A 54,893-nucleotide genomic window follows, 5' to 3' on the forward strand; every position below is an offset into this window, starting at 1 on the left:
TGCGGGAAGGTGAGGTCCTTCCCGGTGCTCGGGGCGGCCTGAGTGAGCGAGAACGGGCCGGTGGTGAGGACCTGGTCGGCGCCGTGGGCGGCGGGCCAGCGGTCGTTCGCGGTGTAGAAGGTCAGGCTCGCCGAGATCTTGTAGACGCCGGTGTAGGTGGCGTCGGTGACGTTGGCGAGGTCGAAGGAGAACGGCTGCGGCCCGGCCGTGAACAGCGGCGCGTAGCGGGTGAGATCGCGTTCGACGTTCCACTGGATGCCGTCCTTGGACGGCTCCGGGGTGGAGGACAGCAGCACCTGGACGCCGCCGATGCGGACGCTGAAGATCCGGTCGAACTGCCGTCCGGCGACCTGCCCGTGGAGGTCCAGGACCACGGCGGACCAGGGGCCGGCGCAGTCGGCGGGCGGGGTGAGGGTGGCCGTGTAGGGGGTGTCGGGCGGGTTGCCGTAGCCGTTGCGGAACTCGCGGTCGTGCATCACGTCGACAGAGCAGGAGCGGGTGTCGGGGCGGGTGAGCGGCTTGGTAGCGGTGATCGGGTCGTGGTAGCCGCTGCCGAAGTCGGCGTGGGCGGGGGCGGCGGCGGTGAGGGTGCCGGCCAGGGTGAGGGCGGCGGCGCCGATCAGCCCGGCGGCGCGGCGGAGTGTGGGAGTTCGGGACTTGCCGCGGCGAGTCATGGGCGTTCGGGACTCGGTTCGGCGGAGGGCGGGCGTTCGGGCCTCGGTTCGGCGGAGCAGGGAGCGCAGGGCCAAGGTGGATCCCCGGGGTCGGGCGGCCCGTCGGCGCGCGACGGGCCGGGTGGGTGATCCGGGCATCCTTCCGGCGGTGGCATGTGAGCGTCAAGGGCTGCTGCCGGAGGTCCTCCGGCCTCCACAACTCCTGTAGTTCCTGTAGTTCTTGCGGGTCCTGCGGGCCTGCGACTGCTGAGGCTCCTGCGGCTCCTGGAGGTCCGGTGGCTCCTACCGGTCCTCCAACTTCGCCGCCTCCTGCCGGATCACGTTGCGCAGCGTCGCCAGCGGGGGCCGCCGGTCGTCCGTGCGCCACTGCATCTCCAGCGGCAGGGTGGCCCGCCCCTCCAGTCGTACGGTGGCCACGTCCTCGGTGAGGTGGCCGGTCATCGAGCCGGGCACCAGCGAGAAGGCGCGGTTGCGGGCGAGCAGGTAGAGCCGGGAGCCGACGATCCGCGGCGGGCTGACCAGCACCGGCGGGTCGACGCCGTGCTCCGTGCACAGGCCGAGCACGTGGTCGTAGTACCGGGGGTGCTGCTCGCGCGGCCACAACAGCAGTGGCAGGTCGCGCAGTTCGGTCAGGCGCAGGCTCGCCCGCCCGGCCAGCGGGTGGTCCCGGCCGAGGGCGATCCGGACCGGCTCGTCGGCGATCCGCTCCAGCCGGTAGCCGGGTACGTCCTCCAGGAAGCGGCCGAGGCCGATGTCGGCGAGTTCGCCGGCCAGGGTGGCGGAGACCTGCCCGGTGTCGACGGCGAGTTCGGCGGTGTCGAGCGCGGGCAGCTCCTGCTCGGCGCGGCTGACCACGGCGGGCAGCAGCCGGTTCACCACGCTCGGCGAGGCGACGATCCGGGCCGTGCCCAGCCGGGACTCCTCGTGCAGCCGGACCCGGGTCAGCAATGCCCCCGCCTGTTCGAGCAGCCGCGCGCTCTCGGCGGCCATGACCTCGCCGGCCTCGGTCAGCGCTACCGAGCGGCGGCTGCGGTCGAACAGCTCGACGCCGACGGTCCGCTCCAGTCGGGCGACCTCCTGGCTGACCGTCGGCTGCGAGATGTGCAGCCGCTCGGCGGCCCGGCCGAAGTGCAGCGTCTCGGCGACGGTCAGGAAGACCTCCAGCTGACGCAAGGTGAAGCCCATGAGGATCACCCTAGTGCGAACCGATAGGCGATCAACTATCGGAAACCCCAGGACTCATTCTGGTTTCCGATCCGAACCGTCCATACGCTGATCGTCACGCTGCCCCGCCGCAGTGGCATCTCACAGGGAGCTCGCATCATGACCGGACTGCCCGCCAGCACCGCCAGCACCCCCGCCATCCGGATCTCCGAGGAGGTCGCGCAGGCCGTCGCCGACGGCCGTCCCGTGGTCGCCCTGGAGTCGACGATCTTCACCCACGGCCTGCCGCGGCCCCGCAACCTGACCGTCGCGCTGGAGGCCGAGAAGCAGCTGCGCGGGGCGGGCGTCGTCCCGGCCACCATCGGCGTGCACGCGGGCGTCCCCACGGTCGGCCTGAGCACCGACCAGATCACCGAACTGGCCGCCACCGACGGCCTGGACAAGGTCAGCCTGCGCGACCTGCCCGTGGTCGCCGCGCTCGGCCGTCACGGCGGCACCACCGTCGCCGCCACCGCCTTCCTCGCCCACCGCGCGGGAGTGCGGGTCTTCTCCACCGGCGGCCTCGGCGGCGTCCACTTCGGCGCCTCGGAGAGCTTCGACGAGTCCGCCGACCTGACCACCCTGGCCACCACCCCGGTCACCGTGATCAGCGCCGGCGTGAAGTCCATCCTCGACATCCGGGCCACCCTGGAGCGCTTCGAGACCCTCAACATCCCGGTCATCGGCTACCGCACCACCAAGTACCCCGGCTTCTACGTCACCGACTCCGGCCACGAGATCAACTTCGCCGTCCAGTCGCCCGAGGAGGCCGCCGGGATCATCGACGCCCGCGACCGGCTCGACCTGCCGCAGGCCGTCCTGATCGCCAACCCGGTCGACCCCGCCAAGCAGCTGCCGCCGGAGGAGCTGGACGGCATCCTGGCCCGCGCCTGGGCCGAGGCCGAGCGCCGGGGCATCACCGGCAACGCCTCCACCCCGTTCCTGCTCGACCACATCCAGCGCGACACCGACGGCCGCAGCCTGGAGGTCAACGTCGAGGTCTACCGCGGCAACGTCCGCCTCGGCGGCGAGATCGCCACCGCCCTGGCCGCCCGGGCCGGTGGGTCCGCCGCCGCGTCCACCGGGGCCTGACCCGTGCTCGGGGTGCTCGGCGACCTCGTCGAGGACATCGTGGTCTGGGCCGACGGCCCGCTGCGCCACGGCACCGACTCCGGCGCCCGGGTGTTCCGCCGGCGCGGCGGCAGCGCGGCCAACGTCGCCTGTTTCGCCGCCGGGCGGTACCCGGTTCGCTTCCTCGGCTGCGTCGGCGCGGACGCGGTCGGGGACGGCATCGTCGCCGAACTCGGCGGCCACGGCGTGGACGTACGGGTGCAGCGGCACGGCCAGACCGGCAACATCGTGGTGCTGATCGACCCGGACGGCGAGCGCACCATGCTGCCCGACCGCGGCGCCGCCACGCTGCTGGAACGCGTCCCGGACGAGTGGCTGACCGGCCTGACCCACCTGCACGTGCCCGCCTACTCCTTCGACGGCGAGCCGGTCGGCCGGACGGCGGTCGACGCGCTCGCCCGGGTCCGGCAGGCGGGCGGCACCACCTCGGTGGACGCCTCCTCCACCGGCATGCTGGAACAGTTCGGACGGGAGCGGTTCCTCGCCCTGCTGGCCGAGTTGGCGCCGACCTTCGTGTTCGCCAACCGCTCCGAGTCCGCCTTCCTCGGGCTGCTGGTGGACGGCCTGCCGGGGCCGGAGCGCGCCCGCGTGGCGGCCACCACGGTGGTCACCAAGTCGGGGGCCGAGCCGACCACCGTCGACCTGCCGGGCGAGGGCCTGTTCACCGTGCCGGTGCCACCGGTCGCCGTGGTCAGGGACCTCACCGGGGCCGGGGACGCCTTCGCGGCGGGTTTCCTGGCCGGGTTCCTGGACACCGGGGACCTGCGGCTGGCGGCCGGGCTCGGGCACCGCAGCGCGGCCCGGGTGCTGGGCTCGCCGGGGGCTTCGCTCGGCGGATGCTAGCCGTGTGGTCCTCATGGCCGCACTACGTGTGTAGTTCGGTGTGATCGTTCCCGGAGCCAGTAGGAAAGGTGCAGATAACGGTGCTCTACTTCCGTAGTGCTGCTTCTGTGTACTACTTCTGCAGCACTACTCCTGTAGTGCGTCCTTGTGGAGAAAACGCTTCAACTTCTGCCACGTCCACGCGTTGATCACGTCCTCGGTGGTGAGCCAGCCGCGCTGCGCCGTACCGATGCCGAAGCGCGGGTAGGCGAGGTGGCCGGTGGCGTGCGCGTCGCTGTCGATCGAGAAGCGCACGCCGTGCCGCTTGGCCCGCAGGACGTCCTCGTCGCGCAGGTCGAGCCGCTGCGGGGAGCTGTTGATCTCGATCGCGGTGCCGGTGCGCGCGGCGGCCTCGAACACCGCGTCCAGGTCGACGTCGATCGGTCCGCGCCTGCCGATCCGCCGGGTGGTGAGGTGGCCGATGATGTGGACGTACGGGTTCTCGCAGGCGCGGATCAACCGGCGGGTCTGGGCGGCGCGGTCGAGGTTGAAGTGCGAGTGCACGGAGGCCACGCAGACGTCGAAGCCGGCCAGGAACTCGGGCGGCCAGTCCACGCCGCCGTCCGGGCCGATGTTCAGCTCGGTGCCGTGCAGCAGGCGCAACTTCTTGTGGCGGTCGGCGAGTCGGCGCAGCTCCTCGCGCTGGGCGAGCATCTTCTCGTCGGTCATCCGCTGCATCACCAGGTCCGGCGCGTGGTCGGTGACAGCGTAGTAGGAGTAGCCACGGGCAGCGGCCGTGTCGATCATCTCGGTGAGGGTGGCCAGGCCGTCGGTCAGGTCGGTGTGGGTGTGCAGGTCGCCGCGAAGGTCCGACTCCTCGATGAGGTCCGGGAGTTCACCGTTCAGCGCGGCCTCGATCTCGCCGCGGTCCTCGCGCAGCGTCGGCGGGATCCAGGGCAGGCCGAGGGCCGCGTACACCTCGTCCTCGGTCGCGGACACCACCTTGGCGCCTTCCGTTCTCGCGCCTTGTCCGCCGTTCTTCTTCGCGTCCTTCGTGTCCGTCGTGTCCTTGGCGCCCTTCCTGGCGGCGCCGTCGACCTCGAACAGGCCGTACTCGGAGAGCTTCAGCCCGGCCCGCACCGCCATCGTGCGCAGCTTGATGTTGTGCGCCTTCGATCCGGTGAAGTAGACCAGCGCGGCGCCCCAGTCCTCCTCCGGGACGACCCTGAGGTCCACCTGGATCCCCTGGGTGGTGCGGACCGAGGTCTTGGTCGGCCCGCTGCCGATCACCTCTGCCACGTAAGGGAGTTCGGTGAGCGCGGCCATCAGCGGGGCGGAGTCGGCGGCGGTCGCCAGCACGTCGATGTCGCCCACCGTCTCGCGCATCCGGCGCAGCGAACCCGCGTACGCGCAGCGGGTGCAGCCGGGGACGGCGGAGAGCGCCTCGACCAGCTGCTCGGCCAGCTCGGTGGCGGTGTCGAGCAGGGTCCGTCCGCCGGACTGCCGCATCAGCTCGATGCCGTGCAGGATCTTCTCGCCGCTGCGCTCGCCGAAGCCGGGCACGTCGGTCAGCTTGTCGGCGCGGATCGCCCCAGCGAGTTCGTCCACGGAGGCGATGCCGAGGTCGCGGTAGAGGGCGAGGGCGCGCTTGGGGCCGACGCTGGGGACCGCCATCATCTCCCGTACGCCGGAAGGGATCTTGGCGCGCAGGGACTCCAGCGCGGGGATCCGTCCGGTGGCGAGGTACTCGGCGATCTTCTCGGCGGTGGACTTGCCGACGCCGGGGATCTGCTGCAGTCCCTTGACGTCCAGATCGGCCAGGTCCTCGGGGTGGCCGCCGACCGCGCGGGCCGCCTTCTCGTAGGCGCGGGCCCTGAAGGCGTCCCCGCCGGTGATGTTGATCAGGTCGGCGTACTCCTGGAGCAGCTCCCTGACCTGGTCGTTGAGCCGGGGCATGGGGCAAGTCTAGGTTCGGCGGCCCCTGTTCGCCGCGCGGCCGTGCGCGCGCGCCGCCCTGCGGGGCGCCGGTCCGCTACTCGTAGGCGACCGTCAGCAGCAGTACGACGGTCAGGCCGCCGCCGGGCGTCGGCTCGACCGCGAGCCGCCCGCCCGCCGCCAGCACCAGGCTGTGCAGCGCCGGGCCGACCGGCCCGGCGGCCCGTACGCCCGCCAGCGGCCACTCGCGGGCCTCTGGCGGCTCGTACGCCCCGCGGTCGGATATTCGTATCTCCACCCGCTCCCGGCCGTGCGCCGTCGTGCCCCGCCCGGCCCCGGTCCGGGGTGCCGTCGGCCCGGTGCGCCTGATGTCCGCCCGGACCAGCACCCGGCCGCCCAGCGGGCTGCGCCGGATCGCGTGGTCGACCAGCCCGGCCACCGCGGCCTCCAGCCGACGGGCGTCCCCGGCCACCACCGGCAGCCCGGGCGCCAGCCGGACCGTGACGGCCGCCGCCCGGCCGCCGCCGCGCACCACCCGGCGCACCACCTCGGCGACCTGGACGTGCCGCGCCTGCGGCTCGCACCCGGCCTGCCGGCCGGTCCAGCGCAGCTGGTCGAGCTCCGTCCGGGACAGCGTCCTCGGCCCGGCCATCGCGATCGGCGGGTACGGCCCGAGGCCCTCCGCTGTGCCCGTACCGCCCTTGCGTTCGGCGCCGCCCGCGCCGCCGAGCGCGCCGAGCGCCCGGGCCCCCGAAGCGACATAGCCCCAGAGCTTCCCGCGTGCCATTGCCCTGCCCCTCGTGCCTGACCGGCGGCCGTCATCGAGTCCGCGGCCGACCGGGGCGGGCCGCTTCCCTGGCCCTGCTGCCAGCCTGCTCCTCCTCCGCCCGGGTGACAATCCGGCTCCGGGACGCGAACCGGGTCCCCGCCCCCGCCGAGCGGCGGGTGGGTGGTCCGCCGACCGGCGGGGAGGGCCGCTCGGGGACCGCCTGGGAGCCCGCGCGGGGATCGCTCGGGGATCGCGACGGAGCATTCGCAAAAAATCCTTTGCAAACAAATCTTTGCGGTCTTAGGCTCCTGGCCATGACCGAAGACCGCGGCTGGATGCACAGTGAAGACCCGCACGTCGTCCTCACTGCCAAGGGCATGAAAGCGATGGCCCACCCCGTGCGGATGCAGTTGGTCGGGCTGCTGCGCAAGCACGGCCCGTCCACGGCGACCAGGCTCGCCGAGCAGCTGGGGCTCAACTCCGGAGCCACCAGCTACCACCTGCGCCAGCTCGCCGCCGCGGGCTTCGTCGAGGAGGACGCGGAGCGCGGCAACGCCCGGGAGCGGTGGTGGCGTTCGGCGCACCGGATGACGGTCTGGACGGGGGAGGACATGGCGGACGAGGAGCCCGAGACGGCCGTCGGCTTCCTGCGCGCCGTGCTGGCCGGCCACACCCTGACCGGGCAGCGCGTGCTCGACTCCTTCGAGACGATGCCCAGTGAGTGGCGCAAGGCGGTCGACTTCAGCGACATGCTGCTGCAGATCACCCCGAGCGAGGCCGAGCAGCTGACCGCCGAGCTGTCCGCGGTCCTCCAGCGCTACCGCCGGGTCGGCGTCGAGGGGCCGGTGCCGGAGGGCAGCGAGCAGGTCTCCGTGGTGGTCCACGTGCTGCCCGACGCGCAGGGGCCGGCCGAACCGGGCGAGGGGGGAGCCGAATGACCACCGTCGCGGCTCCGCCGGTGCGCAACCTGCGGCCGCTGGTCGGGGTGCTCGCCGCCACGGCGGTCTCCCTGACCGGGACGCGGGTCTCGGCCATCGCCCTGCCCTGGTTCGTGCTGGCCACCACCGGCAGCGCCAGCCTGACGGGTCTGGTCGCCTTCGCCGAGATGACGCCGTACGTCCTGGTCAAGGCGCTGACCGGCCCGCTGGTCGACCGGATCGGGCCGCGCGTGGTGTCCTGGACGACGGACGCGATGAGCGCCGTCGCGGCCGGGCTGGTCCCGCTGCTGCACGCCCAGGGGCTGCTGCCGTTCTGGCTGCTGCTGGTGATGGTCGCGGTGATCGGTGCGATGCGCGGGCCGGGGGACTTGGCCAAGTCGGTCATGGTCCCGGAGGCGGTCGATCACGCCAGGGTGCCGATGGAGCGGGCCACCGGGCTGTCCGGCGTCACCGAACGGCTGGCCTCCACGATCGGAGGGCTTCGGCTTCCTCCAGACGGAGCCGCTGCTGCTCACCATGACCGTCATGGTCGGCGTCACCAACCTGCTCGACGCCGGGTTCTCGACCGTCCTGCTCCCGGTCTGGGCCAGGGAGTCCGGCAACGGCCCGGCCGCGATCGGGCTGATCGGCAGTGTCCCGGGCGCTACCGCAGTGGCCGGCAGTCTGATCGCGGCGGCACTCGCCCACCGGCTGCCCCGCCGTACGGTCTACTTCGTCGGCTTCCTGCTCGCCGGGGCCCCGCGCTATCTGGTGCTCGCACTGGACGCGCCGATGTGGGCGGTGGTCTCGGTCTTCGCCCTCTGTGGCTTCGGCGCCGGATTCCTCAACCCGATCCTCGGCGCGGTCCACTTCGAACGGGTGCCCCGCCACCTGCTCGGCCGCGTCCACTCCCTCCGCGACTCCCTGACCTGGGGCGGCATCCCGCTCGGCGGTCTCCTCGCGGGTGCGGCCATCGCTCTGGTGGGCCTGATACCCGGCCTGCTCACGGCCGGGGTCCTGTACTTCGCCACCACCACGCTGACCGGCCTGCGGCCGGAGTGGCGGGAGATGGACCGCCAGCGCGGGTACGGGGGTGCTGAGGCCGTTGAGCAGGTGAGGGAGGGTGCGGAGGTCGCGGTGGAGACGGCACGGCCGTAGCGGTCGGGCATCGAGCGACGGTCGAGGTGAGAGCGACACGAAAGCCATCGTTCATCGACGGTTCGTGGGCGGGTGGCCCGCCCAGTGGAGAAGCAGGAGGCTGGCCAGGGCTGCGAGGGCGCACCAGGTGGAGATGAACGCGAATTGCCAGAGCAGGGCGCAGAGGACGGCGCCCGTTCCGGTGAGCAGGCCGAGGCGGCGGAGCAGGCGGTCGCCGCTGACGAGGAGGGAGCCGACCGTGGCCAGGAGATAGCCGGCGAGCAGAAGGGCCGGGTGCGGGACGCCGACTGCGTAGCCGAGGGTGTGGCCGTGCCGGTTGGCCGTCACCGGGCGGGCAGCGACGGCGGCCGCGAGCGGGATCGCGACCGCTACGCCCAGCAGGGTCAGCAGCGCGAGCACATGGCGGCGGTTCGGGCCGACCGGGTGCCCGGGCTCATGGGCTGCGCACCACACCCCGGTGGGGACCAGTACGGGCAGCAGCGACAGGGCGATCACCGCCCAGGCGGTGCGGGCCGCCTCGGCGAGGGCCGACGGCAGCTCACCGTCGGTGTCGAGCCAGACCAGCGCCTCGATCAGCTGGTGCACGCCCAGCACCAGCGGGAGCGCGGCGAGCGGTAGGCGCTGTGGCCGCCCAGAGCGTCGGGCGCGCACCAGGCAGGCCACGCCGACGCCCGCGACCGCCCCGCCGACCACGGCGTCCGCCTGGGCACTCCAGCACATCGGTCCGCCTACTCGCCCTTCCCGTTCGCGTCAGCGTCGGAGCCGGCATCATCCTTGCCGTTGCCGTTGCCGTTGCCGTTGCCGTTGCCGTTGCCGTTGCCGTTGCCGTTGCCGTTGCTGTCTCCCTCGCGGTCGCCCTGGTCCGGGCCGACGTCGTCGCCGGCCGACCCGTCCTCCGGCGGCACGCCGATGCTCTCCAGGGTTTCCCGGACGCTGCCGGGCATCGCCGGATGTCGGCCGATCACGATCACCCCGATCACGATCGCCACCAGCCCGGCGGCCTCCCAGGCCAGCGCGCCCGGGGTGACCCGCAGCCGGTCGCCGAGGAAGCCGACCGCGCAGGCGATCCCGGACAGCGGCTGGGCGGCGGTCAGCGCGGGCAGGGACATCCGCAGCGGGGCGGCTTCGAAGGCGCTCTGCACCAGCAGCAGTCCGACCACGCCTGCCGCCACCACCGCGTACGGCTGCCAGGTGCGCAGCACCACCGCCAGCCCGCTGTGGTCGAGGCGCTGGGTGGTGGTGCGGGTCAGCGCGTCCTGGAGGCCGTAGAGCAGTCCGGCGGCGAGTGCCAGCAGGGTGGCCTCCTCGAACAGTGGCAGCCGTCGGGCGAGCGCGACCAGCAGCAGGGTCAGCCCGACCACCGTGCCGACCACCAGCCAGCGGCGCAGCTCCCCGGCGGGCGGACCGCCCCCGGTCGGCTGCCCGGCCACGATGAACGCCGTCACCCCGAGGCCCAGCAGCAGCACTCCGGCCCAGCCGGAGCGGCCGAGGGTCTGACGGGTCAGCGCCCGGGAGAGCGCCATGGCGAAGAGCAGGTTGGTCGCGAGCAGCGGCTCGACCAGCGACACCTCGCCCTGGTTGAGCGCGAGCGCTGAGAGGAGCAGACCGCCGACCATGAACCCGGTGCCGAGCAGCCACTCGGGCATCCGCATCAGGTCCAGCAGCAGGCGCCAGCGAAGCATGTCGGCACCGGGGGCCCGTTGCGCCGCGTGCTGCTGGAGGACGAATCCGAGTCCCAGACAGCAGGCTGCGCTCAGAGCGAGGAGGAAGACCGCCACGGAGGGACCACCAGGTTGTCGCTGCCCCGCGCCGGCGGGTCCGGGGAGGGTCGACGGTCGCGGCGCGCTTCCGTCAGCGTACCGCCGGGGCGGCGGCCGGGCCGATCGGACGCGGCGGTACCGGGCCGGTTCTCGCGGCAACTGCCGCGCTTGCCGCCACGGGTGGGGCGGGCGCACGCTGGTGTGAGCGGCCGCCACGGGTCCACCGCCCTGGTCGGCCCGGACCGGCGTGACGGGGGCCGGCGCCAGGAGGTGTGGCATGCACAACCAGTGGGACGTGGAGCTGAGCTTCGACGAAGACGGCGTGCACACGGTGTGCGACGCCAGGTTGACGGGCGCGAGGGCGCCGGGCCTGAGCGCGCACGGCGAGGCCGAGAAGAGCGCGGAGGACCGTCCGCTCGCCAGGATCGGCGAGGAGGTCGCGGCCTCCCGGGCTCTCGAGGAACTGTCCCGCAAGCTGCGGGCCCAGGCCACCGGGGAGATCGAGGACGAGGGGCACCGCCCGGGTTATTTGATCTACTGACGGTCGACGGGCGGAGCTCGACACGCCGAGCGGCAGGTACGACCGGGCCGATCGGCAGGCTCGGTGTGACCAGCGGTCCCGGGGTGGTTGTGCGGGCACGGCCGCCCCGGCGCCGTTACGGCCGAGTTCAGCTCCAGGGATTGGCCGGCTGGTGGTCGATGGCCGTCCAGAAGCGGCCGCTGGTCGGGATCCCCTCCGGGGCTGGGCGGCCGTCCACCCGGATGCACAGCACCGGCAGTTCGGTCCCCGGGTCGGTGTCGCCGAGGTAGGGGCTGCCGAGGCTGTCGGTGCCGACGTGCACCGAGGCATCGCGCGGCTCCAGGACCGTCCAGGTCAGCCCCAGGTGCCCGCCCGGCGAGGCGGCGGCCGGGGCCGGACCGTCGGCGCCGGACGCATCGCTCGGGGGGGCGACGGTCAGGGCGGCGAGCGCGAGCACCGCCGCAGGGGCGAGGCGTCGGAGGAACACGGCTATGGCTGCTCCAGGGAGGAGGCGTGGGAGCGGGGCGGCTGCGGGGCGACAGTGTGCCAGCGCCAAGCCTCCTCTGGGGCACGAGACTTGAGAGGTCCGTCGGTTTCCGGCTGCCACGCTCTCGACAACCCCGAGCTGCACCAGGGGCCCTGTCTGCATGCCCGGCGAGCGGCAAGATCGCCCGGCGGAGTTCGTCCAGTCGAACCCGTGTCTACCGATCGGTACGACAACGACTTCTCACCGCGGATCGGGTGAGGCCAGAACCTGAAAGACTTCCGAGGTCGGGAACGGGGGCGTCATCGCGGCGCTGGCTCTGGAAGGCCACAGCGACGCATCGGCGTCTGCCGCCACGACGACATGCTCCTCCATGAGCGCCGATCCCGCGCCGGCGCCAACAAGAGCGATTGTGAGACACGGCTGGTGGGGGCTTCGCGCAGAAAGTCGGTGGGGTCGACTATCTGCGCGGTGGCGTGGGCTCGGGGCATGGGGCAGGTGCGGCCGGGGTGGGGGAGTTGAGGGCCTGCTGGTTGACCTTGGGTGTGGCGGTTATGGGCCAGGGGTGAGGCGCGACTGGTGGGGGGAGCTTGTGCAGGAAGTCGGTGGGGGTGACTTCCTGTGCGGTGGCGGGGGTCAGGGGCGGGGAGGGGTGAGGAAGTTGAGGATGTGCTGGTTGACCTCGGGGGCGGCGGTCATGGGGAGGTTGTGGTGGGAGGCGCCCGGGATCGTGGTCACGGTCGCGTGGGGGACGGTGCGGCGGGTGGCGTCGGCGGTGTGGTGGGGGTCGTGGGCACGGGAGTGTTCGGCGTAGAGGGTGAGGAGGGGGGTGGTGAGGGTGCGGAGTCGGGTGGGGGTGGGGTGGGGGCCGGTGATGACGGGGGAGGCGGGGAAGTCGGCGTAGCCGAGGGCGTAGAGCTCGCGCCAGTCGGGATCGGTGTGGGGGTCGCCGGCGGCTTCCCAGTCGAGGTAGTTGCGGGCGCGGGCCGGGGTGCGGCGGGGGAGGAAGAGGGGGAGGGCGCGTAGGAGGTAGCCGGGGCGGTAGCCGGCGAAGCACTGGGTGGGGTCGAGCAGGGCGAGGCGGCTGACCCGGGTGGGGGCGTGCAGGGTGTATTCGAGGGCGATCCAGCCACCGTACGAGTGGCCGCAGAAGTCGGCGGTGGGGACGCCCAGTTGGTCGAGTACGGCGTCGAGCCAGCCGAGCAGGCCGGGGACGTCGCCGAGCGCGGTGCCGTCGTGGACGCTGCGCCCCGGGTCGCCGATGAGGTCGATGGCGAGGACGCGGTGGCCGGCCTCGGCCCAGGCGCCGGCGTTGGCGTACCACATGGTGGAGGTGGCGCCGCCGCCGTGGAGCAGGACGAGGGGGTGGCCGTCGGCGGGACCGCAGGCGTTGACCCGGGTGGTGCCGTGGGCGGTGCGGACGGTGAGCGGCTCGACCGGGACGGGCCACCGGGCGAGCAGTGCGTCGTACGCCGCGAGGAAGGGCGCGAGGCGCGGCGGGTGGGAGGGGGCGGTGCGGGCGGACATGATGGGCCTCCGCGGTGTGGTGTGATCGCGTGCGGTTGACGCACGGGACCACTGCTGGGTCGGGGGTGGGCCAGTCGCTAAATCACTCGTTGAACAAGTATCTCGCTGAGCGAGAGAATAATGGCACAGGCGTGCCCGAGGAAGGACGAGAGGGTGTCCGAGGTTGAGGAGCCGATGCGGCTGGTCCACCTGCTGCGCGGTCTGACGGTCGAACTCGACCTGTTCGGGGCCGAGTTCGCGGCCCGCAGCGGTCTGCATCCGACCGATCTGCGGGCGCTGATCCACCTGCTGGACGCGGCCCGGGCCGGGGAGGTGGTCACCCCGGGCCGGCTCGGGGAGGCGCTGCGGCTGAACTCGGCGGGCACCACCGGCCTGGTGGACCGGCTGGAGCGGCTCGGGCTGATCCGCCGCGAGCGCGATCCGGGGGACCGGCGGAAGGTCCGGCTGGTGGTGGAGGAACGGGCGATGGAGCTGGGGCAGGGCTTCTTCGGCGGGTTGATCGGGGACCTGGTCGCGGCGATGGGCCGGTTCGACCCGGCCGAGCTGGCGACGGCCCGGCGCTTCCTGGAGGCGATGACCTCCGTGGTGGCCACCGCCCGGCAGGAATGAGGAGCAGGAGTGAGGAGGCGGAAGGGAGAAAGCAGAAGGGAGGAAGCAGAAGTGAGGACGGGTCGGCGGTCGGGGCTACGCGGGCCCGAGGGTCCACGCGATCACGGACAGGGTCACCATCGATACCAGCGTCGACCAGAGCACCGTGTCCCGGGCGAGGTCGGTGCCCTGTCCGTACTCGCGGGCGTAGGTGTAGACGTTCTGCGCCGTCGGCAGGGCGGAGAAGAGCACCACGGTGAGCAGCTGGTGGGTGGGCAGGTGGAGCACCGGGCCGGCCACGACGAGGGTGACGAGCGGCTGGACCAGGGTCTTGATCGCGACGGTGAGTCCGACCTCGGCGCGACGGGAGCGGCCGTCGGCGGGCGGGCGGTTGTGCAGCGACATGCCGAGGGCGACCAGGGCGGTCGGCACTCCGGCGCCGCCGAGCAGTTCGGCGGAGTGGTGGAGCTCGGCGGGTAGCTGCAGCCCGGTCGCGGATGCGAGGGCGCCGAGCGCGGTGGCGAGCAGGATCGGGTTGCGCAGCGGCAGGGTGAGCAGGGCCCGGCGGCCGGCCGTGCCGCTGTCCAGGACGGCCAGGACGGCCGGGGTGACCAGCAGGATCTGGAACAGGATCACCGGTCCGACGAAGGAGGCGTCGCCGACGACCTGCATGGTCACCGGGATGCCGAGGTTGGCGGAGTTCACGTAACCGGCGGCCATCGCGCCGATCGTCAGTTCGCCGCGTTCACGCTGGAAGAGCACGCGCCCGGCGAGCAGCCCGAGGCCGGTCGCGACGGCGGCGCCGGCCACGAAGGCGAGCATCGACGGGTTGGCGAAGTGTCCCAGCGGGGTGCGGGCGATCATCAGGAAGAGTGCGGCCGGCATCGCGACGTGGAAGACGTAGCGGGTCAGCACCATCTCCGCCTGCGGTCCGATCAGCCCGGCGCGGGCGACGACGTAGCCGACCGCGGTGAGGGCCCAGATCGGGGCGAAGGCGGACAGCAGCGGGTGGAGGGCGGGCATGCTTCCTCGGATCGCTCGTACGGGTCTGCCGGGTGAGGCGGGTGTGTCGCCCGGCCGAGGGCCCAGGGCCACCGAGACCGCCGAGACCCCCCGTGGCAGTAAACCAGTGGCTTCGAGGAGTTGATCAACGGGCCCACCCACGGGCCCACCCACGGGCTCGCAGCGAGGAGGGGGCCGGGCCCGGAGAGCGTCCCGGCGGATGGGCCTACGATGAGCCGGTGGATGACCAGTACCTGAGCCTGTCCGAGGTCGAGACCATCGCGCGCCGCGCCCATGAGGGGCAGGTGGACAAGAACGGCCATCCGTACGGCGATCACATCGCCGCGGTCGCCGGGGGGACGGCGGCCCGCGGCGGCAGTGAGGCGCAGATCGCGGCGGGCTGGCTGCACGACACCGTCGAGGACGGCCGGCTGAGCCGGGAGTGGCTGGCGGGGGCCGCGCTGCCGGAGGCGACCAAGGCGATCGTGGACGCGCTCACCCGGCGGCCGGAGGAGCCGATAGAGGAGTACACCGCGCGCATCCTGGCCACGCCCGGCGCGCTGCTGGTCAAGCGCGCCGACCTGGCGCACAACTCCGACCCGGAACGGCTGGCCGCGCTGGACCGGGCGACCGCCGAGCGGCTGGCCGCCAAGTACGCGCGGATGCGGGAGCTGCTGGGGCTCACCGGGGAGCTCTGAACGGCGGAGGAGCCGCCGGGAGCCGCCCACCGGACGGCCGGCGCGGGAAAGCACGGCAGGGCCCGGGCCACGCGGTTCGCGCGGGCCCGGGCCCTGTCGGGTCACCCCGGTGGTCCCTGTCCGACCCCCGGGGTGAGGGGGGAATGGTCAGGAGACGGGTGGAAGCCGGTACGCCGGTGGTCGGTCGGCTTAGTACCAGTGGTGGTTCTGCCAGAAGACCCAGGCGGCGTTCGGGCTGCCGTAACGGGTGTTCATGTAGTTCAGCGCCCACTTGATCTGGGTGGCCGGGTTGGTCCTCCAGTCGGCGCCGGCGGAGGCCATCTTGGAGGCCGGCAGCGCCTGGCCCAGTCCGTAGGAACCCGAGCTCGGGTTGGTCGCGGTCACGTTCCAGCTGGACTCGTGCGAGATGATGTGGCTGAACGACGCCAGCTGGTTCGCCGGGACGATGCGCGCGGCGATGGCCTGCGGGGAGGAGGCGGTGGCGGCGTTCGCGGTGGCGGGCAGGACGCCGCCCAGGACGGTCAGACCAGCGGCGCCGGCGAGGATCGCGGCGGAAGTGCGCATACGGAGCTTGAAAGCGGGCATGTAAGACAGGACCTCAATCGGGTTGGGCCGAGTCGCGCCCCACCCAGGACCACGGGCCGGACAGGGGCCGTTGCGGTTGTGGGGCGCGACTCGGCGGCAAGCCGTCCACCAGCGGGACAGGAGCTGGTGCGGCTGACGACGAGAGCCATTGTTGCCAGACCGGATCGGCCCTCGCCAAGACCCCCTTGTTACGACGCACGGTCGTACGCGCAGTGGTCGCCGTGGATTCGAAGGGCCTCCCGGCTCGGGTGCGCGTATGGCCTCTGAGCTGGGCGGACATGGGCGGCCAGGAGTGGGTGCGCGGGCGTGGCAACCGCTCCGCACCCCCCACTACCGCCGCTCGTAGCCGCGAATCCTCTGTGAGCGCACTCACCGTTTGGGAGCCGCGGCGGTCACCCGACGGTCCGATCACAACACTTTGGGTACTGACGATCTGTGCCCGGCGCCACAGGATCCGGTCACGATCCGCGGGGGTCGGCTCACCGACGGTCGCCGAAGCCCGTCGAAAGCGCCCGAAAGCCCCCCGAAAGCTCACCGGAGGTCGCCGAGGCGCCGGTGCCGGAGTGCTCGGGCGGCGAGCCGGTCCGTCTCGCCGGTGGCCGACAGCTCACCGAGTGCCACGGCGAGTGCCGCTCCCAGGCGTGCGCAGAAGGCCTCCGGCTCCTCGGCGGCGTCCGGCAGCTCCGGGATTACCTCGTCCACCAGCCCGACCTCCGCCAGGTCGTGGGCGCCGATGCCCTGGGCCCGGGCCAGCTCGGCGGCGTGGGCGCCGTCCCGGTGCACGATCGCCGAGGCGCCCTCCGGCGGCAGCGGGGCCAGCCAGGCGTGCCCGGCGGCGAGCACCCGGTCGGCGGGGAGCAGCGCGAGCGCACCGCCGCCGGAGCCCTGGCCGAGCAGGACGGCGAGGACGGGCGTGCGCAGCGCGAGCAGGGTGGTCAGGCAGTGCGCGATCTCCACCGCGATCCCGTCCAGCTCGGCCTGCGCGGACAGCTCGGCCCCGGCGGTGTCCACCACGGTCACCAGTGGCAGGCCCAGCTGCTCGGCCAGGCGCGCGGTGTGCCGGACGGCCCGCAGGTCGGCGGCGGTGAAGGGGCGCTCGTGCTCCGGGGTCTGCCGCTGCTGGCCGACCACCAGGACGGGCCGGCCGCCGAGCACGGCGAGCGCCCGGACCAGTGCGCCGTCGCGGCCGCCGGGCGCGTCCAGCAGCACCAGCTCCTCGGCGGTGCGGCGCAGCAGCTCTCGGGTGCCGGGGCGGTCGGGGCGCCGGGTGCGGCGGACGGAGTCCCAGGCGTCGGGGTGCGGGCCGGGCTGCTCGGCGGGGCGGCCGGACGAAGTGGCACCCCTGTTTCCGGACGTGGTGACACCCCTGTGTGACTCAGCGAGACCCCTGTCAGCGAGACCCCGGTGAGCGAGACCCCTATAAGGGGGAGGCGTCGTACCGAGGACGGCGAGCGTGCGGCGGAGCAGTTCCCGCAGTTCCTGTGGCGGCACCACGGCGTCCACCAGTCCGTGCCCGGCCAGCGTCTCGGCCTGCTGGACGTCCGCAGGCAGTTCCACACCGCGCAGTTCCTCGTACACCCGCGGGCCGAGGAAGCCGAGTCGGGCGCCCGGCTCGGCGAAGACCAGCTGGCCGAGGGCGCCCCAGGAGGCGAAGACCCCGCCCATGGTCGGGTTGCGCAGATAGGTGAGGTAGGGGAGGCCGGCCGCGCGGTGGGCCTGGACGGCGGCGGTGATGCGGAGCATGCAGAGGAAGGCCGCCGAGCCCTCCTGCATCCTGGTGCCGCCGGAGACCGGCAGGGCGAGCAGCGGGAGCCGCTCGGCGGTGGCGCGCTCGACGGCCCGGGTGATCCGCTCGGCGGTGGCGACGCCGATCGAGCCGCCGAGGAAGCCGAACTCGGAGGCGACCAGGGCGACCGGCCGTCCGTCGATCAGGCCGCGGCCGGTGAGCACGGCCTCGTCCAGGCCGGTGCGGTCGCGGGCCCGGTCGAGCGAGGCGCGGTAGCCGGGATCGGTGGGCGGCGCGGGCGGCGGCTCGTCCCAGCTGTGGAAGCCGTCCGGGTCGACGAGCAGTCCGATCAGCTGGTGGGCGGTCAGCGCCGTGCCCTTGCCGACGGCCGAACCCTTGCTCGTACTGGTGCCCGTGTCCATGTCCACCCCGTCAGAGATCGTTCCGGTCCGACACGATCCGTCACTCTATGCGGCGCGGGCGGGCCGTTGTGGGAGTGCTGTGAAGGTGTGAGGAGCCCGACAATGCGGCGCACGGTTTGTTCGATGGCGGTCGACCCAAGGGTGGCGCAGACGGTTCGTGGCCGGTCCCGACGGAGCGTCACCGGGGGTCGACGTACAGCTCAAGTCGCAGGCGGGGAAAGGAAGTTACCCACCGGTTAAAAGTTTCCGGAGGCCTTTCGGAGTTGTCCGTGGCTCGCCACACTGGTGGACATGACTCGCACTCTACGCGCGTGGAAGACCCGCGCTGCCGCCATCACCGCCGTCGCCCTGATGACCCTCGCTCCCGTCGCCGTCGCCACCGAGGCGCACGCCGACGTGAGCGGCACGGTGTGCCTGTCCACGCTTCCGCCGGAGGCCACCGACACCCTGAACCTGATCGCCTCGGGCGGCCCGTTCCCGTACTCGCAGGACGGCGTGGTCTTCCAGAACAGAGAGAGCGTCCTGCCCAGCCAGTCCTACGGGTACTACCACGAGTACACCGTCATCACCCCGGGCTCGCCGACGCGCGGCGCCCGCCGGATCGTGACCGGCCAGCAGAACCAGGAGGACTACTACACCGGCGACCACTACGCCACGTTCTCCCTGGTCGACCAGACCTGCTGACGCCCGCCCGCGCGACCGTGGCCCTGGCGGGGACGCCCGCCGGAGCCACGGTCGCCGCAGGGCACGGTCCAGGCCGCGCCCTACAGCTCGGACGACCCCCAGTCGCTCACCGTCAGCTCGTCCCCGACCCGCAGGGTGCCCGGCCGCAGCACCGAGAACTTGCTGCCGAACGCGACCCCGCCGGCCGTCGCCCGGCGGTAGCGCGCCAGCGTGCGCAGCGGCTCCGGGCCGGCCTTGGCACCGGTGGACTGGTCCACCAGCGTCACCGAGCAGCGGATCGCCAGCTTCGTGTAGCCCAACTCGACGCCGCCGACGGTGAACCGGCGCAGCAGGTCCTCGGTGTGCGGCTCCGGCCAGCCGTCCACCACCAGGTTCGGGCGGAACCGCTCCACCGGCAGCGGAGCCCCGCCGGTGCGCGCGTTGAAGTCGTCCAGGCTGGAACGGGACAGCAGGTGCACCGCGCTGCTGTCGGCGAAGCCGGACGTCCCCGGGTGCAGCCCGTCGGTCACCCGGTCGTGCTCCGGCGGAACCCGAACCAGCCGGCTGGGCGCACCCAGCACCCGGGAGAACCAGTCCGCCGCCTCGTCGCCCTGGTCGACGGCGCGGAAGGGCGCGCCGAACAACTGCACCTCGCGGCGCGGGCCCAGGGTGTCCACGGCAAACGCCACCGGCTCCACCCCGGGAGCGGCGAGGGCCAGCCGGTCGTCCGGCTCCACCGTCGGGCGGATGGTGGCCAGCAGCGCGTCACGCCGCTGGGAACGGAACACGCCCCGCTCGTCCACCACCATGAACGCCCGGTCGTGGGCCAGCCCGGCCGGGGTCAACTCCGCCTGCTCGACCCGCACTTCGGCGCAGCCCTTCACCGGGTAGTACCGCAACTCCGTCACCATGGCCATGCCGCCCCCGTACCCCGCGGCCGCTTCGGACCGCTCTTGATCGTTTCCCGCAGGGTAGTTGTCGGCCCGGCCGTCGAGCCGACGGGCCCCAGCGGCGGCGCGGTTGCTAGGGTCTGCGCATGGCACAGAGCAGCGCGACCCCCCCGGGACGGCTCCGGCGCGACGCGCAGCGCAACCGGGACCTGCTGCTCGCCGCCGCCCGCGAGATGTTCTCCCGACAGGGCCTCGACGTCCCGCTGGACCAGATCGCCAAGGAGGCCGGCGTCGGCAACGCCACCCTCTACCGGAACTTCCCGACCCGCGAGGCGCTGATCGCCGAGGTCTTCGCGGACGCCGGGGCCGGCCTGGCCGCGGCCGGGGAGGAAGCGCTCGCCGCCGAGGACGCCTGGACCGGCCTGGAACGCTACTTCGAGCGGATCTTCGAACTCGTCGCCGCCGACCGGGGCATCAACGACCTGGTCACCCAGGCCATCCCGACCATCCCCGGCATGATCGAGATCAGCCGCGGGCACGCCGCCACCGTCGGCGCCCTGATCGCCCGCGCCCAGGAACAGGGCAGCATGCGGCGCGACGTGGTCACCATGGACCTGCTCTTCCTGCTCGGCCCGCTCTGCCGCGCCCTGCCCGCCGCCACCGAGCTGCGCCCCGACCTCTGGCGCCGCTACCTCGCCCTGCTGCTGGACGGCTTCCGCGCCCGGGCCACCCACCCGCTGCCGGTCCCGCCGATCGGCGAGGAGCACCTGGACCGGATGTTCGCCGACCTCTGGGAGGCGCAGGCGCCGGAGGCCTGACGTGCCCCGGGCCCGGTGGGCATCAGGGACGCGTACGGAACACCGGGCGCCGCGGGAGCCCGCCCGCGCTGCCAGGCCGTGCGCGGGGAGACCGGCCACGCCCTGGTGCGCTGCGCGGACCGGCCGGGCGACGTCCTGGTGCTCGGCGCGGGCCGGGAGCGGGGCCGCCTCTCCCGGCTGATCCGGCCGTCGATCACCGCCTACTGCGTCCGGCACGCCACCTGCCCGGTGCTCACCGTCCCGCGCCCGCCGCTCCAGCGGGACCTGGAGGCCCTGGAGCGCGGGTACGGGCTCCGGGAGCTGGTCGCGGGCAACTAGCAGGGCCGGTTTGGTGAAGGCCTCGGCATCGGCCTGGCTGCCACAGGCCTACGGCGTGATCCCGGCCGCCCGGGCCAGGAGGGCGGCGGTCTGGCGGCCGGCGGCCAGGGTGGCGGGGTCGGTGGCGGGCAGGCAGCGGTTGGCCTCGGGGCTGTAGGTGGTCATCACCACGCCCGCGTGGTCGGTGGGGAGTTCGAGCAGTTCGGCGGTGGGCACGACGGCGTGCAGTTGGTGGGTGAGCCGGCCGGGTACCACCTCGTCCGCCGTGCCGAGCACCAGCCGGATCGGGACCGGGGAAGGGTCCTTGGCCAGGTGGTCCAGGGGTATGTCGCCGGTGGTGGCGGCCGGGCGGCCGTAGGCGGAGGCGATGCCGACGGCGGCGGTGGGGCGCAGGTCGGCCGGGGTGTCCGGGTGGGTGGCCACCGCGACGGCCTCCCGGCCGCCGAGTGACCAGCCGGCCAGCACGAAGCGCTCCGGATCCCCGCCGTACGCGGCGGCGTTGCGGCGGGCGAAGGCGAGCGAGGCGAGCAGGTCGGCGCGGCCGCCGTCCTCCCGGTCGGGGCGCCAGTCCGGGACGAGCACCAACAGGCCCAGCCCGGCGGCCTCCTGGGCGAGCGTGTGCAGCACGTCGCGCTCGTCGGGGCCGGAGCCGTGCCAGAGCAGCACGACCGGGGCGGGCCCGGTGGCGGCGGCGGTGGGGCGGTGGACGTCCAACAGCCGTCCGTCCGCGTAGGGAACGGCCTCCGGCCGGTTGCTCGTCATGCCGGGTTCGCCTCCGATTCGGTGGATGATCACGGAACTGGTACTGTACTTCCTGTCGCGAGGGAGTCGATTCCTCGTCAGGCGTCAGCGGTGCTACCAGAGCACGCCCTACTTTCAGTAGGGAGAGTCCGTGCGACCCGGGCCTGGCGCTCCATGATCGGACGGGGTCCGGTGCCTTCACGGGTGCCGGGCCCCGTCCGCGTTCCCGAGCTGAAGCAGCTGAACAGCGGCGATGCCGCCGCCCTCGGTCCCCCGGGACGCCTCAGCCCTCAGGGGGGCGGCTCGCGGTGCAGCGGAAGCTGGTGTCCGGGCTGGCGGGCGCGGTCAAGGACTGACGACCGCCGGCCGGGACGCCTCAGCCCTCAGGGGGCGGCTCAGCCGTCAGGAGACGAAGCCGATGATCCCGTACTCCTCGAACGCCCGTGCCGTGCGCAGCCATCCGGCGACCTCGTCGACGGCCGCGGCCACCTCGCGGTCCAGCTCCGGGGCCCGGCCCTCGCGTTCGGCCAGCTCGAACTGCCGGAGTGCCTCCGCGCACTGCTCGGGCGACCACTCGCCGCAGGACAGCTCGGCGCAGTGCGGGAGGGTGGCGGGGAAGTCGCTGCCGTACTGGAAGTCCGAGACCGAGACGGCGGTGACGCCGTGCGCGCGCAGGCCCTTGTCGACCTCGTCCAGCCACAGGCCACGGAACGGGCCGAAGGAGCGGTTGTCCAGGGCCGTCGCGTCCGTCCCGCACAGGCGCCGGTACGCGTAGCCGTACTGGAAGGCGTACTCCTCGTCGAACGGCCCGCCGTGCACCACCGCGCGTAGCGCCTCGCGGGCGGTGGGGACGCCGTCCTCGATCTGGTCGGCGAACTCCTGGTCGGCGTGGTCCAGGTCGTCGCCGAAGTACCGGAGGACGTCCTCGAGTACGGCCTCGTCGGCGCAGCCGGCCAGGGTGCGCTTGTCCTCGACGTGGGTCAGGTACGCGGTCAGGAAGGAACTCATGGGGCCACCGTAGCGGCCGTGACGGACAGTCGGTTCAGGCGGCCTCGGCCGACTCCTCGGGCAGGACGGCGACCAGGACGAACTCCGCCCCGGCGTCGTCCCGGACGAGCGCCGCGCGGCCGAAGGGCGTCGGCCCGGGGCCGGTGCGGACGGTGCCGCCGAGGGTGCGCAGGGCGGCGGTGGCGCGGTCGGTGTCGGCCGTCCCGAAGTGGGTGCGCCAGCCGGGGGTGGTCCCGGTCGGCTCGGCGGGGCCGATGCTGCAGGCGGGGAGGCCGGCGGCCCGGGCGAGGGTGTGGCCCGCCCGCGGGCGGTCGTATCCGTAGCCGAAGACCTGCTGGTAGAAGGCGCGGGCGGTGTCCGGATCGGGGGAGAGGTGCTCGTTCCAGGTAAGGGTGCCGGGCTCGTTCACCAGCCCGGCGCCGTCGATTCCGTCGCCCTGCCAGAGGCCGAAGGTCGCGCCGAGCGGATCGACGGCGAGCGCGGCCCAGCCCTGGTCGGGCACCTCGTACGGCTCGCGGGCGATCCGGCCGCCGGCGGCCCGGACGGCGGCCGCGGTGTGCAGCAGGTCGCGGGAGGCGAGGCAGGTGGTCCAGGCGGCGGGCCGCGAAGCGGGTTGGGGGGCGGAGCCGTACGCGGCGGCCGGCGGCGCGGACGTGATCGCGGCGACCTGCGCGCCGTGCCGGGTGGCGACCGCCTCGGCGGGGCCGGTCGGGACGAACTCCCAGCCGAACAGGGCGCCGTAGAAGCGTTGTGCCCGGGGGAGGCCGGGGGTGGTCAGGACGATCCAGCAGGGGACGCCCTCGTGGTACCTGCCCGCCTTCGGCATGCCGCCCTCCTCGCCCGCCCGGCCCCCACCCGTCAGCCTCCGCGCCCGTTGAGCGGGTGGCAAACGGACGGTTCAGGCGACCCCGCGCGGACGGAACTGGATGCTGATCCGCGGGCCGACCGGGCGGGCGGTCTTCGGGATCGCGTGCTCCCAGGTGCGCTGGCAGGAGCCGCCCATCACCACGAGGTCCCCGTGTCCGAGCGGTCGGCGCACGACCGCCGCGCCGCCGGAGCGCGGCCGCAGGGCGAGGACGCGCGGCTCGCCGACGGAGAGGATCGCCACCATGGTGTCCTCGCGGGCGCCGCGCCCGATCCGATCGCCGTGCCAGGCCACGCTGTCCCGGCCGTCCCGGTAGTAGCAGAGCCCGAGGGTGCGGAAGGGCTCGCCCAGCTCGGCGGCGTAGTGCCGGCTGAGTGCGGTCCGGGCCTCGCCAAGGAGGGGGTGCGGCGGTTCGGCGTCGGCGGCGTAGGAGGCGAGCAGCCGGGGGACGTCGACCGTCCGCTCGTACATCTCGCGCTGCTCGGCCCGCCAGGGCACGGTTGCGGCCAGCTGTTCGAACAGCCGGTCCGCCCCGCGCAGCCAGCCGGGCAGCACGTCCAGCCAGGCGCCGTCGCCGAGCACCAGGCGCTGCAGGCCGTCGAGCGGGCCGAGCCGGAGGTCCGCGGCTTCTTCGAACAGCGAGGGCTGGAGGTGGACGGTGCCGTGCATGGGGTCCAGCCTACGCCGTGAATCGAACACGTGCTCGAACGTGGGGCCCGGAGGCTAGCCTGCCGGTATGGCGATCAACGGGTTCGGGGTCACCGAGTTCCAGCTCTTCCTGCTGCGCCGGATGGCCGACTACCACCCCGAGCTGGTCGAGGACGCGGTGCGGCGGCTCGGCGCCACCCGCGCCTCGATGCGCGAGGCGAACAAGCGCTGGCAGGCGATGGTCCGCGCGCCCCGGTTTCCGCGCGGCGCCGCCCGGTACACCGCCGTGCTCGGGCCGGCGGAGGCGAGCGTGCCGCGCCGGATCGGGGACCTCGCGTGCACCGCGCGGCAGTGGCCACTGCCGCTCTGGCCCGAGCTGCGCTTCGAGGTGCTGCTCGGCCCGGCGGAGATCGGCGCGCCGGTGCTGAACGAGTGGCTGGTCCGGGCGGCCGACGCCCCGCCGCCCGCGCTGCGCACCGTCGCCGACCTGGCGCCGTGGGGCTGTGTGGTGGATGACGTGGGGATGGCCTTCCCGGGGGCCGTGCCGCGTGAGGGGAGTGCGCCGACCCGCTTCCGGCTGGACTTCCAGGCGCCGGACGCCGGCGGGCGGGTGCGTTGCTGGACGGCCGACTTCACCTGGGGGCTGCTCCAGGAGGTCCTGCTTCGGGAGACTGGGGGTCGGCCGCCCGGGTTCGAGTGATTCAAGGCCATATTCAGTGAATGCCTTTGATTTGCAGGCTCAAGTGCAATCGTGGCAACATAATCACAGACACTGAATCGGTATTGGCATCGGAAAGCGAAGGATCATGTCGGGCGACGCGCGCGTCATCGTCGGAGTAAGCGGCTCACTGCACAGCCTCACCGCCCTGCACCGGGCGGCGGAGGAGGCCCGGGCCAGGCGGGCCGTGCTGGTCCCGGTGCTGGCCTGGACCCCGGTCGGCGGCGAGCGCAGCTACCGCGCCCGCCCCTGCCCGCCGCTGCTCCGCGCCTGGCGGGACGCCGCCGAGGCCCGACTGGAGAGCGCGCTCGGACAGGCCTTCGGCGGCCTGCCGATCGGCCTGCCCGTGCAGCCGCTGGTCATGCGCGGCGAGGCAGGGGCGGTGCTGGCCGCCCTGGCCGACCGGCCCGGTGACCTGCTGGTGATCAGCGCCGGCCGGCACGGCTCGATGCGCGGACGGCTGCGCCGACTGCTGCGCGGCTCGGTCGCCCGCTACTGCCTCGACCACGCCCGTGGCGGCGTGCTCGTCGTCCCGCCGTCCGGCCTGCACGAGGACCTGCGCGCCCTGCACCGCGGCGACATCGACCTGCGGGAGCTCATCGCCGCCTGACTGATCGTCAACTCCCGTGGACGGTACGGCCGCCGACCACCGTCCGCAGCGGCCGCAGCTCCCGCAGCCCGTCTACCGGGCAGCTCAGCGGGTCGACCGGCCACAGTGTGAGGTCGGCGAGCGCGCCCGGGTGCAGGCTGCCGCGCTCGGCGCTCTCGCCGGTCAGCCGGGCGGCGGCGACGGTGTGCAGCGCGATCGCCTCGCCCCGTCCGATCGCGTGCTCGGCGCCGACCACCCCGGCCGTGGTGCCGCGGGTCGTCATGCCCCACACCGACACCATCGCGCCGTACGGGCCGACCGGGAAGTCCGAGCCGGCCGAGAGCTGCGCTCCCTCGTCCAGCCACTCGCGCAGCGGGAACAGCGCGGCGGTGCGCTCCTCACCCCAGGCGCGCTGCTGGGTGAGCGCACCGTCGTGCAGCAGCGGGTGCTGCACCGTCACCGGGATGCCGAGCGCGATCGCCCGGGCCCGCTGGTCGGCCCGGGCCAGCCCGCCGTGCTCGACCACGAGTGTGCCCGGCGGCAGGCCGGGGCGGCCCTTCAGTACCTGCTCGAAGACGTCCAGCAGCACGCGCAGCCCGCGGTCGCCCCAGGCGTGCACGCCCGCCCGCCAGCCGCGCTCGACCACCCGGTCCACCGCGGCGAGCAGTTCCTCCGGCTCCCAGAGCAGCCGCCCGTGGTAGCAGGGCTGCCCCTGGTACGGCTCCTCCAGCGCGCCCGCCTCGAAGCCGCCGTCGATGCCGAACTTGACGCCCCACAAGCGCAGTTGCGCGTCGTCCCGGCCGTCCGCGCGCCACTGGTCCATCCGGTCCAGCAGGGCGTCCACCTGCTCGGGCGTGCGCGCGGCGAAGCCGGAGACCAGGGCCCGGACCCGCACGGCGAGCGCGCCCTCGGTCCGGGCCGCGTCCAGCACGTCGAGGTCCTCGACCGGGACGAGGCAGTCGCGCACGGTGCCGATCCCGGTGGCGGCGTAGTCGGCGGAGGCCGCGCGCAGGCCCTCGATCCGCTCGGCGAGGGTCGGGCGCGGCAGCACCCGCTCGACCAGCTCGGTCGCCCGGTTGATCAGCCGGCCGGTCAGCCGCCCCCGCTCGTCGCGTTCGATCACCCCGCCGGACGGCGCCTCGGTGGACTCGTCGATCCCGGCCAGCCGCAGCGCGGCCGAGTTGAGCACCATGTTGTAGGCGCCGCGGCGCACCAGCACCGGGTGGTCGGCGGTGGCGCCGTCCAGCTCCTCGGTGGTCGGCATCCGCTGCTCGGCGAGCAGCACCTCCTGCCAGTTGACCGTGGTGAGGATCCACTCCCCGGCGGGGGTGCGGGCAGCGCGCTCGCGGATGAGCTCCAGGAACCCGGTGAGGTCCCGGGCCCGGTGCACCGGGACGCCGTGGACGCTGTGCCCGGCCAGGATCAGATGGGTGTGGGTGTCGTCGAAGGCGGGCAGCACGGTCGCCGACGGGGCGTCCACCACCTCGGTGGCCGGGCCGATCAGGGCGTCCAGGCCGTCGGGTTCGGCGGCGAGGGCGGTGACCCGGCCGTCGGTGACGGCGATCGCCCGCTGCGGCGGCTCGCCCGGGGCGAGGGTGTGCACGGCGGCGGCGCGGACCAGCAGGTCGGCGGGGGCGGTCATGGCAGCTCCTGGGGGTGGGACAGTCCGGTGACCTTCTCGACGTACCGCAGGCTCGGCTCGGCGAGCCGCCCGTGCAGCTCGGTGAACACGGCGCGGGCCGGCACGGCGTTCCAGTCGGCGGGCAGCAGCGGTTCGGGTAGCCCGGGGTCGAGGTACGGCAGCCTGCGCCACTGGGTGAGCATCGGCACGTAGTCCCGGAAGGCCTCGGCCGGGTCGATCCGCTCCTGCCCGCGCAGCTCCTCGGCGACCGGGCGCCAGGCGTCGGTGAAGGCCGCGTACTGCGCCTCGATCGCCGGGAGGTCCCACCAACTCGCCACCGCCGTGCGGAGTTCGGCGAAGCCGGCGTACTCGGCGGAGAGGAAGAGGTGGACGTAGGCGCTCAGGCCCAGGCGTTCCAGCAGCCGGCGGGCGTCCGGCAGCAGCCGGGCGGGGGCCAGCCAGACGCCAGGGGCGGCGTTGCCGAAGCCGAGCCAGCTGAGCCGGGAGCGCAGCTGGTGGCGGTGGGCGCGTTCGGACTCGGGCACCGAGAACACCGCCACCACCCAGCCGTCGGCGAGTTCGGCGGGCTCCAGGCTGTGGAAGATCCGGCGGTCGCCCTCGTCGAACACCGGGGCCATCGCGGGGGACAGCCGGTAGCCGGTGCCCGTGCGGCGCTCCTGGAGCAGCGTGCCGGCCTTCTTCAGCCGGGATGTCGCCGAGCGGACGGCCGGGGCGTCGACGTCCAGCTCGGCCATCAGCGCGATCAGGTGGGCGATCGATATCCAGCCGCCGAGGCGGCGGACGAACTCGCCGTAGACGGTGTGGATCAGGGAGCTGGGCCGGGTCGTGCTCTCCGGCATGCGTGGGCCCTCCTCCCCGACGGCTGGTGGTGATCATAGCGGCGGCCGCCGTCAGGCGTAGGCGCCGGAGAGCAGGTGCCCGGCGCCGGGGGCGACGGCGGGCAGGCCGAGTGCCCGCAGCAGCTGGTGGGTGGTGCAGATCGCGGCCGAGACCACCGGCTTGCCGAGCTGCTGCTCGGCCTCCTCGACGGCGGACAGCGAGGGCATCTGCACGCAGGCGGAGAGCACCACGGCGTCGGCCCCGGTGTGCGAGAGGCCCTTGGCGATCGCGGGCAGCCGGGCCGGGTCGTGGGCGGCCACGTCCAGGTTGTCGGCGATCTCCAGGGCGGCGTGGTCGAGCACCTCGATGCCCTCCTGGGCGAGGTAGTCGACCACCGTCCGGGCCAGCGGCCGCAGGTACGGGGTGACCATCGCGACCTTCCTGGCGCCGAGCGTCCGCAGGCCGGTGACCAGGGCGCCGGCGCTGGTGACCACGGGCGCGGGCGCGCCGTTCTCGACCGTACGGCGGTGCAGCCGCTGTTCCGCCTCGCGGTGGTAGCCCGGGCCGGTGGCCATCACCGCGACCAGGCAGGCGTAGCCGATCACGTCGACCCGGGCGTCCGAGAGCTCGGCGGCGCAGCGGTCGGACTCGCCGTCCATGGCGCGCAGTTGCTCGGGGGTGACCCTGGTCATCCGCATCCGGCTGGAGTGGAAGGTGAACCGTTCGGGGGCGACCGCCTCGCGGGCCCGCAGCAGGGCGGGGACCTCGGTCTCCATGGTGACGTTGGAGCTCGGGACGATCTGGCCGATCCGGTACGTCGGCGGCATGGGTTCGGTGCTCCCTTCGGCCCGTGTTCAGCGGGCGTCGATCACGGGGTTGGCGAGGGTGCCGATCCGCTCGATGGTGGCCTCGACCAGGTCGCCGGGCTGCAGGAACTGCGGCGGGACCATCCCGGCGCCCACCCCCGAGGGGGAGCCGGTGGCGATCACGTCCCCGGGCTCCAGGGTCATGCCGGCGGAGATGTCGGCGATCAGCCGGGCGATGCCGAACAGCATGTGGCGGGTGTTGGAGTTCTGCCGCAGCTCGCCGTTGACCCGCAGTGAGAGGTCGAGCCGCTGTGGCTCGGGGATCTCGTCGGCGGTGACCACGACCGGGCCGAAGGGCGCGTAGCTGTCCTGGCCCTTGGAGAAGAACCACTGGCCGGAGCGGCGCTGGTCGCGGGCGCTGACGTCGTTGACGATGCTGTAGCCGAAAACGTGCCGCCAGGCGTCCTGTTCGCTCACCCGGTGGGCGGGTTCGCCGATCACCACGGCGAGTTCGCACTCCCAGTCGAGCTGCTTGGTGAGGTCGGCGTTGTGCAGGATCGGCTGGCCGGGGCCGGTGACGGCGGTGGCGGGCTTGCCGAACAGCACCGGGCGGTCCGGGAGTTCGCGCTCGGTGTCCAGGCTGCGGTGCGACTCGTCCACGTGCTCCACGTAGTTGAGGCCGACGCCGACGATCTTCCCCGGGCGCAGCGGGGCGCGCAGCGACACCTCGGCGAGCGGCCGGGTGTCCGGTGCCCCGCGGAGCAGCTCCCGGGCGGTGGCCAGGGCGGGCTCACCCGCCCGGATCAACTCCAGCAGGCTGCCCGGGAGTCGGGCTCCGGCGGCGGTGGCGAGGGCGGTCAGGTCGGCGACCCGGTCGGCGCCGATCCGGGCGCCCAGGCGGGGGGTGTCGTCGCCGTCGGCACAGTAGGTGAGCAGGTGCATCTCTCTGGACTCCTGTTACGGGGTGGTGGGCTGGTGCCCGTCGTGGTCCGGGTAGGACTCCTCGCGGTAGAGGCCGAGCGAGTGCATCACCGGGAAGTCGTTGAAGGAGAACAGGCAGGCGTCCTCGCCCTGGTCGAGGTTCGCGTGCTCGTGCCAGGCCCAGGACGGCACGACGAAGATGTCGCCCTGCTGCCACTCGAAGCGCTGCCCGGCGATCACCGAGACGCCGCGCCCCTTGGCCGCCGTGTAGACCACCGAGCCGGTGTGCCGGTGGGCCCGGGTGGTCTGGCCGGGGCGCAGCAGTTGCAGGTGGGCGGCCATGGTTGGCATCACCGGGCCGCCGGTGACCGGGTTGGTGTACTCCATGATCACGCCGTCGTACGGGGATCCCTCGGTGGCGCGGGCGAGTTGGCACAGGGCGTGGTAGCTGGGCTCCCAGGGCCAGCCGAGCAGCGGCGAGTACGGGCGGGTCCACTTCTCGACGCCGTACGGGAGCAGGTTGCCGCCGTAGCTGAGCAGCGAGGAGTTCGCCACCGGGCCGGGCCGCTGGTAGAGCTCGGGGTGGACCTCGTAGAAGTTGGCGTCGAGGGTGTTGACCAGCGGGATGTCCAGGCCGTCCTGCCAGATCACCGGGTTGTCCTCGGCCTCGTTGCCGTGCTCGTGCCAGGTGTTGTTGGGGGTGATCGCGAAGTCGCGCGGGCCGACCTTGAGCTTCTGCCCGTCCACGACCGTCCAGGCGCCGGCGCCCTCGTGGACGAAGCGCAGCGCGGAGGCCTGGTGGCGGTGGGCGGTCATCGCCTCGCCGGGGCCCATGATCTGCAGGCCGGTGTACAACAGGCCGACGGCGGCGCTGAGTTCGCGTCGGCCGGGGTTGACCAGCATCACCACCCGGCGGCCCGCGTCGTCGGCCTTCACCAGCGGGAGGGCCTTGCGGACCAGCGGGCGCAGGTCGGCATAGCGCCACAGCACCGGGACGGACTTCGGCTGCGGGTACCAGGGTTCGATCTCGTTCGCCACCGTCCACAGGGCGCCGGCCTCGTGCTTGGCCAACTCCTCGTAGTAGGCGAGCAGTTCGGGGCTGTCGTTGACGCGGGCTCGGCCGATCCGGTCGTCGTCGTAGCTGCCGTCTTCGGTCATCTCTCCTCCTCCGTCACGTTTCCTCGTCGGGTAGCACCAGGGGCCGCAGCGGGCGGTTGTCCACGTGCAGCCGGAAGACGTCGAAGCGGTTGTAGTGGCCGACGATGTCGTGCATCTGCTTGGGCTGGATGCACCGGCCGAGGTCGATCTCGGCGTAGACGATGCCCTCCTCGTCCACCAGCGGTTCGGTGACCGCCCGGCCGTCCGGGCCGAAGATCCCGGACAGCGCGTTGCGCGGGCGGGCGAGCTGCTTGCGGACCTGCTGGTCCTCGCCGGCGATCAGGTCGACCATCTCCGGCGAGATGGTCGAGCAGGAGACCACGGTGAACAGCTTGCCCTCGAAGCAGTGGGCGGCGGCGCGCAGCGCGATCGCCTCCGCCATGTCGTAGTCCTCGGGGGCCACCGGCAGGGCGATGTAGCTCGCGGCGTGGACGAGTTCGCCCTGCGCCAGCAGGGTGAAGCGGGCCAGGGTGTTGGTGTTCTCCCCGCAGGCGAGCGCGCCGAGCGGGCCGACGGCCGTGCGATGCACCCGCAGCGAGCTGCCGTCGCCCTGGGTCCAGGTCAGCTTCTCGGCCCAGGTCGGCACCAACTTGCGGTGAACGCCGAGGAGTTCGCCGTCCGAACCGATGATCAGCAGGGTGTTGTACAGCACCCCGAGGCTGTGCCGGCCGCGCTCGTTGACGCCGATCACCAGCACCACCCCGGCCTGCCGGGCGGCGGCGCGCAGGGTGTCGACGTACGGCCCGGGGACGTCCACGGCGGCGCGGTACAGCCGCTCGTACCAGGGCGAGCCCTGCACCGGGGTCATCGTCCAGTTCCAGTAGGGGTAGCCAGGCACGAAGACCTCGGGGAAGACCACCAGTTCGGCGCCGTGCCCGGCCGCCTCCTGGATCAGGGCGACGGCCTTGTCCACGGTCGCGGCCGGGTCCAGGTAGACCGGGGCGGCCTGCACGGCGGCGGCGGTGAAGCGGGGCAGGTCCGGCATCGTCACTCCTTCGGCGGGGTGGTCGGCAGCCAGCGGCGGTGGACGGGCGGGGCGGGCTCGCGCAGCAGGTGCAGCCGCGGGGCGACCCGGTCGGCGCCGGGGCCCGGCGGCTTGCGGCGGCCGGCCAGCCAGGGTCCGGGCCAGTGGGCGCCGGGGCCGGTGTAGTCCTGGTCGGCGGCGGCGTGCAGGGTCCAGAACGGGTCGTGCAACTGGGCCCGGCCGATCGCGACCAGGTCGGCGCGACCGGCCAGCAGGACGGAGTTGGCGTCGTCGTGGCCGGAGATCGCGCCGACCGCGATGGTCGGCAGGCCGGTGGAAGCGCGGATCAGCTCGGCGAAGGGTGTCTGGTAGCCGCGCCCGTACGGCGGCCGCTGGTGCGCCACCACCTCGCCCGTGGAGACGTCCACCGCGTCCGCTCCGGCCTCGGCGAGGGCCTGGCAGATCGCCACCGCCGCGGTCTCGGTGGTGCCGCCGGGTGCCCAGTCGGCGGCCGAGATCCGGACCAGCAGCGGCCGCCCGGCGGGCCAGACGGCGCGCACGGCCGCCAGCACCTCCAGCGGAAACAGCAGCCGGTGGGCGAGCGGGCCGCCGTAGTGGTCGGTGCGGTGGTTGGTGAGCGGGGAGAGGAAGGAGGAGAGCAGGTGCCCGTGGCCGAACTGCAGCTCCAGTACGTCGAACCCGGCCCGGGTGGCGCGCTCGGCGGCGGCCGCGAAGTCGGCTGCGACGGACTCCAGTTGGACGTGATTGGCCTCGTGCGGGGTCGCGCTGCCGGGGCCCCAGGGAAGAGGCGAAGGGGCGAGCAGCGGCCAGCCCGAGGCGAGCGGGCGGCCGATGCCGTCCGGTCCGGGTGCGGCGGTGGCGCCCCGTCGGCCGGCGTGGGTGAGCTGGATGCCGACCGGGGTGTCGCTCACCGCTCTTACGGCGTCCAGGAGTTCCTTCCAGGCGGCCTCCTGGTGGTCGTTCCACAGCCCGGGGCAGCGGTCGGTGGCCCGGCCCTCGGGGCTGACGGCCGTCATCCCGGCGACCACCAGCCCGGCGCCGCCGAGCGCGTGGGCGGTCAGCTGGGCCCGGTCGAAGGCGCTGGGCAGGGCGTCGGGGGAGGTGAAGGTGGCCAGCGGCGGGACGACGATCCGGTTGCGCAGCTCCAACGCGCCCAGCTTCAGCGGCCGGAACATCGGCGGCACCCCGGGCGAGCCGCCGACGGCGGTCTCCACGGCGGCCGTGAACTCCGGGTCGCGGGCGCGCAGACTGCCGTAGGTGACCCGGCGGCTGCGGGTGAGCAGGTTGAAGGCGAACTGGTCGATGCCCTGGCCGGTACGGCGGCCGACCGTCTCGAACCACTCCAGGCTGGCCTGGGCGGCGCGCTGGGTGGACTCCACCACCGGTCGCCGCTCGTCCTCGTAGGCGGCCAACGCGGCGTCCAGGGTGGGCTGTTCGCTCAGCGCGGCGGCCAGGGCGAGGGCGTCCTCCAGGGCCAGCTTGGTGCCCGAACCGATCGAGAAGTGCGCGGAGTGCGCGGCGTCGCCGAGCAGCACGATGTTGCGGTGGCGCCACCTGGCGTTGCGCACCGTGGTGAAGCGGATCCAGCGGGAGGCGTTGGGGATCAGCCGGTGGCCGTCCAGGTGCCCGGCGAGCAGCTCCGCGCAGCGCCGCACGCTCGCCGTGTCGCTCTCGCCGCGCCCGAACTCCCTTGCGGCGAGGGCCTCGAAGCCGGCGCGGCGCCAGGCGTCCTCGGCGATCTCGACGATGAAGGTCGAGCGGGTGGCGCTGTACGGGTAGGCGTGCACCTGGAGGGCGCCGAAGTCGAACTCCTCGACGATGAAGGTGAAGGCCTCGAAGACCCGGTCGGTGGCGAGCCAGATGTAGCGGCAGTGCCGCTCGTCCGACTCGGTGCGGAAGGCGTCCGGGTGGGCGGCCCGGGTGCCGGAGTGGATGCCGTCGGCGGCCACCACCAGGTCGTACTCGGCGGCGAGTCGATCGACCGGCGGGGCGGGGGTGCGGTAGCGCACGTCCACCGCCAGTTCGGCGCAGCGCTGTTGCAGGACGGCGCGCAGCCGGTTGCGGTCGAGGGCGGCGAAGCCGTGCCCGCCGCTGGTGCGGACCTGGCCGGCGAAGCGGATGTCGATGTCGCTCCAGCGGGCGAACTCGGCGCTGATCGCGGCGAAGACCTGCGGATCGGCCTGGGCGATGCCGTCCAGGGTCTCGTCGGAGAAGACCACGCCGAAGCCGAACTCGTGCTCCCGGGCGTCGCGTTCGTACACGGTGATCTCGCGTTCGGGGGCCAACTGCTTGGCCAGGGCGGCGAAGTAGAGCCCGCCCGGGCCGGCGCCGATCACCGCGATGCGCTGCGGGCCGGTGGTCGTGCGCTCTGGTGCTGGCTCTGGTGTTGTCGCCGGTGTTGTCGTCGGTGTTGGCGCTGTCGCTGTCGCTGGTGCTGTCATGCGAGCACCTCCGGCCGCTGCGGCCCGGCCTCCGCGAGCGCTCGGCGGACCGGTGCGGGCCAGGGCTCGGCGCCCTTGGCCTGCGGCGCGGCGTGCACCACCGACATCCGGCCGCTGGCGGCCAGACCCGTCGGGCCGTGCACCTCGAAGGCGTAGTGCAGCGAGGAACCGCCGATCCGGAGCACCCGCAGCTCGGTGCGGACCACGTCCCCGAACCAGAGCCGCTCCCGGTAGTCGGCCTCGAAGTGCACCCGGGGGATCCGCCCGAACAGCTCGGCCAGCCCGAGCCGGCGTAGCAGCGCCGCCTCGGCGGCCTCGGCCCAGCGCTGCACGGCGGAGAAGTGGTAGTGCCCGGCGGCGTCGGTGTCCGACCACTCGACCCGGCGCTCGATGGTGATGGCGGCCGGGAACGGGGCCTGCTTCACGTCCTGTTGCGCGTTCTGTTCCACGTCCTGTGTCACGGCGGCCCTTCTGCGCAGTTCGGCGCGGAGCAGCTTGCCGGTCGCGGTGCGCGGCAGCTCGGGGACGAACTCGATGGCGCGCGGGTACTTGTACGGCGCGATGGTGCGCTTGACGTGCTCCTGGAGCTCCTTGACGGTCTCCGCGCCCGCCGAAGCGCCCTCGCGCAGCACCACGTACGCCTTGACCACCGTGCCGCGCCGCTCGTCCGGGGCGGCCACCACGGCGCAGTCGGCGACGGCCGGGTGGGCGGCGAGCGCCTGTTCCACCTCGGGGCCGGCGATGTTGTAGCCGGCCGAGACGATCATGTCGTCGTTGCGGGCCTGGTACCAGAAGTAGCCGTCCCGGTCGCGCAGGTAGGTGTCGCCGGTGAGGTTCCAGCCGTTGCGGACGTAGTCGCGCTGGCGCTCGTCGTCCAGGTAGCGGCAGCCGGTCGGGCCCTTGACCGCCAGCAGCCCGGGCTCGCCGTCCGGCACGGGATTGCCCTGCCCGTCCAGTATCGCCGCCCGGAAGCCGGGGACGGGACGGCCGGTGGAGCCGGGGCGGATGTCGGCGTCGGCGGCCGAGATGAACACGTGCAGCAGCTCGGTGGCGCCGATGCCGTCGATCAGCCGCCGGCCGGTGGCGGTGTGGAAGGCCTCCCAGACGGCGGCGGGCAGCGGCTCGCCGGCCGAGACGCAGCGCCTCACGCCGGCCAGCCGGTCGGCGAGCCCGGCGGCCAGGATCGCCCGGTAGGCGGTGGGCGCGGTGAACAGCACGCTCACGCCGTGATGCCGGACCTGCTCGGCGAGCTGCTCGGGCGTGGCCTGCTCCAGCAGCAGGCTGGCGGCGCCCGCCCGCAGCGGGAAGACCAGCAGGCCGCCGAGGCCGAAGGTGAAGCCGAGCGGCGGGGTGCCGGCGAAGAGGTCGTCGGGGGTGGGGCGGAGCAGGTGGCGGGAGAAGGTGTCGGCGTTGGCCAGTACGTCGCGGTGGAAGTGCAGGGTGGCCTTGGGGCGGCCGGTGGTGCCGGAGGTGAAGGCGATCAGCGCGACGTCGTCGGCGGCGGTCGGCACGGCGGTGAAGCCGGGGCGCTGGGTGGCGCAGCGGGCGGTGAGGTCCTCGGGGCCGCGGCCGCCGAAGGGGAGTATCCGCAGGTCGGGGGCGTGCGCCCGGTCGAGCTCGGTGAGGAAGCGGTGGTCGCACAGGGCGAGGGTGGGGCGGGCGATCCGGGTCAGTTCGGTCAGCTCGGCCGCGCGCAGCAGCGGCATGGTGGTGACCACCACCCCGCCGGCCTTCAGTACGCCGAGCCAACAGGCGGCCAGCCAGGGGGTGTTGGGGCCGCGCAGCAGCACGCGGTTGCCGGTGGCCAGGCCCAGTTCCTCGGTCAGCAGGCGGGCGATCCGGTCGGCGTGGTTGCGCAGTTCGCCGTAGCTCCACCGGTCGGTGGGGGTGAGCAGGCAGCGGCGGTCGGGTCCGAAGCGGGCGATGGTGTCGTCGAGCAGGGCGGCCGCGCAGTTCAGGCGGTCGGGGTAGTCCAACTCCGGGAGTTCGAAGAGGAGTTCGGGCCACTGGTCGAAGGGTGGGAGATGGTCGCGACAGAACGTGTCCACATGCGCTGAGGGGGAGAGCTCCATGGGCGGGCACCTCATCGTGCGAGCGGGAGTGAAGCCAGTATGGCGCTCTCGTGACGCCAGTCAAGAGAGCGATACATGCATTCGGGCGACGGGGGCGCGCGGTGTGTGAGGGCAGCGGCGCGAGGGCAAGGCGCGTGAGGGAAAGGTGCGCGGGGGCGAATGGAACGCCCCGCGGGCCGGTGGGGCCTGCGGGGCGGGTGAGGGGTCGGTTCTTCGCGTGCTCAGGCCGCGGTGCCGTGGAAGACGGCGTCCGGTGTGCGGCCCTGCTCGGCCTGCTGGGCGCGCTCGGCGAGCAGCCGGGCGAACGGGGTGAGGCCGGGCAGCGCGACCGCGGCGCCCAAACCGGAGTAGTGCACGTACAGCAGCGTCGAGTCGACCCGGACCAGGGTCTCCGCCATCGACTCGCCCCGGGTGCGGGCGGCGCTCTGGTCGCCGGTCGACGGGACGGCCGCCACGGTGGCGTCGCCCCGGGCGTCGATCAGGTCGAGGCTGGTGCCGAAGGCCCGGCCGGCCGCCTCGGTGGAGGCGAAGGTGACCACGGTGAACTGCACGGACGGGAGCGGAGAGGTGCTGAACGTCACGGTGGCGTAGGTGAGTTGCTGGTCGCACGCGTCCGGGAGCAGGCAGGTCACGTCCGGCCCGCTGCCGGTCCCGGACCGCGGCCCGCTCTCCACCTGCCAGCCGCCCGGCATCGCCGCCAGGTCCGGCAACACGCCCTGCGCCTGCGCGGGGTCGCGGATGGTCCGCGCGGCGTGGGCGAAGTCGGGCCCGTTGGGTCGCAGCAGCGGGCGCGAGCCGAGGTGGATCCCGAGTGCCACCAGCGCGGCGATCAAGACCAGGGCCAGGGTGACGACGACGGCCGTGTTGCTGCGCCGGGCGGCCCGGGCCCGGGCACTGGCCGCGGCCGGGTCGACCCGGAGCTGGACGGTGGACGAGTTCCTGGGGTCGACCCGAAGGTGGACGGTGGACCGGTCCTCGGGATCGACCCGCAGCTGGACGGTGGTCGGGCCGGGCTCCGGGCCCGTCCGCAGCTGGACGGTCGTCGGGTCGGTCTGCCCGCCGAGTTCGGTGGTGGCCAGGTACTGCGCGAATCCCGGGTCGGTGGCCAGCAGTCGGGTCACGGCCGCGGTCAGCGCGGCCCGTGCCCGCGGATCGTCCGGGTACGTCTCGATCGCCGTCACGGCCCGCGCCCCCTCCGGCATCAGCCGCAGCCGGGCCCGTACCACCTCGGCCACCGCCTGCCCCGGCCCGGCCGTGCCCCGAGCCAGCCGTACCAGCGCACCCGTCACGCGTGGTACCAGCTCCCGGCCGTCCCCCATGGCAACTCCCCCCGCCGCATGAGTCCTTGCCCACCAGGCTCCCGGACCGGCGGCCACGACACACCCCTGCCGGACCGAACGGAGACGCAACTGCAACCGGGTGCGGATACGGCGGAGGCCGGCGGACACCGGGTGCCCCACCGGCCCCGCCCGTCACGGGCCGGACGGGCGTTGGGCGAGGAGTTCCGCCATCACCGCCACCGGCAGGGCCGGGTTGGCGGCTGCCGCCGCGGCGGCGCGGGAGTCCGGGGCAGCCAGGCAGGTGGCCAGGGCGGCGGGGGAGGCGTTGGGGTGGGCGGCGACGGTGCGCAGGGCCTTGACGGGGGTGGGCGGGGTGGCGACGATCCGGTCGAGCACCGCGCCGGGAGCGTCCGGGTTCGCAGCCACGGCGGTGGCCACCGTCGTCCCGAACGCGTCCAGCATGGCGGTGAGCTGGGCGGCGGTGAGGCCCGGGTGCGGGGCCACCGACTTGACCACCTTGGCGTCCGGGTCGGCGGCCAGGCGGTCACGGAGGGCCACCGGCAGATCGCGGCGCGCGGCGGCGAGCATGCGGACCCTCGCCTCCCGCGAGCCTGCGAGCCCGGCGAGTTCGGCAGCATCGGCGGCGGCGATCCGGGGGAGCAGCAGGGCCGGACCGATCCGGACGGTGGTGGCGAGCCGGGCGAGGAGGTCGAGCGGGACGCGCGGGTGTTGGGCGAGCGAGCGCCGCACGTCGTGGCCGTCGTCCTCGGCCAGGCGGCGGATCAGCCCTTCGTCGATCCCCGGGTTCTGGGCGAGGTTGGACCGGACCCAGGGGATCTCGTCCCCGCCGAGCCGGTGGTACGCCTCGGCGGGCAGCCCGGGGTGGGTGGCGAGCGCCTGCCGGATCATCGCGTGGTCGGCCACCAGCCGGGCGGCGGCCGCTCCCGGGGTGGTCGGATTGGCCGCCGCCTGTTCGCGGACCATCACCTCGGGATCGTCCAGCAGGGCCGTCAGCAGCTCCACGGGCATGGCCTCGTTCGCCGCGGCCCAGCGCCGCACCGTCGGCAGCGGGTGGGCGGCCAGGCGGGTGAGCAGGTCCAGCCGCGCGGTGTGGATCGCGAGCACGGCCACCACGTCGGCCGACTCGTCGGCCGCGAGCAGGTCCGCGGCTTCGTCCGGCAGGCCGACCGCCGAGGCGAGCCGGACCCTGACCAGCTCCTCCGGGTCGCCGGCGAACAGCCGTGCCCAGTCCGGATCCCCGCGCCCCTCGTCCAGCAGGACGAGTGCGACCTGCGGGCGGGCGAGCGGGTCGACGTCCTCGGCGCGCAGCAGGCCACGCGCGGCCAGTCGTACGGCGGCGCCCTCGTAGCCGTCGGCCAGCTGCCGGACCTGGTCCGGGGTGAGATCCGCCCGCTCCGCGAGCTCCTCCGCCAGGTCCTCGTCGGCATCGGCGATCAGGCGCGCGAGCAGCTCGGGCGGCAGGGCGGGGTTGTGGGCGACGGCGTGCAGCGGCGAGGGCATCCGCGCATTGTGCCCGCGGCCCGGCCGGGCCCGCCGCCGAATTCCGCGACGGAACCGGCCGGCCGCCGAGTTCCGTGATGGTCTCGGGGTAGGCGCGCATGGTGGGCAGGGCGAGGCGGTCTCCTTGCATGGCGCGGTATCTCGGTCAGATCGTCAGAATCATTGCGGCGATGGCGAGATGGGCGCTTTGGGTGCACCACCGTGGACTAGACCACTTTTGAAGTCAACGATTGACAGGGTGGCTGCGACGAGGTGGGATGCGCCCCCGCCCGGCGGCTTCCCGGGGTCGCGCGGTGCGCGCCCCGGTTCGTATGTGAGGACGAATTCCCCTCGCTGATCCGAACGGCCGTGCGGCTCCCGGTGGTTCAGTGCCGTCGATCGCGCCCTCGGGGTCAATTCCCGGCGCGAACCTGCCGATTACAGTATTGACGTTATAACGCCGTTCGGAGGAGCCATCATGCCCGAACTATGGCTGCCCGGTGCCGAGATCCACGACCTTGGCGACCGCGCGCCGACCGACCACCAGTACCCGCCGAAGGCCATCGCCCACATCACCTGGGACCGCAACGCCACCGCTCAAGCGCCGCAGGACTGGTGCTCCTACGAGGACCTGGTCGGGTACTTCACCGGCGCCGGTGCCGGCAGCGCCCCGCACCTGGTCTGGGACCCGTTCAGCGGACGCGCCACCCAGCTGTTCCCCGCCGACTCCCGCTCGAAGAGCCTGCTCAGCCCCGCCCAGAGCCCGACCCGCACCAACCGGGCGGGGCGGGTGGTGATCCAGATCGAAGCCGTCTTCTTCCCGTACTGCCGCCACCAGGGCACCGTCTACCCGCAGTTGGTAGACACCCCGTGCGCGGGCTGGGACCGGATCCACGCCTGGGTCTCCTCCTGGGGCGTGCCCGACGAGTGGCCGATGGGGCGGCCGACCGACTTCTCCGAACACCGCGACGAGCACGTGTGGGAGACCCGCGGCGGCTGGTACGCGCACGCCCACGTGCCGTTCAACGATCACGTCGACCCCGGCAGCTGGCCCGCCCTCGGGAGCGACTCCGGCTCGCCCTCCTCGCCGCCCCCGTCCGGGGGGTCCGTCCCGGCCCGCTACCAGGTCACCGTCAACGGGCTGGCGTACGGGTACGGCGCCCAGGGCTACCAGGTCACCACCGTCGGCCGGGCGCTGGTCGCGGGCGGCTTCGGCGCCCACTACCAGTCCGGGCCCGGGCCGACCTGGACGGACGCGGACACCGAGAACTACGCGGACTACCAGGCGAGCCTGGGCTACTCCGGGCAGGACGCGGACGGCGTGCCGGGCGAGGGCTCGCTGCGGCGTCTGCTCGGTTACCTGCCCGGGCCGCGCACGGTCTCGCTCGCCCACGTCGTCGAGGCGGCGCGCAGCGACCCGGGGGCCGAGCAGGGGCACCGGACGTACGGGGCCGAGGTGGCGATCGTCGAACAGGCGCTGGCGGACGAGGGGTTGCTCGAACAGCGCTGGGTGGACGGCTCGTACGGCAGCCTCACGGTCACGGCGTACGCGGGCTGGCAGCGACGGTGCGGGTACACGGCGGGGGCCGCGGACGGGATTCCCGGGCGGGACTCGCTGCACCGGCTCGGCGCGGCGCAGGGGTTCGCGGTGACGGACTGAAGGGGGGAGATGCCGGGGGTACTTCGGGCGGTACTCCCGGCGGTACTCCCGGGGGAGTTCGTCGGCCGCGGTGAGGCGCGGGCGCGTACTCGCCCGGGAGTACGCGAGGTTACTTCCGCTGTCAGATGACCGATGAGGGACGGGCGGGGGAGTCTGGGCGCGTCGTCGTGAGCCCGACTCGAAGGAGGTACCCGTGCGCTCGTCCAGTCCGTCTAGTCCGTCCGGCTCGGGCGGGGCCGTCGCGGCGCCCGTTGGGGCGGCCCCCGGCTCGGGGCGGCGGTCCGCCGGTCGTCGCCTGTCGCCGGGGGCGCGCAAGCGCCTCGTGGTCCTGCACGTCGTCGTCTCGGTGAGCTGGCTGGCGCTGATGCTCTGCCTGCTCACCCTGGCGGTGACGGCCCTGGCCACCGACGACGGCGACCGGCTGAGAACGGCCTACCGGGCGATGGGCATGCTCGGCGACGCGCTGGTCCTGCCGCTGAGCCTGCTCACCTTCCTGAGTGGGGTGGCGCTGGGGCTCGGCGCGTCCTGGGGCCTGTTCCGGTACTACTGGGTGAGCACCAAGTTCTGGCTGACGCTCGGGGCGATGGCCGCCTCGGTCTTCGCCCTGACCGCCCGGCTGCACGACGCCGTCCGGGTGGCGGACGCGCACCCGACCGGGCCGATCCCGGTCGCGGACCTCGGGTTCGTCCGGTACAACGCGGTGATCGTCCCGGCCGTGGCGTTCTCGCTCTACCTGTTCAACATCATCCTGTCGGTGTACAAGCCCTGGGGCCGCCGCAAGGCCGCAGGCCGGCGCCCGGGCCGAATACCCTCGGCCGGGCGGTGACGGCGCCCCGGGCGCTCACGGCCTTCCCGGCGCTCACGGCGCTCCCGGCGGTGTCGACCCCGGGAATGCCCGCGCGGCAGGAGGGTGTTGTCCACCCACGTGATCAGCGCAACGCCCACGACCAGGCTCTCCGTCCTCGACCGCTCCCGCACCAGACGGGGCGAGGAGCCGGCGCAGGCGCTGCGGAACACGGTGACCTTCGCCCGGGAGGTCGAGCGGCTGGGCTACCACCGCTTCTGGGTCTCCGAGCACCACGGCGTGCCCGGGGTGGCCGGATCGGCGCCGACGGTGCTCGCCGCGGCGGTCGCGGCGGCCACCACCCGGATCCGGGTCGGTACCGGCGGGGTGATGCTGCCCAACCACCGCCCCATGGTGGTGGCCGAGCAGTTCGGGGTGCTGGCGGCGCTGTTCCCGGGGCGGATCGACATGGGCCTCGGCCGCTCGGTGGGCTTCACCGACGGTGTCCGGCGGGCGCTCGGGCGGGAGAAGGACGCCGCGGACGACTTCGGCGGCCAGCTGGCCGAGCTGCTCGGCTACTTCGACGGCTCGCAGCAGGTCCACCGCGACGTCCACGCCCGCCCGGCCGAGGGCCTGGACGTGCCGGCCTTCGTCCTGGCCACCGGCGCCGGCGCCGACCTGGCCGCCGAGGCCGGGCTGCCGCTGGTCATCGCCGCCGCGCGCGGGGAGGAGCGGATGCTCGCCGCGATCGAGGGCTACCGCAGCCGCTTCCGCCCTTCGGCGCAGACCGCCGAGCCGTACGTGGTGGTCTCGGGCACGGTCGCGGTGGCCGAGACCGGGGAACGGGCGCGCGAACTGCTCGTCCCGGAGGCCTGGGCCGGCGCGTACTCCCGTACCCACGGGGAGTTCCCGCCACTGGCCCCGGCCGCCGAGATCCGGGCACGGGCGATGAGCGATCGCGAGCGGGCCGCGTTCGAGCAGTCGCTCAAGGGCCACATCGCGGGCACCCCGGAGCAGGCCGCCGCCGAGCTGGCCGCCCTGGTGGAGCGCAGCGGTGCGGACGAGTTCCTGGTCGCCACCAGCACCTACGACCGCACCGCGCTGCTCGACTCCTACCGGCTGCTCGCCGAGGCCGTCGGCCAGGTCTGAACGGCGTCCGAAGGGGTGCCCGGAGGGGTAGCCCGGAGGTGTGCCGGGGGTGCCCGGATCCGATTTCTGGCCAGGCGTGATGACCTGCTACTGTTCTTCACGTCGAGAGGAAATGATCTTCCGAAGCGGGGATCCCTCGAACATGCGTCAGCGGTGCTACCAGAGCACGTCCCACTTTCAGTGGGAAGAGTCCGTGCGACCCGGGCCTGGCGCTCCACCCGAAGGGGCCCGTTCCGTCCAGCGGAACGGGCCCCTTCGTCATATCCGCCCGCCAAGCTGCCGACGGGCCCGGCCTCTTATCGCATTTCCGGCCTCGAAACCCTGGGTCGCCCGTCGATATCGGCCAAGGTCTCGCGCCAGGTAGCCGACGGGCGACGCTCCGTGACGGCGGACCGGCCAGCAGTTTTGCCCCTCCGGCAGGCTTGACGGTCCGTCATACCTTGGCTGGAACTCGCCGAGGCTGGTGTGAATATGCCATTGGAATGTTCGTCATACGGAATCCGGCAGTAGCCTTCCGTGTCGAACCTGCCACTGCTGGTGGCGACCGGCCGGATCCGCGCTGCGCCCGGCCACCCAGACCCCCTCGAAGGAGCCGGTGTGCCGGGTATCGACGAATGCCTCTCCGGAGCGATGGCGATCGCCGGAGCCCGCTCGGCGAGCCTGGTCGACTGGAGCAGCGGACTCGCCCTCGGCAGCCTCGGCGACAGCCCGGCCGGCGAGCACGAGACCGCGGCCGCCGAGGCAACCGACCTGGTGCGCGCGGCCGTTGAGAGCCAGACCTTCACCGCGGCGGAGGACCAGCGCTCCCCGCTGGAGGACATCATCGTCACCGCAGGCCGCAGTTACCACCTGATCCGCTTCATCGACACCGCCTTCGAGAGCCGACTCGTCCTGCACCTCTGGCTCGACCGCGAGTCGGGCAACCTCGCCGTCGCCCGCTTCCGCCTCCAGGCCCTCGCCGAGGACCTGGTGCTCGGGTGAGCACCGGGCCTGCACCGACCACCACCGCATTCCGGCCGGCCGACTGCGCGGACACCTCGCGGCGGGCCCGCGGAGCGACCCCGCGCCGGCCCCGACGGCGGTGGCCCGCATGACCGCCGCACCGCTCATGGCGGAACCGGCAGGCCGGGCCGAGCCCACCGCACCGCGGACCCCCGGCGAGGCCGTCGCCCTGCTCGCCGCCCGCCGCGCCACCGGCGCCCTGCACGGCCCGCTCGGCATCCTGCACCTGGTCGACGGCCAGGTGGCCGCCGCCGAGTCCCCGCGCGCGCCCGGCCTGGCCGACCTGCTCACCGGCTGCGGCCGGATCACCCCCGAGGACTGGGCCGAGCTCCTGCACCACCACGGCCCGCAGGGGCGGCTCGCCGAGGTGCTGGTGGAACGACAGCTGCTCACCCGAGGCGAACTCGAACTCGGCCACCTGGGAACGCTGTTCGACGCCGCCTACTTCGTCCTCGCGGACCGGTCCGGCGGCACCTGGCGGTTCGAGTCCGGCGCCCGGCACTGGCTCGGCACGGTGGCGCTGGTCGATCCGGCGCGGCTCGGCCGCGAGGTCGAGCGCCGACGCCGGCTCCTCGACGGGATCTGGCCGTGGCCGCAGCTCGACACCGCTCCCGTCCGTCCGGTCGAGCGCAGCCGCCGCCCCTCGCACCGCCCGCCGGGCCGCCGTCGGGGCGAACTGCTCGACCACGCCGACGGCCGAAGAACCCCGGCGGACCTGGCCCGGCTGCTCGGCCGCTCCGGCTTCGGCGTCACGGCGGACGTCCGCCGTCTGGCCGCCGCCGGTCTGCTCGACGCCCCGCGGCACGCGGCGCCGACCACCACGCCCCCGGCGGCGGAACCCGGACGACCGGGCGGCGGCCTGCACCGCAGGGTCCCCGGCGCCACCCTCCGCAGCACCCCGGCCGTCGGCCCCGCCGCAACCGGCCTCGCGTGCCCCGCTGCCGCAACCGGCCTCGCGTCCCCCGCTGCCGCAACCGGCCTCGCGGCCACCACCGCCCCCACCAGCTCAGACCGACCGCCCACCACGGCAGCGGCCCACCCGCTGACCGTCCCCGACCCGGACATCGCGCTGCTGACCCGGGTCCGAGACCTTCTGGAGGTCCGACTTTGAGCCACTGTCCGCCCGCGACCCCGCCGTACCGGCCATGAGGCGGGCGCTCAAGCAGCGTGTCGGAAGGAGACAACTGATCGCCTTGGAGACCGAGCTGCTCGCCGAACTCCGCGCCGTCAAACGCCGCGTCCCGCACCTCGCGGGCGGCCTGGTGGCCAGCGTGGACGGTCTGCTGGTCGCGCACGACACCCACGGGGCCGAGCCCTCCGGGCTGGCCGCGATGACGGCGGCCTCGCTCTCGCTCGCCCAGCGGCTGGCCGACACCACCGGCCAGGGCGAGTTCCGCGAGTCGGTGGTGCGCGGCGAGCACGGCTACGTCGCCACCTACGCGGCCGGCGGCAGCTGCGTGCTGACCCTGCTGGCGCACCCGGACGTCAACGTCGGCCGGCTCCACCTGGAGGCCCGCCGCTGCGCCCGGCGCATCGCCGAGCTGCTCAACGACGCCCTGACGCCCAAGGACCCGCGCGACCCGGGCCGACCGGCCCCTTCGACCGTCCCCCCTCGACCGAACACCCCACCATCCAACGGGAGCTGAACACAATGACCGACGCAGCAGGCGCACTCAAGCAGGCCATGACCGTCATCGAGGGCGCCATCGGCGCGGCCCTGGTGGACTACAACAGCGGCATGGCGCTCGCTACCCTCGACGGCCCCGGCGGCCTGGACCTCAACGTGGCCGCGGCCGGGAACACCGACGTGGTGCGCGCCAAGATGCGCACCATGGACATGCTCGGCCTGCAGGACGGCATCGAGGACATCCTGATCACGCTGACCAGCCAGTACCACCTGATCCGCCCGCTCGCCGGCCGCACCGGCAAGGGCCTGTTCCTCTACCTCGCGCTGGACAAGGGCCGCGCCAACCTGGCGATGGCCCGCCACCAGCTCACCAAGATCGAGGCCGACCTGGAGGTCTGACCGGCAACGGGCCGCGGAGGAGGCCCCGGACGAGGCCCCGGCGGCGGCTCACGCCCCGCCGGGCTCCGCCCACCGCACCTCCCCGCCCGGCAGCCCCGCGCACACCGCCCCCTCGGCGGTCAGCACGCTCCACGGCGCGAGCAGTGCGTGCGGCGGGACGGACAGCGCGCCGCCCTCCGCGAAGCCCAGCTCCAGGCCGCCGGCCAGGGTGATCCGGGCGGCGCCGACGGTCCGCCCGACCAGCGCCAGCAGGCTGGAGGTCGGCCGGAAGGTCAGCGCCGGGAAGAAGTGCTCGACCTCCTCCGGCGCGGCGAAGGACGGCGCCGCGAAGCGGAACTCGTGCGCCACCCGTACGGTCACCGGCCCGTCGAGCCGCAGGTCGAGCCGGCCTCCGCCGCTGACCGCCTCGACCCGCCGGCCGGCCAGCACCTCAGTGATCGCGTTCTGCATGCTCCCAGTGTTCACCCGCCGGACGGTCCCCAACCGCCTGCCCGCCCACCAGCTCAGCCGGCCCGGCCGACCGCTCCCGGGCGGCCAGCGCGGCCGCCACCCGGTCCCAGGACGGCCCGGACAGCAGCGCCCGCGCCTCGGCCGGCTCGCAGAGCCGCCACTCCATCAGTTCCTGCTCCTGCAGCGCGATCGAGCCGAGCAGCCGCTCCGTCACCGTGCCGCCGTCGTACAGGTACACCAGGACGGCGGTGTCCCGGCCCGTCGCCGGATTCGCGCCGGGATCGGCCGCAGCCCCCGGCTGCCAGTCGACCGCCAGCAGCCGCCCGGGCTCGACCTCCCAGCCCAGCTCCTCGCGGATCTCCCGCCGGGCCGCCGCCCGGGGCGTCTCCCGGTCCGCCTCGACCCCGCCGCCCGGCAGCGTCCAGTACTGCTCGTCCGGCCCGGACCACGGCCGCAGCCGCACCAGCAGCACCCTCCCGTCGGCGTCCGTGAACACGGCCCGCGCCTTCGCCCGGATCCGCGGCCGGGTGGCGTAGTAGGTGTCCCGGTCCATCGGCGGCTCCGGCGGCTGCACCTCGGCGGGCCCCGCCCCGGCCGCCGCCCCCAGGCCCGGCGCGGCGGCCAGCCCGGTGTACTCGGGCACCGGCCCGTCGGCGGGCAGCTCCCGCAGGGTGTGCCCGACCGGCCGGCTGTCCTCCAGCTCCAGCGGCCCGGCCGCCCGCGGCGCCCGCAGACAGGCCGTCACCCGCCGGGACAGCCGGGGCGGCAGGGCGTGCCCCGCCTCCTCCGCCGTCAGCCACACCCACCCGCCGACCTCCGCCGCATCCGGCCGGATCGCCGCCACCTGTTCCGCCGTCAGCGGCTCACCCCAGTACAGGTACGCCACGATCGGCGGACGGCTCGGGGACAGCGCCCAGTCGACGCAGGCCAACGGCCCCAGCCGCGGCGTGAACCCCAGCTCCTCGGCGACCTCCCGCACCGCGGTCTCCCGCGGCGAACGGTCGGCGGGCTCCCACCCGCCACCCGGGATCGCCACCGGATGCTTCCGGTCGTACGGCAGGCGCACCACCAGCACCCGCCCCTGCCCGTCCGGGAACAGCACCCCGGCCGCCGCCAGGATCCCCCGCCCCGCCCTGCCCGACGTCTCCACTCCGGCTCCTTCCACCACAGCGCTCCCCGGGGACGACACCCCCGCAGACCCGATGGTTCCCGCCCGGCCGCCCCGCCGATCACCACCAGGGGGTGACGTGGCCGCGGAAAACCCTGCTAGTCGCCGAGGATTCGCTCCCACAAGAGCCCGTCCCGCCAGCTCCCGTCGAGGAGGATCGAGGAGTGCGCGACGCCGTACGGGCTGAACCCGTTGCGGCGCAGCACGCGCTGCGACGGCAGGTTCTCCAGGCTGGTGGACGCCTCGGCGCGGTGCAGCCCGAGTTCGTCCGTTGGGTCGTCGATCGCGGCCCGCCCCTGAGGGGACGGCGCCCGGCCGCACCCGTCACCCCAGCTCCGCCAGGGCCTGGGCCGCCGCCCGGGCCATCTGTTCGTCGTGCCGCCCGCTGGAGCCGCGCAGCCGGGCCGCGCCCTCGGCGGCCGCCAGGGCGAGCAGGCCCGGCAGCAGGTCGGTGCTGCGGGCGGCGACCCAGCGGGTGCCCTGGGTGGCCATCCACCACAGGTCGGCGGCCAGGCCCGGTGGGGCTTCGGCGGGTTCGGCGGCGGGTGGTGGGCCGAGGGGGTGGCCGGCCGTGGTCAGCAGCTCGTGGAAGCGGCGGGCGATCAGGTGGTGGCCCTCGGCGCTGGGGTGGAGACGGTCGACGCTGAGCAGTCCCCGTTGCGCGCACCAGGGCAGTTCGGCGATGTGGAGGTGGATCGCCCGGTGCCGCACGGTGAGGGCGTGCACCACGGTGTTGACCGCCCGCATCCGCCGGGCCAGCGGTCGGGCGAGCGGTGCGGGGAGCCGGAGCAGCATGCCGGGGTCGGGCAGGCAGGCGGTCAGCAACACCGCGCCGTGGCCGGAGAGTTCGCCCAGGGCGGCGTCCAGCTCCAGGGTGGTGCGCCGGATGTCGAAGCCGGTCCGCAGGGTGTCGTTGCCACCGACCAGGACCGCCGCCAGCTGGGGCCGCCGGGCCAGTGCCAACGGAAGCTGACGGTCCGTCAGATCGCTGGTCAGCGCCCCGCTGTACGCCAGGTTGGTGAACTCGACCGCCTGCCCCTCGGGCGCCAGTGATCGGGCGAGGACGGCGGCCCAGCCGCGCCACTGCGCGTCGACCTGGTCCCCGACCCCTTCCGTCAGTGAGTCCCCGAGCGCGACGAAGCGCAGCAGCTCGCCGGCCGCGGGCCGTTCCTCCGCCGACCGGTCAGGCCCGGCGTCCAGCACGCTCATCCCAACCACCTTCCACCGCAACAGAGTTACGAACGTCCTCCGCCGCGCAGGAGCTCCGCACCCCGTGCGCCGCCAGGAAGGCCTCCACCGCCGCCGGCCAGCCGTACCGTTCGGCCTGCGCCCGGGCGGCCGCCCGCCGGGCCTCCTCCGGCCGGGCCAGCAACTGCCGGACGGCGCCGGCGAACCCGGCCCCGGTGTCGACGGCGGCCACCCCGGCGAGGCCGATCAGCCCGGGCAGCGCGGAGGAGCGGCTGACCGCGACCGGTGTGCCACAGGCCAGCGCCTCCAGCGCGGCCAGGCCGAAGGTCTCCACTGGTCCGGGCGCCAGCACCACGTCCGCACTGCCCAGCAGCCCGGCCAGCTCCGCGCGCCCGTCCAGGTGCCCGAGGAAGCGCACCGGCAGCCGCAGCCGCGCGGCTCGGGCGGCCAGCCGCTCCCGCAGCGGGCCGGTCCCGGCCACCACCAGCACGGCGGGCACCCCGCGCGCCCGCAGCCGGGTCAGCGCCTCGATCGCGCGCTCGGGCCGCTTCTCCGCGGAGAGCCGGGAGCAGAGGACGAGCAGCACGTCCTGCGGCGCCGCGTACCGGGCCCGCTGCGCCGCCCGGTCGGCGGGCGGCAGTGGCCGCATCGCCGCCAGGTCCACCCCGAGCGGGGCCCGGACCAGGTTGGGCACGCCGATCCGCCGGAACTCCGCGGCCGCCCAGTCGGTGGTGCAGAGCACCGAGTCGTAGGCGCGGGCGGTGGCGGCGTTGAGCCGGTCGGCGGCCGCGGCGGCGAGCGGACCGGGTACGCCCCAGGTGCGCAGCACCCCGGTGGCGCTCTCGTGCGAGACCATCACCGAGCGGACGCCGTGCCGCCGGGCCCAACCGCCCGTCCAGCGCAGGGTCGTACGGTCGGACACCTCCAGCCGGTCGGGGCCGAGCCGGGTGAGTTCGGCGGCCACCGCCCGCCGGTCAGCGAGCAGCCGGTAGCCGCCACTGGCGGGCAGCTCCGGGCCGGGCAGGGTGATCACCAGGCCCTGTTCGGTCTCCTCCTCGGAGCGCCGTTCGCCGGGCACGATCAGCACCGGCCGGTGCCCGGCCGCCCGGTACCCGGCGCCCAGGTGGCGCAGCGCGGTGCGCAGGCCGCCGGAGACCGGGGTGACGAAGTTGGCGAGCCGCACGATCGTCAACGGCCCGGTGCGGGACAGGGGTGTCATGCCGGCAGCTCCTCCGGCAGGACCGGCGCCACCGGCTCGGCCGGAGCCGCCCCCGACGGAGGGACGGGAGCGGGCAGCCCCCGGTGCTCCGCCAGCACCTCGGCGTAGTGCCGCAGCAGCAGGTCCCCGACCGCCTCCCAGGTCCGGGCGGTCACCTCGGCCCGCCCGGCCTGCCCGTACGCGGCCCGCCGGGCCGGGTCGGCGGCCAGCTCGGCCACCGCCCGGGCGACCGCTGCACCGTCCCGGGGCGGCACCAGCAGCCCGGTGCGGTGGTGGGCGACCAGGTCGAGCGGGCCGCCGGCCGCCGGGCCGATCACCGGTACGCCGCTGGCCATCGCCTCCTGGATGGTCTGGCAGAAGGTCTCCAGCGGGCCGGTGTGCACGAACACGTCGAGGGTGGCGAAACACCGGGCCAGTTCCTCGCCGGTGCGGCGGCCGAGGAAGACCGCGCCGGGCATGGAGGCCTTCAGCCCCGGCGCCGACGGTCCGTCCCCGACCACCACCACCCGCACCCCGGGCAGAGCGGAGGCGGCCGCCAGCAGGTCGACCCGCTTCTCGGGCGCCAGCCGTCCGACGTACCCGACCAGCACCTCCCCGCCCGGGGCGAGCGCCCGGTGCAGCGCCTCGTCGCGGTGGCGCGGGTGGAAGCGCACCGAGTCCACCCCGCGCGGCCACAGCTGCACCCGGGGCACCCCGTGCGCGGTCAGGTCCTGCGCGGCCGGGGTGGACGGCGCCAGGGTGCGGGCGGCGGCCCGGTGCACGGCCCGGATCCGCCGCCAGGCCGCGGCCTCCCCGAGGCCCCGCCCGGCCCGGTAGGCGTGGGCGTACCCGGCGAGGTCGGTCTGGTACACGGCGAGGGCGGGCACCCCGAGCCGCGCCGCGACCTGCATCCCGCGCGCGCCGAGCACGAACGGGCTGGCCAGGTGGACGATGTCCGGCCGGTGCCCGGCGAGCGCGGCCGCCAGCTGCCGGCTCGGCAGCGCGATCCGCACCTGTGGGTATCCCGGCAGCGGCATCGAGGGGATGTGCACCACGGGAATCCGCTCCGCCTCGGCGCCGGAGCCGAAGGTCCGGGGCGGGCAGTGGGCGCCCCGTGCCGGGGCGGGGGTGACGACGAGGGGCTGGTGGCCCCGGCGGACCAGGTGCTCGGCCGTCCGCAGCACGCTGTGGGCGACTCCGTTGACCTCGGGCGGGAAGGATTCGGTGACGATGGCGACGCGCATGCCAGTGTTGTGTCCGCGCCCGGCGTGCACCCGGCCAAAGGGATCTGTCGTACAAGCGAACGCGGGTCGGCGATTTGCACCACCGACCCGCGTGTCAAGCGCTGTCCGAACCTCAGGCCGATCCGGCCGTCTCCTTGAGCTCCGCGTACGGCGCGAGCTTGCGGATCGACTCGATGCTCTTCAGGCAGTCGTCCTTGCTCTCCTGCGGGTCGCCGGTCACCACGACGGACCCGTTGCTCGCCTTGAGCCGGAACCGGTGCATCCCGCTCTCGTCCTTGTACAGCTCGAACTTCCCAGCCATGCCAGTAACAGCCTTTCGCTCAGCTAACCCCCCTCGCACCGCACCGTAGGGCCGGCCCCGGTGCGCCGCCCGCCGACTGGGGCATCCGAGTCATCGGGGCCTCGCCGAACTGACCCGTTCGGGTCACGTCGGGCAGTGATGGCATGTGCGCGGCGGGCTCAGGCGCCGTTGAGGCGCTCGGAGACGGTGCGGAGGATCGCGGGCTGGTGGTGGATCAGGTAGAAGTGGCCGCCGCCGTAGACGTCGAGGGAGAAGTCGCCGTTGGTGTGGTCGGACCAGGCGGCCGCCTCGTCCTCGGTGACCATCGGGTCCTCGGTGCCGATGAGGACGTGCACGGGGCAGTTCAGCTGGGGGCCGGGCCGGTACCGGTAGGTCTCGGCCGCCTTGTAGTCGTTGCGGATGGCGGGCAGCGCCATCCGCAGCAACTCCTCGTCACCGAGCACCTGTTCGTCGGTGCCGCTGAGTTCCCGGAGCTTCGCGATCAGTTCGCCGTCGTTGCCGAGGTGGACGGTGCCGCCCTCGCGAAGGCGGGAGGGGGCGGGCCGGGCCGAGACGAAGAGGGCGCTCGGCACCGTGCCGGCCTCCTCGAAGCGGCGGGCCAGTTCGAAGGCGAGGCTGGCTCCCATGCTGTGGCCGAAGAACGCCACCGGGCCGTCCGTGTTCCGCCGGAGCACGGGGAGGAGCTGGTCGGCGAGCTCGTCGATCGACTCGACCAGCGGCTCCGAGCGGCGGTCCTGCCGGCCCGGGTACTGGACCGCCACCACGTCACAACGGGGGGCCAGCGCGCGGGACATGGGGAAGTAGAAGGTGGCGCTGCCGCCCGCGTGCGGGAGGCAGACGAGGGTCGGGGCGCCGGGATCGGCCTGGTGGTAGCGGCGTATCCAGAGCTGGTCGGTGGTGACGGTGCTCGTCATGGGTGGTGCTGTCCTTCCGGGGATCGTCAGCGCGGCTGTTCGGGCTCGATCTCCGCGTACCGGTCGCGGAGTTCGGCCAGGATCGGATGATCCGTCGCAAAAGGTACGGCGCCGATGGCGGAGATCGGCCGGACGCCGACGGCGGCGTTCGTGGCGAACGCCGCTTCCATGGACGGAAGCTGGTCCAGGGTCACGGTCCATGACACGCAGCGGTCATGAACAGCGGTCAGCAGCGCCTCGGTCACGCCGGGCAGGTGCTCCGCCCGCGGCCAGACCACCTGACGGCCGTCGAAGAAGCCCACGTTCCAGGTGGCGCCCTCGGAGATCCCCAGCTCATCGCTGTGGAACAACGCGTCGTCGAAGCCGTCGAGTTGTGCCGCGCGGCGCAGGTGCAGGCTGTCGAACAGTCCGGTGTGCTTCACCCCGGCGACCTGGCGCAGGTGCCTGACGGGCTGGACGCGCATCGGCCCCTGCGGAACTTCCGGTGCGGGGCGCGTGGTGACGAGGATCCGCGGCGCGGCCGGACCAGCCGGGTGAGTGAGGCTCAGATCGGGGTCGAAGACGGTGATCCGGGCGACCACGTCATCCACCGTCAGATCCAGTGCATGGCACAGTTCTTGACGGACGTGATCCAGGTTCAGTTCGGTGCCGAACACGGTTCGGCAGTCCCGTGCCAGCCGTGCGAAATGCAGCGCGAGTCCGCGTATTGCGCCGCCCTCGACGCGCATGGTTGTGAAATGGCCGTAACCGATCAGTGCGAGCGACGTGATCTCGTCGACGCCCAACTGCCGCTCGTCGAGCTCTTCCATGGCGCACAGTGTTCCACCTGCGAGGTTGCCCGACGATAGTGACGATCATCACCCCCCGGGAGGGCATTGTCGCAGGCCGTGGGCATCTGGCAAGATCACGACCGCTCGCCGGTGAGAAACCGTCACCGGCTTCGGCGCTATTCAGACTGGAACCGGGGGGGCCGTCAGTTGATCGAGAAGTTCGAGCGCGCAGCCGAGGAAGCGGGTTTCGTTCTCGACGCCTCGCAGATCGCCGCGGCCGAGCGGCTTTCCGTGCTCGCCGCCGAGTTGTCCGGCCGACGCCGCTTCTTCGGTGGAAAGCAGCCGCGCGGCGTCTACGTGTGGGGGCCGGTCGGACGCGGCAAGAGCTGGCTGACCGGGGTCTTCTACGAGGCGCTGCCGGTGCGGAACAAGCGCCGGGTGCACTTCCACGAGTTCTTCCGGGAGTTCCACACCGTCTACGCCCGGCACCGCAAGGAGCGGAACGCGTGCGACCTGGCCGTCGCCGAGCTGCTGAGCGACTGCCGACTGCTGTTCTTCGACGAGTTCCACGTGCACGACCCGGGCGACGCCATGATGATGGGCCGCGTTCTGACCTCGCTGTTCGACCAGAAGGTCACCCTGGTGACCACCTCGAACTACCCGCCCGACGGCCTGCTGCCGAACCCGGTCTACCACCACATGTTCGAGCCGACCATCAAGCTGCTCGAAGGCAACCTGGACGTCCTGGAGGTCGCGGGCCCGCAGGACTACCGCGCGGAGAGCACCGCCGGAGCGGCCCGTTCGCAGTTCCAGCGCGGGGCCTACATCTGGCCCGGCACCGAGCAGCAGCTGCGCGAGGCCGGACTCGAACCGCCGGCCGACGGCGAGCGCCAGCGCATCGACATCGGCGGCCGGGACCTCGTGGCCCGCGCCGTGCGCGACGACCTCGTCTGGTTCGACTTCCACGAGCTGTGCGACGAACGCACCTCGACCATCGACTACCTGGGCCTGGCCGACCGGTTCGGCACCTGGGTGCTCTCCGGACTGCCGGAGCTGACGGCCGGCAGCAGGGACGCGGCGCAGCGCTTCGCCAACCTGGTCGACGTCCTGTGCGACCGGGACGCGAAGCTCTACCTCGTCGCCGACGGCCCCCTGGCGGACTGCCTGCGGGGCGACGCCCTGCCCATCGACATCAACCGGACCGCCAGTCGCCTCATGCTCCTTCCGGGCTCCGCCACGCCGGGTGCGACGCAGGCGACCAGACAGGCGTGAACGAGGACCGGACGGCGGTCCGAGGCCGCCGTCCGGCCGTGGCGATTCCCGTAGGAGGAGCAAGACCATGGCGGCTGAAGAGAAGCTGCGCGACTATCTGAAGCGGGCTACCGCCGAGCTTCGCAACGTCCGACAGCAGCTCCAGGAGGCGGAGGACTCCGCCCACGAGCCCATCGCGATCGTCGGGATGGCCTGCCGGTACCCGGGCGGGGTCGGTTCGCCGGAGGACCTGTGGCGACTGGTCGCCGACGGCACCGACGCGATATCGCCCTTCCCGACCGACCGCGGCTGGGACACCGAGGGCATCTACGACCCGGACCCCGAGCGCGCCGGACGCACCTACACGCGGGAAGGCGGCTTCCTGCGGGGCGTGACCGAGTTCGACGCCGAGTTCTTCGGGATCAACCGGCGCGAGGCCCTCGCCATGGACCCGCAGCAGCGGCTCCTGCTGGAGACCGCGTGGGAGGCCGTGGAGCGCGCCGGCATCGACGCGACGACGCTGCGCGGCAGCCGCACCGGGGTCTTCGCCGCGGTGATGTACCACGACTACGAGGGCCTGCTCGAAGGCCAGGACGAGCTCGCCGGCTACGTCATCAACGGCAGCGCCGGCAGCATCGCCTCCGGGCGCATCGCGTACACCTTCGGCTTCGAGGGCCCGGCGCTGACCGTCGACACCGCCTGCTCGTCCTCCCTCGTCACCCTGCACCTGGCCGCGCAGGCGCTGCGGCGGGGCGAGTGCACCCTGGCCCTGGCCGGCGGGGCCACCGTGATGTCGACGCCCGCCTCGTTCATCGAGTTCAGCCGCCAGCGCTCGCTCGCACCCGACGGCCGCTGCAAGGCCTTCTCGGCCGCGGCCGACGGCACCGGCTGGGGCGAGGGCGTCGGCATGCTGCTGCTGGAGCGGCTCTCCGACGCCCGGCGCAACGGCCATCCCGTCCTCGCGGTGGTCCGGGGATCGGCGGTG

General features: G+C 73.9%; 53 protein-coding genes and 4 pseudogenes (2 of these 57 cut by a window edge). 21 read left to right on the top strand and 36 right to left on the bottom strand.

The genetic code is table 11. The annotated features are described in order from the left end of the window. Both ACIG5E_RS23965 and ACIG5E_RS23970 read right to left on the bottom strand, forming a co-directional pair. Nucleotides 1-674 carry the 5' end (the start) of a peptide-N4-asparagine amidase gene (locus ACIG5E_RS23965; protein WP_396536426.1) on the bottom strand. 1,006 nt of this gene lie to the left of the window's left edge, so the window shows 674 of its 1,680 coding nt (coding positions 1-674); it begins with the start codon at nt 672-674; its stop codon lies off the left edge, out of view. Nucleotides 675-956: 282 nt separating this feature from the next. Continuing rightward, a complete protein-coding gene (locus ACIG5E_RS23970; protein WP_396536428.1) occupies nt 957-1,859 on the bottom strand; it encodes a LysR family transcriptional regulator in 903 nt (300 codons plus the stop codon). A gap of 138 nt (nt 1,860-1,997) precedes the next feature. Here ACIG5E_RS23970 and ACIG5E_RS23975 point away from each other — a divergent pair, with 138 nt between their 5' ends. Then, nucleotides 1,998-2,969, top strand: coding sequence for a pseudouridine-5'-phosphate glycosidase (locus tag ACIG5E_RS23975; protein ID WP_396536430.1), 972 nt, complete (start codon nt 1,998-2,000; stop codon nt 2,967-2,969). 3 nt (nt 2,970-2,972) lie between these two features. Then, on the top strand, nt 2,973-3,851 hold the full coding sequence (locus ACIG5E_RS23980) for a carbohydrate kinase family protein (RefSeq protein WP_396536432.1): 879 nt from the start codon (nt 2,973-2,975) through the stop codon (nt 3,849-3,851). A gap of 126 nt (nt 3,852-3,977) precedes the next feature. On the opposite strand, the gene ACIG5E_RS23985 is transcribed toward ACIG5E_RS23980, so the two are convergent. Both ACIG5E_RS23985 and ACIG5E_RS23990 read right to left on the bottom strand, forming a co-directional pair. Next, nucleotides 3,978-5,786: a helix-hairpin-helix domain-containing protein gene (locus tag ACIG5E_RS23985; RefSeq protein WP_396536434.1), complete on the bottom strand. Its 1,809-nt coding sequence runs from the start codon at nt 5,784-5,786 to the stop codon at nt 3,978-3,980. Nucleotides 5,787-5,862: 76 nt separating this feature from the next. Next, nucleotides 5,863-6,552, bottom strand: a complete 690-nt coding sequence (locus tag ACIG5E_RS23990; RefSeq protein ID WP_396536436.1) for a hypothetical protein — start codon at nt 6,550-6,552, stop codon at nt 5,863-5,865. Nucleotides 6,553-6,848: 296 nt separating this feature from the next. Between ACIG5E_RS23990 and ACIG5E_RS23995 the strand changes: the two genes are divergently transcribed. Together ACIG5E_RS23995 and ACIG5E_RS24000 are read left to right on the top strand one after the other, a co-directional pair. Continuing rightward, nucleotides 6,849-7,472, top strand: coding sequence for an ArsR/SmtB family transcription factor (locus ACIG5E_RS23995; RefSeq protein ID WP_396536438.1), 624 nt, complete (start codon nt 6,849-6,851; stop codon nt 7,470-7,472). Further along, nucleotides 7,469-8,609 (top strand): annotated as a pseudogene (locus ACIG5E_RS24000) (MFS transporter). The gene ACIG5E_RS23995 and the pseudogene ACIG5E_RS24000 overlap by 4 nt, the downstream one beginning before the upstream one ends. 51 nt (nt 8,610-8,660) lie before the next feature. Here the strand turns inward: ACIG5E_RS24000 and ACIG5E_RS24005 are convergent. Then, complete coding sequence (locus ACIG5E_RS24005) at nt 8,661-9,329, bottom strand: DUF6629 family protein (protein WP_396536440.1); 669 nt, start codon at nt 9,327-9,329, stop codon at nt 8,661-8,663. A gap of 218 nt (nt 9,330-9,547) precedes the next feature. Next, nucleotides 9,548-10,387: pseudogene (locus ACIG5E_RS24010) on the bottom strand (DMT family transporter); the annotation flags it as partial. Between the two features lie 259 nt (nt 10,388-10,646). Here ACIG5E_RS24010 and ACIG5E_RS24015 point away from each other — a divergent pair. Continuing rightward, nucleotides 10,647-10,910, top strand: a complete 264-nt coding sequence (locus tag ACIG5E_RS24015) for a dsRBD fold-containing protein (protein WP_188302898.1) — start codon at nt 10,647-10,649, stop codon at nt 10,908-10,910. Between the two features lie 127 nt (nt 10,911-11,037). Here ACIG5E_RS24015 and ACIG5E_RS24020 read toward each other — a convergent pair whose 3' ends face one another. Next, the gene (locus tag ACIG5E_RS24020; protein WP_396536443.1) at nt 11,038-11,376 is read right to left on the bottom strand and encodes a hypothetical protein; all 339 of its coding nucleotides are present in this window, start codon (nt 11,374-11,376) and stop codon (nt 11,038-11,040) included. A 633-nt stretch (nt 11,377-12,009) separates the two neighbouring features. Next, nucleotides 12,010-12,900 carry an alpha/beta fold hydrolase gene (locus ACIG5E_RS24025; protein ID WP_396536445.1) on the bottom strand — a complete coding sequence of 297 codons (891 nt, stop codon included), beginning with the start codon at nt 12,898-12,900 and terminating at the stop codon, nt 12,010-12,012. 174 nt (nt 12,901-13,074) lie between these two features. Here ACIG5E_RS24025 and ACIG5E_RS24030 point away from each other — a divergent pair, with 174 nt between their 5' ends. Continuing rightward, complete coding sequence (locus ACIG5E_RS24030; RefSeq protein WP_396536542.1) at nt 13,075-13,509, top strand: MarR family winged helix-turn-helix transcriptional regulator; 435 nt, start codon at nt 13,075-13,077, stop codon at nt 13,507-13,509. A 75-nt stretch (nt 13,510-13,584) separates the two neighbouring features. On the opposite strand, the gene ACIG5E_RS24035 is transcribed toward ACIG5E_RS24030, so the two are convergent. After that, nucleotides 13,585-14,511: an AEC family transporter gene (locus ACIG5E_RS24035; protein WP_396536447.1), complete on the bottom strand. Its 927-nt coding sequence runs from the start codon at nt 14,509-14,511 to the stop codon at nt 13,585-13,587. 218 nt (nt 14,512-14,729) lie between these two features. Between ACIG5E_RS24035 and ACIG5E_RS24040 the strand changes: the two genes are divergently transcribed. Beyond that, the gene (locus tag ACIG5E_RS24040; RefSeq protein ID WP_396536449.1) at nt 14,730-15,188 is read left to right on the top strand and encodes an HD domain-containing protein; all 459 of its coding nucleotides are present in this window, start codon (nt 14,730-14,732) and stop codon (nt 15,186-15,188) included. A gap of 189 nt (nt 15,189-15,377) precedes the next feature. Here ACIG5E_RS24040 and ACIG5E_RS24045 read toward each other — a convergent pair whose 3' ends face one another. Both ACIG5E_RS24045 and ACIG5E_RS24050 read right to left on the bottom strand, forming a co-directional pair. Continuing rightward, nucleotides 15,378-15,752: a transglycosylase SLT domain-containing protein gene (locus ACIG5E_RS24045; protein ID WP_396536451.1), complete on the bottom strand. Its 375-nt coding sequence runs from the start codon at nt 15,750-15,752 to the stop codon at nt 15,378-15,380. 552 nt (nt 15,753-16,304) lie between these two features. Continuing rightward, nucleotides 16,305-17,921, bottom strand: a complete 1,617-nt coding sequence (locus ACIG5E_RS24050) for a carboxyl transferase domain-containing protein (protein ID WP_396536544.1) — start codon at nt 17,919-17,921, stop codon at nt 16,305-16,307. 291 nt (nt 17,922-18,212) lie between these two features. On the opposite strand from ACIG5E_RS24050, the gene ACIG5E_RS24055 reads away from it, so the two are divergent. Then, a complete protein-coding gene (locus ACIG5E_RS24055; protein WP_396536453.1) occupies nt 18,213-18,605 on the top strand; it encodes a ribonuclease in 393 nt (130 codons plus the stop codon). A gap of 80 nt (nt 18,606-18,685) precedes the next feature. Here the strand turns inward: ACIG5E_RS24055 and ACIG5E_RS24060 are convergent, their stop codons facing one another. Further along, entirely contained in the window at nt 18,686-19,501 is an 816-nt protein-coding gene (locus tag ACIG5E_RS24060; RefSeq protein ID WP_396536455.1) for an MOSC domain-containing protein, read from the bottom strand. Between the two features lie 119 nt (nt 19,502-19,620). Here ACIG5E_RS24060 and ACIG5E_RS24065 point away from each other — a divergent pair, with 119 nt between their 5' ends. Further along, nucleotides 19,621-20,292 (top strand): TetR/AcrR family transcriptional regulator, encoded by a 672-nt coding sequence (locus tag ACIG5E_RS24065; protein ID WP_396536457.1) that lies wholly within the window; start codon nt 19,621-19,623, stop codon nt 20,290-20,292. Between the two features lie 15 nt (nt 20,293-20,307). Further along, entirely contained in the window at nt 20,308-20,610 is a 303-nt protein-coding gene (locus tag ACIG5E_RS24070; RefSeq protein ID WP_396536459.1) for a universal stress protein, read from the top strand. Nucleotides 20,611-20,658: 48 nt separating this feature from the next. Here the strand turns inward: ACIG5E_RS24070 and ACIG5E_RS24075 are convergent, their stop codons facing one another. The 4 genes from ACIG5E_RS24075 to ACIG5E_RS24090 form a co-directional block, all read right to left on the bottom strand. After that, nucleotides 20,659-21,372, bottom strand: a complete 714-nt coding sequence (locus tag ACIG5E_RS24075; protein WP_396536461.1) for an alpha/beta hydrolase — start codon at nt 21,370-21,372, stop codon at nt 20,659-20,661. A 381-nt stretch (nt 21,373-21,753) separates the two neighbouring features. Beyond that, complete coding sequence (locus tag ACIG5E_RS24080; protein ID WP_396536463.1) at nt 21,754-22,359, bottom strand: hypothetical protein; 606 nt, start codon at nt 22,357-22,359, stop codon at nt 21,754-21,756. A 34-nt stretch (nt 22,360-22,393) separates the two neighbouring features. Next, nucleotides 22,394-23,185, bottom strand: coding sequence for a VOC family protein (locus tag ACIG5E_RS24085; RefSeq protein ID WP_396536465.1), 792 nt, complete (start codon nt 23,183-23,185; stop codon nt 22,394-22,396). A 72-nt stretch (nt 23,186-23,257) separates the two neighbouring features. After that, nucleotides 23,258-23,893, bottom strand: a complete 636-nt coding sequence (locus ACIG5E_RS24090) for an alpha-ketoglutarate-dependent dioxygenase AlkB (protein WP_396536467.1) — start codon at nt 23,891-23,893, stop codon at nt 23,258-23,260. A gap of 67 nt (nt 23,894-23,960) precedes the next feature. Between ACIG5E_RS24090 and ACIG5E_RS24095 the strand changes: the two genes are divergently transcribed. Then, nucleotides 23,961-24,572 (top strand): hypothetical protein, encoded by a 612-nt coding sequence (locus ACIG5E_RS24095; RefSeq protein WP_396536469.1) that lies wholly within the window; start codon nt 23,961-23,963, stop codon nt 24,570-24,572. A gap of 106 nt (nt 24,573-24,678) precedes the next feature. Then, nucleotides 24,679-25,200, top strand: coding sequence for a universal stress protein (locus ACIG5E_RS24100; RefSeq protein ID WP_396536471.1), 522 nt, complete (start codon nt 24,679-24,681; stop codon nt 25,198-25,200). 7 nt (nt 25,201-25,207) lie between these two features. Here the strand turns inward: ACIG5E_RS24100 and ACIG5E_RS24105 are convergent, their stop codons facing one another. The 11 genes and pseudogenes from ACIG5E_RS24105 to ACIG5E_RS24155 all read right to left on the bottom strand — a co-directional run bounded on the left by ACIG5E_RS24105 (nt 25,208) and on the right by ACIG5E_RS24155 (nt 38,824). Beyond that, the gene (locus ACIG5E_RS24105) at nt 25,208-26,821 is read right to left on the bottom strand and encodes an amidohydrolase (protein WP_396536474.1); all 1,614 of its coding nucleotides are present in this window, start codon (nt 26,819-26,821) and stop codon (nt 25,208-25,210) included. Continuing rightward, nucleotides 26,818-27,660, bottom strand: coding sequence for a PaaX family transcriptional regulator C-terminal domain-containing protein (locus ACIG5E_RS24110; RefSeq protein ID WP_396536476.1), 843 nt, complete (start codon nt 27,658-27,660; stop codon nt 26,818-26,820). The genes ACIG5E_RS24105 and ACIG5E_RS24110 overlap by 4 nt, the downstream gene beginning before the upstream one ends. A gap of 51 nt (nt 27,661-27,711) precedes the next feature. Then, complete coding sequence (locus ACIG5E_RS24115) at nt 27,712-28,467, bottom strand: Asp/Glu racemase (RefSeq protein WP_396536478.1); 756 nt, start codon at nt 28,465-28,467, stop codon at nt 27,712-27,714. Nucleotides 28,468-28,494: 27 nt separating this feature from the next. Beyond that, nucleotides 28,495-29,388: a fumarylacetoacetate hydrolase family protein gene (locus ACIG5E_RS24120; RefSeq protein WP_396536480.1), complete on the bottom strand. Its 894-nt coding sequence runs from the start codon at nt 29,386-29,388 to the stop codon at nt 28,495-28,497. 15 nt (nt 29,389-29,403) lie between these two features. Then, nucleotides 29,404-30,525 carry a cupin domain-containing protein gene (locus ACIG5E_RS24125; RefSeq protein ID WP_396536482.1) on the bottom strand — a complete coding sequence of 374 codons (1,122 nt, stop codon included), beginning with the start codon at nt 30,523-30,525 and terminating at the stop codon, nt 29,404-29,406. A gap of 13 nt (nt 30,526-30,538) precedes the next feature. Next, on the bottom strand, nt 30,539-31,510 hold the full coding sequence (locus ACIG5E_RS24130; protein ID WP_396536484.1) for a carbon-nitrogen hydrolase family protein: 972 nt from the start codon (nt 31,508-31,510) through the stop codon (nt 30,539-30,541). Nucleotides 31,511-31,512: 2 nt separating this feature from the next. Next, the gene (locus ACIG5E_RS24135) at nt 31,513-33,951 is read right to left on the bottom strand and encodes an FAD-dependent monooxygenase (RefSeq protein ID WP_396536486.1); all 2,439 of its coding nucleotides are present in this window, start codon (nt 33,949-33,951) and stop codon (nt 31,513-31,515) included. Continuing rightward, nucleotides 33,948-34,412, bottom strand: coding sequence for an acyl-CoA thioesterase (locus ACIG5E_RS24140; protein WP_396536546.1), 465 nt, complete (start codon nt 34,410-34,412; stop codon nt 33,948-33,950). The genes ACIG5E_RS24135 and ACIG5E_RS24140 overlap by 4 nt, the downstream gene beginning before the upstream one ends. Continuing rightward, nucleotides 34,413-36,023, bottom strand: a pseudogene (locus tag ACIG5E_RS24145) (AMP-binding protein); the annotation flags it as partial. It lies immediately after the preceding gene. Nucleotides 36,024-36,244: 221 nt separating this feature from the next. Beyond that, a complete protein-coding gene (locus ACIG5E_RS24150) occupies nt 36,245-37,312 on the bottom strand; it encodes a hypothetical protein (protein ID WP_396536488.1) in 1,068 nt (355 codons plus the stop codon). A gap of 183 nt (nt 37,313-37,495) precedes the next feature. Continuing rightward, complete coding sequence (locus ACIG5E_RS24155; RefSeq protein ID WP_396536490.1) at nt 37,496-38,824, bottom strand: hypothetical protein; 1,329 nt, start codon at nt 38,822-38,824, stop codon at nt 37,496-37,498. Between the two features lie 457 nt (nt 38,825-39,281). On the opposite strand from ACIG5E_RS24155, the gene ACIG5E_RS24160 reads away from it, so the two are divergent. From ACIG5E_RS24160 to ACIG5E_RS24190, 7 genes are all read left to right on the top strand, one after another. Beyond that, a complete protein-coding gene (locus ACIG5E_RS24160) occupies nt 39,282-40,463 on the top strand; it encodes a peptidoglycan-binding protein (RefSeq protein ID WP_396536492.1) in 1,182 nt (393 codons plus the stop codon). Nucleotides 40,464-40,785: 322 nt separating this feature from the next. After that, on the top strand, nt 40,786-41,289 hold the full coding sequence (locus ACIG5E_RS24165; protein ID WP_396536494.1) for a DUF2269 domain-containing protein: 504 nt from the start codon (nt 40,786-40,788) through the stop codon (nt 41,287-41,289). A 99-nt stretch (nt 41,290-41,388) separates the two neighbouring features. Then, complete coding sequence (locus ACIG5E_RS24170; RefSeq protein WP_396536548.1) at nt 41,389-42,396, top strand: MsnO8 family LLM class oxidoreductase; 1,008 nt, start codon at nt 41,389-41,391, stop codon at nt 42,394-42,396. Between the two features lie 597 nt (nt 42,397-42,993). Further along, nucleotides 42,994-43,377, top strand: coding sequence for a hypothetical protein (locus ACIG5E_RS24175; protein ID WP_396536550.1), 384 nt, complete (start codon nt 42,994-42,996; stop codon nt 43,375-43,377). A 109-nt stretch (nt 43,378-43,486) separates the two neighbouring features. Continuing rightward, entirely contained in the window at nt 43,487-44,509 is a 1,023-nt protein-coding gene (locus tag ACIG5E_RS24180) for a transcriptional regulator (protein WP_396536496.1), read from the top strand. A gap of 82 nt (nt 44,510-44,591) precedes the next feature. Beyond that, nucleotides 44,592-45,044: a roadblock/LC7 domain-containing protein gene (locus tag ACIG5E_RS24185; protein ID WP_396536498.1), complete on the top strand. Its 453-nt coding sequence runs from the start codon at nt 44,592-44,594 to the stop codon at nt 45,042-45,044. A 5-nt stretch (nt 45,045-45,049) separates the two neighbouring features. Beyond that, nucleotides 45,050-45,424, top strand: a complete 375-nt coding sequence (locus ACIG5E_RS24190) for a hypothetical protein (RefSeq protein WP_396536500.1) — start codon at nt 45,050-45,052, stop codon at nt 45,422-45,424. Nucleotides 45,425-45,472: 48 nt separating this feature from the next. Here ACIG5E_RS24190 and ACIG5E_RS24195 read toward each other — a convergent pair whose 3' ends face one another. From ACIG5E_RS24195 to ACIG5E_RS24235, 9 genes and pseudogenes are all read right to left on the bottom strand, one after another. Beyond that, nucleotides 45,473-45,874: a DUF6188 family protein gene (locus ACIG5E_RS24195; protein ID WP_396536502.1), complete on the bottom strand. Its 402-nt coding sequence runs from the start codon at nt 45,872-45,874 to the stop codon at nt 45,473-45,475. Further along, nucleotides 45,855-47,024 (bottom strand): NUDIX hydrolase, encoded by a 1,170-nt coding sequence (locus ACIG5E_RS24200; protein WP_396536504.1) that lies wholly within the window; start codon nt 47,022-47,024, stop codon nt 45,855-45,857. The genes ACIG5E_RS24195 and ACIG5E_RS24200 overlap by 20 nt, the downstream gene beginning before the upstream one ends. Before the next feature lie 116 nt (nt 47,025-47,140). Next, nucleotides 47,141-47,311: pseudogene (locus ACIG5E_RS24205) on the bottom strand (GNAT family N-acetyltransferase); the annotation flags it as partial. Between the two features lie 55 nt (nt 47,312-47,366). Further along, the gene (locus tag ACIG5E_RS24210) at nt 47,367-48,251 is read right to left on the bottom strand and encodes an SGNH/GDSL hydrolase family protein (protein WP_396536506.1); all 885 of its coding nucleotides are present in this window, start codon (nt 48,249-48,251) and stop codon (nt 47,367-47,369) included. After that, entirely contained in the window at nt 48,226-49,449 is a 1,224-nt protein-coding gene (locus ACIG5E_RS24215; RefSeq protein ID WP_396536508.1) for a glycosyltransferase, read from the bottom strand. Before ACIG5E_RS24215 ends, ACIG5E_RS24210 begins: the two co-directional genes overlap by 26 nt. After that, complete coding sequence (locus ACIG5E_RS24220) at nt 49,446-50,672, bottom strand: glycosyltransferase family 4 protein (protein ID WP_396536510.1); 1,227 nt, start codon at nt 50,670-50,672, stop codon at nt 49,446-49,448. The genes ACIG5E_RS24215 and ACIG5E_RS24220 overlap by 4 nt, the downstream gene beginning before the upstream one ends. A 112-nt stretch (nt 50,673-50,784) precedes the next feature. Further along, complete coding sequence (locus ACIG5E_RS24225) at nt 50,785-50,973, bottom strand: YegP family protein (protein WP_396536512.1); 189 nt, start codon at nt 50,971-50,973, stop codon at nt 50,785-50,787. 158 nt (nt 50,974-51,131) lie between these two features. Continuing rightward, the gene (locus ACIG5E_RS24230; protein ID WP_396536514.1) at nt 51,132-51,887 is read right to left on the bottom strand and encodes a thioesterase II family protein; all 756 of its coding nucleotides are present in this window, start codon (nt 51,885-51,887) and stop codon (nt 51,132-51,134) included. Nucleotides 51,888-51,913: 26 nt separating this feature from the next. Next, nucleotides 51,914-52,696 (bottom strand): aminotransferase class IV, encoded by a 783-nt coding sequence (locus ACIG5E_RS24235; RefSeq protein WP_396536516.1) that lies wholly within the window; start codon nt 52,694-52,696, stop codon nt 51,914-51,916. A gap of 168 nt (nt 52,697-52,864) precedes the next feature. Here ACIG5E_RS24235 and zapE point away from each other — a divergent pair, with 168 nt between their 5' ends. Both zapE and ACIG5E_RS24245 read left to right on the top strand, forming a co-directional pair. Continuing rightward, a complete protein-coding gene (zapE, locus tag ACIG5E_RS24240; RefSeq protein WP_396536518.1) occupies nt 52,865-53,929 on the top strand; it encodes a cell division protein ZapE in 1,065 nt (354 codons plus the stop codon). Between the two features lie 67 nt (nt 53,930-53,996). Continuing rightward, nucleotides 53,997-54,893 carry the 5' portion of an SDR family NAD(P)-dependent oxidoreductase gene (locus ACIG5E_RS24245; RefSeq protein WP_396536520.1) on the top strand. Its footprint extends 4,656 nt past the window's final position, so the window shows 897 of its 5,553 coding nt (coding positions 1-897); its start codon is at nt 53,997-53,999; its stop codon lies off the right edge, out of view.

This window comes from Kitasatospora sp. NPDC053057 (genome assembly GCF_044546945.1).
GTDB lineage: Bacteria > Actinomycetota > Actinomycetes > Streptomycetales > Streptomycetaceae > Kitasatospora.

Coding starts and splice junctions, on each gene's coding strand:
- ACIG5E_RS23970 (WP_396536428.1), bottom strand. CDS start 1,859: ATGGGCTTCACCTTGCGTCAGCTGGAGGTCTTCCTGACCGTCGCCGAG.
- ACIG5E_RS23975 (WP_396536430.1), top strand. CDS start 1,998: ATGACCGGACTGCCCGCCAGCACCGCCAGCACCCCCGCCATCCGGATC.
- ACIG5E_RS23985 (WP_396536434.1), bottom strand. CDS start 5,786: ATGCCCCGGCTCAACGACCAGGTCAGGGAGCTGCTCCAGGAGTACGCC.
- ACIG5E_RS23990 (WP_396536436.1), bottom strand. CDS start 6,552: ATGGCACGCGGGAAGCTCTGGGGCTATGTCGCTTCGGGGGCCCGGGCG.
- ACIG5E_RS23995 (WP_396536438.1), top strand. CDS start 6,849: ATGACCGAAGACCGCGGCTGGATGCACAGTGAAGACCCGCACGTCGTC.
- ACIG5E_RS24005 (WP_396536440.1), bottom strand. CDS start 9,329: ATGTGCTGGAGTGCCCAGGCGGACGCCGTGGTCGGCGGGGCGGTCGCG.
- ACIG5E_RS24015 (WP_188302898.1), top strand. CDS start 10,647: ATGCACAACCAGTGGGACGTGGAGCTGAGCTTCGACGAAGACGGCGTG.
- ACIG5E_RS24025 (WP_396536445.1), bottom strand. CDS start 12,900: ATGTCCGCCCGCACCGCCCCCTCCCACCCGCCGCGCCTCGCGCCCTTC.
- ACIG5E_RS24030 (WP_396536542.1), top strand. CDS start 13,075: ATGCGGCTGGTCCACCTGCTGCGCGGTCTGACGGTCGAACTCGACCTG.
- ACIG5E_RS24035 (WP_396536447.1), bottom strand. CDS start 14,511: ATGCCCGCCCTCCACCCGCTGCTGTCCGCCTTCGCCCCGATCTGGGCC.
- ACIG5E_RS24045 (WP_396536451.1), bottom strand. CDS start 15,752: ATGCGCACTTCCGCCGCGATCCTCGCCGGCGCCGCTGGTCTGACCGTC.
- ACIG5E_RS24050 (WP_396536544.1), bottom strand. CDS start 17,921: ATGGACACGGGCACCAGTACGAGCAAGGGTTCGGCCGTCGGCAAGGGC.
- ACIG5E_RS24055 (WP_396536453.1), top strand. CDS start 18,213: ATGACTCGCACTCTACGCGCGTGGAAGACCCGCGCTGCCGCCATCACC.
- ACIG5E_RS24060 (WP_396536455.1), bottom strand. CDS start 19,501: ATGGCCATGGTGACGGAGTTGCGGTACTACCCGGTGAAGGGCTGCGCC.
- ACIG5E_RS24065 (WP_396536457.1), top strand. CDS start 19,621: ATGGCACAGAGCAGCGCGACCCCCCCGGGACGGCTCCGGCGCGACGCG.
- ACIG5E_RS24075 (WP_396536461.1), bottom strand. CDS start 21,372: ATGACGAGCAACCGGCCGGAGGCCGTTCCCTACGCGGACGGACGGCTG.
- ACIG5E_RS24080 (WP_396536463.1), bottom strand. CDS start 22,359: ATGAGTTCCTTCCTGACCGCGTACCTGACCCACGTCGAGGACAAGCGC.
- ACIG5E_RS24085 (WP_396536465.1), bottom strand. CDS start 23,185: ATGCCGAAGGCGGGCAGGTACCACGAGGGCGTCCCCTGCTGGATCGTC.
- ACIG5E_RS24090 (WP_396536467.1), bottom strand. CDS start 23,893: ATGCACGGCACCGTCCACCTCCAGCCCTCGCTGTTCGAAGAAGCCGCG.
- ACIG5E_RS24095 (WP_396536469.1), top strand. CDS start 23,961: ATGGCGATCAACGGGTTCGGGGTCACCGAGTTCCAGCTCTTCCTGCTG.
- ACIG5E_RS24100 (WP_396536471.1), top strand. CDS start 24,679: ATGTCGGGCGACGCGCGCGTCATCGTCGGAGTAAGCGGCTCACTGCAC.
- ACIG5E_RS24105 (WP_396536474.1), bottom strand. CDS start 26,821: ATGACCGCCCCCGCCGACCTGCTGGTCCGCGCCGCCGCCGTGCACACC.
- ACIG5E_RS24110 (WP_396536476.1), bottom strand. CDS start 27,660: ATGCCGGAGAGCACGACCCGGCCCAGCTCCCTGATCCACACCGTCTAC.
- ACIG5E_RS24115 (WP_396536478.1), bottom strand. CDS start 28,467: ATGCCGCCGACGTACCGGATCGGCCAGATCGTCCCGAGCTCCAACGTC.
- ACIG5E_RS24120 (WP_396536480.1), bottom strand. CDS start 29,388: ATGCACCTGCTCACCTACTGTGCCGACGGCGACGACACCCCCCGCCTG.
- ACIG5E_RS24125 (WP_396536482.1), bottom strand. CDS start 30,525: ATGACCGAAGACGGCAGCTACGACGACGACCGGATCGGCCGAGCCCGC.
- ACIG5E_RS24130 (WP_396536484.1), bottom strand. CDS start 31,510: ATGCCGGACCTGCCCCGCTTCACCGCCGCCGCCGTGCAGGCCGCCCCG.
- ACIG5E_RS24135 (WP_396536486.1), bottom strand. CDS start 33,951: ATGACAGCACCAGCGACAGCGACAGCGCCAACACCGACGACAACACCG.
- ACIG5E_RS24155 (WP_396536490.1), bottom strand. CDS start 38,824: ATGCCCTCGCCGCTGCACGCCGTCGCCCACAACCCCGCCCTGCCGCCC.
- ACIG5E_RS24160 (WP_396536492.1), top strand. CDS start 39,282: ATGCCCGAACTATGGCTGCCCGGTGCCGAGATCCACGACCTTGGCGAC.
- ACIG5E_RS24180 (WP_396536496.1), top strand. CDS start 43,487: ATGACCGCCGCACCGCTCATGGCGGAACCGGCAGGCCGGGCCGAGCCC.
- ACIG5E_RS24190 (WP_396536500.1), top strand. CDS start 45,050: ATGACCGACGCAGCAGGCGCACTCAAGCAGGCCATGACCGTCATCGAG.
- ACIG5E_RS24195 (WP_396536502.1), bottom strand. CDS start 45,874: ATGCAGAACGCGATCACTGAGGTGCTGGCCGGCCGGCGGGTCGAGGCG.
- ACIG5E_RS24210 (WP_396536506.1), bottom strand. CDS start 48,251: ATGAGCGTGCTGGACGCCGGGCCTGACCGGTCGGCGGAGGAACGGCCC.
- ACIG5E_RS24215 (WP_396536508.1), bottom strand. CDS start 49,449: ATGACACCCCTGTCCCGCACCGGGCCGTTGACGATCGTGCGGCTCGCC.
- ACIG5E_RS24220 (WP_396536510.1), bottom strand. CDS start 50,672: ATGCGCGTCGCCATCGTCACCGAATCCTTCCCGCCCGAGGTCAACGGA.
- ACIG5E_RS24225 (WP_396536512.1), bottom strand. CDS start 50,973: ATGGCTGGGAAGTTCGAGCTGTACAAGGACGAGAGCGGGATGCACCGG.
- ACIG5E_RS24230 (WP_396536514.1), bottom strand. CDS start 51,887: ATGACGAGCACCGTCACCACCGACCAGCTCTGGATACGCCGCTACCAC.
- ACIG5E_RS24235 (WP_396536516.1), bottom strand. CDS start 52,696: ATGGAAGAGCTCGACGAGCGGCAGTTGGGCGTCGACGAGATCACGTCG.